This window comes from Arthrobacter pasteuri (assembly GCF_054510955.1).
On record NZ_JBTNDO010000006.1, the window covers coordinates 1 to 56,218 of the forward strand.

General features: G+C 70.5%; 54 protein-coding genes (1 of these 54 cut by a window edge). 10 read left to right on the top strand and 44 right to left on the bottom strand.

Translation table 11 applies throughout. The annotated features are described in order from the left end of the window. Nucleotides 1-458: 458 nt before the first annotated feature. Genes tyrS through ACX80H_RS16110 form a run of 4 tightly spaced genes read right to left on the bottom strand, consistent with a single transcriptional unit; the run spans nt 459 to nt 5,325 of the window. Nucleotides 459-1,781 carry a tyrosine--tRNA ligase gene (tyrS, locus tag ACX80H_RS16095; protein ID WP_459314418.1) on the bottom strand — a complete coding sequence of 441 codons (1,323 nt, stop codon included), beginning with the start codon at nt 1,779-1,781 and terminating at the stop codon, nt 459-461. 12 nt (nt 1,782-1,793) lie between these two features. Continuing rightward, nucleotides 1,794-4,046, bottom strand: coding sequence for a HelD family protein (locus tag ACX80H_RS16100; protein ID WP_459314419.1), 2,253 nt, complete (start codon nt 4,044-4,046; stop codon nt 1,794-1,796). Nucleotides 4,047-4,096: 50 nt separating this feature from the next. After that, nucleotides 4,097-4,678, bottom strand: a complete 582-nt coding sequence (locus ACX80H_RS16105; protein ID WP_459314473.1) for an adenine phosphoribosyltransferase — start codon at nt 4,676-4,678, stop codon at nt 4,097-4,099. Between the two features lie 2 nt (nt 4,679-4,680). Continuing rightward, nucleotides 4,681-5,325 (bottom strand): DNA-3-methyladenine glycosylase, encoded by a 645-nt coding sequence (locus tag ACX80H_RS16110; protein WP_459314420.1) that lies wholly within the window; start codon nt 5,323-5,325, stop codon nt 4,681-4,683. Between the two features lie 92 nt (nt 5,326-5,417). Between ACX80H_RS16110 and ACX80H_RS16115 the strand changes: the two genes are divergently transcribed. Then, on the top strand, nt 5,418-7,046 hold the full coding sequence (locus tag ACX80H_RS16115; protein ID WP_459314421.1) for an Ada metal-binding domain-containing protein: 1,629 nt from the start codon (nt 5,418-5,420) through the stop codon (nt 7,044-7,046). A 69-nt stretch (nt 7,047-7,115) separates the two neighbouring features. Further along, nucleotides 7,116-7,661 carry a methylated-DNA--[protein]-cysteine S-methyltransferase gene (locus ACX80H_RS16120; protein WP_459314422.1) on the top strand — a complete coding sequence of 182 codons (546 nt, stop codon included), beginning with the start codon at nt 7,116-7,118 and terminating at the stop codon, nt 7,659-7,661. A gap of 111 nt (nt 7,662-7,772) precedes the next feature. Here ACX80H_RS16120 and ACX80H_RS16125 read toward each other — a convergent pair whose 3' ends face one another. From ACX80H_RS16125 to argC, 9 genes are all read right to left on the bottom strand, one after another. Further along, a complete protein-coding gene (locus ACX80H_RS16125) occupies nt 7,773-9,728 on the bottom strand; it encodes an ABC transporter ATP-binding protein (RefSeq protein WP_459314474.1) in 1,956 nt (651 codons plus the stop codon). Nucleotides 9,729-9,855: 127 nt separating this feature from the next. Continuing rightward, a complete protein-coding gene (argH, locus tag ACX80H_RS16130; RefSeq protein ID WP_459314423.1) occupies nt 9,856-11,280 on the bottom strand; it encodes an argininosuccinate lyase in 1,425 nt (474 codons plus the stop codon). After that, nucleotides 11,280-12,482 (bottom strand): argininosuccinate synthase, encoded by a 1,203-nt coding sequence (locus ACX80H_RS16135; protein WP_459314424.1) that lies wholly within the window; start codon nt 12,480-12,482, stop codon nt 11,280-11,282. Before ACX80H_RS16135 ends, argH begins: the two co-directional genes overlap by 1 nt. Before the next feature lie 109 nt (nt 12,483-12,591). After that, nucleotides 12,592-13,131, bottom strand: coding sequence for an arginine repressor (locus ACX80H_RS16140; RefSeq protein WP_459314425.1), 540 nt, complete (start codon nt 13,129-13,131; stop codon nt 12,592-12,594). Beyond that, on the bottom strand, nt 13,128-14,102 hold the full coding sequence (gene argF, locus ACX80H_RS16145) for an ornithine carbamoyltransferase (RefSeq protein ID WP_459314426.1): 975 nt from the start codon (nt 14,100-14,102) through the stop codon (nt 13,128-13,130). The genes ACX80H_RS16140 and argF overlap by 4 nt, the downstream gene beginning before the upstream one ends. Beyond that, nucleotides 14,099-15,421: an acetylornithine transaminase gene (locus tag ACX80H_RS16150; RefSeq protein ID WP_459314427.1), complete on the bottom strand. Its 1,323-nt coding sequence runs from the start codon at nt 15,419-15,421 to the stop codon at nt 14,099-14,101. Before ACX80H_RS16150 ends, argF begins: the two co-directional genes overlap by 4 nt. Next, nucleotides 15,418-16,416 carry an acetylglutamate kinase gene (gene argB, locus ACX80H_RS16155; RefSeq protein ID WP_459314428.1) on the bottom strand — a complete coding sequence of 333 codons (999 nt, stop codon included), beginning with the start codon at nt 16,414-16,416 and terminating at the stop codon, nt 15,418-15,420. The genes ACX80H_RS16150 and argB overlap by 4 nt, the downstream gene beginning before the upstream one ends. Before the next feature lie 11 nt (nt 16,417-16,427). Next, nucleotides 16,428-17,597, bottom strand: a complete 1,170-nt coding sequence (argJ, locus tag ACX80H_RS16160) for a bifunctional glutamate N-acetyltransferase/amino-acid acetyltransferase ArgJ (protein ID WP_459314429.1) — start codon at nt 17,595-17,597, stop codon at nt 16,428-16,430. Next, nucleotides 17,594-18,625, bottom strand: a complete 1,032-nt coding sequence (argC, locus tag ACX80H_RS16165; protein WP_459314430.1) for an N-acetyl-gamma-glutamyl-phosphate reductase — start codon at nt 18,623-18,625, stop codon at nt 17,594-17,596. Before argC ends, argJ begins: the two co-directional genes overlap by 4 nt. A 106-nt stretch (nt 18,626-18,731) precedes the next feature. Between argC and ACX80H_RS16170 the strand changes: the two genes are divergently transcribed. Continuing rightward, a complete protein-coding gene (locus tag ACX80H_RS16170) occupies nt 18,732-19,697 on the top strand; it encodes a quinone oxidoreductase family protein (RefSeq protein WP_459314431.1) in 966 nt (321 codons plus the stop codon). Between the two features lie 122 nt (nt 19,698-19,819). Here the strand turns inward: ACX80H_RS16170 and pheT are convergent, their stop codons facing one another. Then, nucleotides 19,820-22,363 (bottom strand): phenylalanine--tRNA ligase subunit beta, encoded by a 2,544-nt coding sequence (gene pheT, locus ACX80H_RS16175; RefSeq protein WP_459314432.1) that lies wholly within the window; start codon nt 22,361-22,363, stop codon nt 19,820-19,822. Then, complete coding sequence (pheS, locus tag ACX80H_RS16180; protein ID WP_459314433.1) at nt 22,364-23,446, bottom strand: phenylalanine--tRNA ligase subunit alpha; 1,083 nt, start codon at nt 23,444-23,446, stop codon at nt 22,364-22,366. It abuts the gene before it with no gap. Nucleotides 23,447-23,638: 192 nt separating this feature from the next. Between pheS and ACX80H_RS16185 the strand changes: the two genes are divergently transcribed. Then, nucleotides 23,639-24,103, top strand: coding sequence for a hypothetical protein (locus ACX80H_RS16185; RefSeq protein ID WP_459314434.1), 465 nt, complete (start codon nt 23,639-23,641; stop codon nt 24,101-24,103). A 4-nt stretch (nt 24,104-24,107) separates the two neighbouring features. Here ACX80H_RS16185 and pcp read toward each other — a convergent pair whose 3' ends face one another. Further along, entirely contained in the window at nt 24,108-24,746 is a 639-nt protein-coding gene (pcp, locus tag ACX80H_RS16190) for a pyroglutamyl-peptidase I (RefSeq protein WP_459314435.1), read from the bottom strand. 67 nt (nt 24,747-24,813) lie between these two features. Between pcp and ACX80H_RS16195 the strand changes: the two genes are divergently transcribed. Next, a complete protein-coding gene (locus ACX80H_RS16195) occupies nt 24,814-25,866 on the top strand; it encodes an Rv2578c family radical SAM protein (RefSeq protein WP_459314436.1) in 1,053 nt (350 codons plus the stop codon). Here ACX80H_RS16195 and ACX80H_RS16200 read toward each other — a convergent pair. The 3 genes from ACX80H_RS16200 to ACX80H_RS16210 form a co-directional block, all read right to left on the bottom strand. After that, a complete protein-coding gene (locus ACX80H_RS16200; protein WP_459314437.1) occupies nt 25,863-26,336 on the bottom strand; it encodes a (deoxy)nucleoside triphosphate pyrophosphohydrolase in 474 nt (157 codons plus the stop codon). The two genes, ACX80H_RS16195 and ACX80H_RS16200, sit on opposite strands and share 4 nt — an antisense overlap. A 50-nt stretch (nt 26,337-26,386) precedes the next feature. Further along, complete coding sequence (locus ACX80H_RS16205) at nt 26,387-26,632, bottom strand: hypothetical protein (RefSeq protein WP_459314438.1); 246 nt, start codon at nt 26,630-26,632, stop codon at nt 26,387-26,389. Between the two features lie 114 nt (nt 26,633-26,746). Further along, on the bottom strand, nt 26,747-26,914 hold the full coding sequence (locus ACX80H_RS16210) for a hypothetical protein (RefSeq protein ID WP_459314439.1): 168 nt from the start codon (nt 26,912-26,914) through the stop codon (nt 26,747-26,749). Nucleotides 26,915-27,249: 335 nt separating this feature from the next. On the opposite strand from ACX80H_RS16210, the gene ACX80H_RS16215 reads away from it, so the two are divergent. Beyond that, entirely contained in the window at nt 27,250-28,497 is a 1,248-nt protein-coding gene (locus tag ACX80H_RS16215; RefSeq protein WP_459314440.1) for an MFS transporter, read from the top strand. Here ACX80H_RS16215 and ACX80H_RS16220 read toward each other — a convergent pair. From ACX80H_RS16220 to infC, 4 genes are all read right to left on the bottom strand, one after another. After that, nucleotides 28,477-29,430, bottom strand: a complete 954-nt coding sequence (locus ACX80H_RS16220; protein ID WP_459314475.1) for a TrmH family RNA methyltransferase — start codon at nt 29,428-29,430, stop codon at nt 28,477-28,479. The genes ACX80H_RS16215 and ACX80H_RS16220 overlap by 21 nt on opposite strands. A gap of 45 nt (nt 29,431-29,475) precedes the next feature. Further along, nucleotides 29,476-29,865 carry a 50S ribosomal protein L20 gene (rplT, locus tag ACX80H_RS16225; RefSeq protein WP_301230091.1) on the bottom strand — a complete coding sequence of 130 codons (390 nt, stop codon included), beginning with the start codon at nt 29,863-29,865 and terminating at the stop codon, nt 29,476-29,478. Between the two features lie 93 nt (nt 29,866-29,958). Next, nucleotides 29,959-30,153 (bottom strand): 50S ribosomal protein L35, encoded by a 195-nt coding sequence (rpmI, locus tag ACX80H_RS16230; protein ID WP_133082241.1) that lies wholly within the window; start codon nt 30,151-30,153, stop codon nt 29,959-29,961. 104 nt (nt 30,154-30,257) lie between these two features. Continuing rightward, nucleotides 30,258-31,358: a translation initiation factor IF-3 gene (infC, locus tag ACX80H_RS16235; RefSeq protein WP_459314441.1), complete on the bottom strand. Its 1,101-nt coding sequence runs from the start codon at nt 31,356-31,358 to the stop codon at nt 30,258-30,260. A 341-nt stretch (nt 31,359-31,699) separates the two neighbouring features. Between infC and ACX80H_RS16240 the strand changes: the two genes are divergently transcribed. Further along, on the top strand, nt 31,700-32,149 hold the full coding sequence (locus ACX80H_RS16240) for a DUF1844 domain-containing protein (RefSeq protein ID WP_459314442.1): 450 nt from the start codon (nt 31,700-31,702) through the stop codon (nt 32,147-32,149). 78 nt (nt 32,150-32,227) lie between these two features. Here ACX80H_RS16240 and ACX80H_RS16245 read toward each other — a convergent pair whose 3' ends face one another. From ACX80H_RS16245 to ACX80H_RS16280, 8 genes are all read right to left on the bottom strand, one after another. Next, nucleotides 32,228-33,547: an MFS transporter gene (locus ACX80H_RS16245; RefSeq protein WP_459314443.1), complete on the bottom strand. Its 1,320-nt coding sequence runs from the start codon at nt 33,545-33,547 to the stop codon at nt 32,228-32,230. 28 nt (nt 33,548-33,575) lie between these two features. Then, on the bottom strand, nt 33,576-34,430 hold the full coding sequence (locus ACX80H_RS16250; protein ID WP_459314444.1) for an SseB family protein: 855 nt from the start codon (nt 34,428-34,430) through the stop codon (nt 33,576-33,578). Then, nucleotides 34,427-35,185 (bottom strand): bifunctional 1-(5-phosphoribosyl)-5-((5-phosphoribosylamino)methylideneamino)imidazole-4-carboxamide isomerase/phosphoribosylanthranilate isomerase PriA, encoded by a 759-nt coding sequence (gene priA, locus ACX80H_RS16255; RefSeq protein WP_459314445.1) that lies wholly within the window; start codon nt 35,183-35,185, stop codon nt 34,427-34,429. The genes ACX80H_RS16250 and priA overlap by 4 nt, the downstream gene beginning before the upstream one ends. Before the next feature lie 61 nt (nt 35,186-35,246). Next, nucleotides 35,247-35,405 (bottom strand): CG2302 family histidine operon protein, encoded by a 159-nt coding sequence (locus ACX80H_RS16260; protein ID WP_459314446.1) that lies wholly within the window; start codon nt 35,403-35,405, stop codon nt 35,247-35,249. A gap of 4 nt (nt 35,406-35,409) precedes the next feature. Beyond that, nucleotides 35,410-36,048 carry an imidazole glycerol phosphate synthase subunit HisH gene (gene hisH / locus ACX80H_RS16265; protein ID WP_301230079.1) on the bottom strand — a complete coding sequence of 213 codons (639 nt, stop codon included), beginning with the start codon at nt 36,046-36,048 and terminating at the stop codon, nt 35,410-35,412. Further along, nucleotides 36,045-36,662: an imidazoleglycerol-phosphate dehydratase HisB gene (gene hisB / locus ACX80H_RS16270; protein WP_459314447.1), complete on the bottom strand. Its 618-nt coding sequence runs from the start codon at nt 36,660-36,662 to the stop codon at nt 36,045-36,047. Before hisB ends, hisH begins: the two co-directional genes overlap by 4 nt. 144 nt (nt 36,663-36,806) lie before the next feature. After that, a complete protein-coding gene (locus tag ACX80H_RS16275) occupies nt 36,807-37,901 on the bottom strand; it encodes a histidinol-phosphate transaminase (protein WP_459314448.1) in 1,095 nt (364 codons plus the stop codon). Between the two features lie 97 nt (nt 37,902-37,998). Continuing rightward, the gene (locus tag ACX80H_RS16280; RefSeq protein WP_459314449.1) at nt 37,999-38,496 is read right to left on the bottom strand and encodes a LysM peptidoglycan-binding domain-containing protein; all 498 of its coding nucleotides are present in this window, start codon (nt 38,494-38,496) and stop codon (nt 37,999-38,001) included. Nucleotides 38,497-38,878: 382 nt separating this feature from the next. Here ACX80H_RS16280 and lexA point away from each other — a divergent pair, with 382 nt between their 5' ends. After that, a complete protein-coding gene (gene lexA / locus ACX80H_RS16285) occupies nt 38,879-39,586 on the top strand; it encodes a transcriptional repressor LexA (RefSeq protein ID WP_459314476.1) in 708 nt (235 codons plus the stop codon). Between the two features lie 64 nt (nt 39,587-39,650). Here lexA and ACX80H_RS16290 read toward each other — a convergent pair whose 3' ends face one another. Both ACX80H_RS16290 and hflX read right to left on the bottom strand, forming a co-directional pair. Beyond that, a complete protein-coding gene (locus tag ACX80H_RS16290; protein WP_459314450.1) occupies nt 39,651-41,732 on the bottom strand; it encodes an ATP-dependent DNA helicase in 2,082 nt (693 codons plus the stop codon). Beyond that, complete coding sequence (hflX, locus tag ACX80H_RS16295) at nt 41,725-43,314, bottom strand: GTPase HflX (protein WP_459314451.1); 1,590 nt, start codon at nt 43,312-43,314, stop codon at nt 41,725-41,727. The genes ACX80H_RS16290 and hflX overlap by 8 nt, the downstream gene beginning before the upstream one ends. 121 nt (nt 43,315-43,435) lie before the next feature. Here hflX and ACX80H_RS16300 point away from each other — a divergent pair, with 121 nt between their 5' ends. Beyond that, nucleotides 43,436-44,044 (top strand): class I SAM-dependent methyltransferase, encoded by a 609-nt coding sequence (locus tag ACX80H_RS16300; RefSeq protein ID WP_459314452.1) that lies wholly within the window; start codon nt 43,436-43,438, stop codon nt 44,042-44,044. 11 nt (nt 44,045-44,055) lie between these two features. On the opposite strand, the gene dapF is transcribed toward ACX80H_RS16300, so the two are convergent. The 6 genes from dapF to ACX80H_RS16330 all read right to left on the bottom strand — a co-directional run bounded on the left by dapF (nt 44,056) and on the right by ACX80H_RS16330 (nt 49,993). Further along, a complete protein-coding gene (dapF, locus tag ACX80H_RS16305; RefSeq protein WP_459314453.1) occupies nt 44,056-45,021 on the bottom strand; it encodes a diaminopimelate epimerase in 966 nt (321 codons plus the stop codon). 4 nt (nt 45,022-45,025) lie between these two features. Further along, the gene (gene miaA / locus ACX80H_RS16310) at nt 45,026-45,937 is read right to left on the bottom strand and encodes a tRNA (adenosine(37)-N6)-dimethylallyltransferase MiaA (RefSeq protein WP_459314454.1); all 912 of its coding nucleotides are present in this window, start codon (nt 45,935-45,937) and stop codon (nt 45,026-45,028) included. Beyond that, nucleotides 45,934-47,490 (bottom strand): tRNA (N6-isopentenyl adenosine(37)-C2)-methylthiotransferase MiaB, encoded by a 1,557-nt coding sequence (gene miaB / locus ACX80H_RS16315; RefSeq protein WP_459314455.1) that lies wholly within the window; start codon nt 47,488-47,490, stop codon nt 45,934-45,936. The genes miaA and miaB overlap by 4 nt, the downstream gene beginning before the upstream one ends. A 58-nt stretch (nt 47,491-47,548) precedes the next feature. Further along, nucleotides 47,549-48,523, bottom strand: a complete 975-nt coding sequence (locus tag ACX80H_RS16320; RefSeq protein WP_459314456.1) for a regulatory protein RecX — start codon at nt 48,521-48,523, stop codon at nt 47,549-47,551. A gap of 5 nt (nt 48,524-48,528) precedes the next feature. Next, nucleotides 48,529-49,575: a recombinase RecA gene (gene recA, locus ACX80H_RS16325; RefSeq protein ID WP_301230059.1), complete on the bottom strand. Its 1,047-nt coding sequence runs from the start codon at nt 49,573-49,575 to the stop codon at nt 48,529-48,531. Between the two features lie 199 nt (nt 49,576-49,774). Further along, nucleotides 49,775-49,993, bottom strand: coding sequence for a DUF3046 domain-containing protein (locus ACX80H_RS16330; RefSeq protein ID WP_087072153.1), 219 nt, complete (start codon nt 49,991-49,993; stop codon nt 49,775-49,777). 201 nt (nt 49,994-50,194) lie between these two features. On the opposite strand from ACX80H_RS16330, the gene ACX80H_RS16335 reads away from it, so the two are divergent. Further along, nucleotides 50,195-50,704, top strand: a complete 510-nt coding sequence (locus ACX80H_RS16335) for a MarR family winged helix-turn-helix transcriptional regulator (protein WP_225437249.1) — start codon at nt 50,195-50,197, stop codon at nt 50,702-50,704. 54 nt (nt 50,705-50,758) lie between these two features. Here the strand turns inward: ACX80H_RS16335 and ACX80H_RS16340 are convergent, their stop codons facing one another. From ACX80H_RS16340 to ACX80H_RS16360, 5 genes are all read right to left on the bottom strand, one after another. Then, a complete protein-coding gene (locus tag ACX80H_RS16340; RefSeq protein WP_087072152.1) occupies nt 50,759-51,199 on the bottom strand; it encodes a helix-turn-helix domain-containing protein in 441 nt (146 codons plus the stop codon). A gap of 125 nt (nt 51,200-51,324) precedes the next feature. Further along, nucleotides 51,325-51,816 (bottom strand): CinA family protein, encoded by a 492-nt coding sequence (locus ACX80H_RS16345; protein ID WP_459314457.1) that lies wholly within the window; start codon nt 51,814-51,816, stop codon nt 51,325-51,327. Further along, nucleotides 51,813-52,403: a CDP-diacylglycerol--glycerol-3-phosphate 3-phosphatidyltransferase gene (gene pgsA, locus ACX80H_RS16350; protein ID WP_459314477.1), complete on the bottom strand. Its 591-nt coding sequence runs from the start codon at nt 52,401-52,403 to the stop codon at nt 51,813-51,815. The genes ACX80H_RS16345 and pgsA overlap by 4 nt, the downstream gene beginning before the upstream one ends. Nucleotides 52,404-52,409: 6 nt before the next feature. Continuing rightward, nucleotides 52,410-55,289, bottom strand: coding sequence for an FtsK/SpoIIIE family DNA translocase (locus tag ACX80H_RS16355; protein ID WP_459314458.1), 2,880 nt, complete (start codon nt 55,287-55,289; stop codon nt 52,410-52,412). A 108-nt stretch (nt 55,290-55,397) separates the two neighbouring features. Beyond that, nucleotides 55,398-56,218, bottom strand: partial view of a ribonuclease J gene (locus ACX80H_RS16360; protein WP_459314459.1) — the final stretch only. 880 nt of this gene lie beyond the right edge of the window; the window shows 821 of its 1,701 coding nt (coding positions 881-1,701); its start codon lies off the right edge, out of view; the stop codon is at nt 55,398-55,400.

The window sequence follows — 56,218 nt, forward strand, 5'->3', positions numbered from 1 at the left end:
GTATCAACAAACTTGGCACACTATTGAGTTCTCAAACAACAGGAGCTACCGGCACCAAACACAACCAAACCGCTGTGTCCTCGCTCCGAAGCAACTTTTCAAGCCTACCCCCACCAGGCCGATCCCGCAAATCCGCTCCCAGCCGCACCACCCGCCGAAACCGGCACCACGACCAACCAGCAAACCCACACAACCGACAACAAACCAGAAGCCCATCCCAGCACCATGCACAGCACACGCCGGAACAACTTCAACTCTGTCAAAGGGGGTCCGTCACCCTCACCGGGGCAACCACATAACTATACGACCACCCCACCCCCCACCACAAATCCACCCCCACCCACCCCCACAACGCAGGTCGAAAACGCCCCCCGACAGCCCGCAGAACAAGCGAAGCCGGCACCCTCCCGGAGGAGGATGCCGGCAACGGCCGTGACGTCGAACGGAGCCGGGGTGTGTCAGGCGACGTCGACCATCGCGAGGTTCCGCTTGCCGCGGCGGACCAGGAGGTAGCGGCCGTGCAGGAGTTCCGCTTCGGCGACGGCGTGGTCCGCGTCGGAGATCTTCGCGTTGTTGACGTACGCTCCCCCCTCGGCGACGGTCCGCCGGGCAGCCGAGTTGCTCGGCGACAGTCCCGACGCGACCAGCAGATCCACGATGCCCAGCCCGTCCCGGGCAACGGAGACCGACTGGAGTTCCGCCGTCGCCGCCTGCAGGGTCGCGAGGTCGAGGGCGTGGAGGTCGCCCTGCCCGAACAGGGCCGCCGACGCGGCGATCACCTTCTCCGTCGCGTCCACCCCGTGCACCAGCGACGTGACATCGAAGGCGAGGGCGCGCTGCGCCGCCCGCTCGTGCGGGCGCTCCGAGGTCGCCCGGTCGAGCTCCTCGATCTCGGCGCGGGTCCGGAAGGTGAAGATGCGCAGCCGCCGGGCGACATCGGCGTCGGAGGTGTTCAGCCAGAACTGGAACATCGCGTAGGGGCTCGTCATCGCGGCGTCGAGCCAGATCGCGTTGCCCTCGCTCTTGCCGAACTTCGTGCCGTCCGAGTTGGTGATCAGCGGCGTGCCGATCGCATGGACCCCGGCACCCTCGACCTTGCGGACGAGATCGGTGCCGCTGGTCAGGTTGCCCCACTGGTCGGAGCCACCGGTCTGCAGGACGCAGCCGTAGTCACGGAACAGCTGCAGGTAGTCCATGCCCTGCAGGATCTGGTAGCTGAACTCCGTGTAGCTGATGCCCTCGTCCGAGTTCAGGCGCTTGGCGACCGTTTCCTTCTTGATCATCGTGCCCACGCGGAAGTACTTGCCGACGTCGCGCAGGAAGTCGATGACGCTCATCGGACCGGTCCAGTCGAGGTTGTTGACCATCCGGGCTGCACTGTCGCCCTCGAAGTCGAGGAACTTCTGCACCTGGCCCTGGAGGTAGCCGACCCACTCGGCGACGGTCTCCTTCGTGTTCATGGTCCGCTCCGCCGTCGGCCGCGGGTCGCCCACGAGCCCGGTGGAACCGCCCACGAGTCCCAGGGGCCGGTGCCCGGCGAGCTGCAGCCGGCGCATCGTCAGGAGCTGGACGAGGTTCCCGAGGTGCAGGCTCGGGGCCGTGGGGTCGAACCCGCAGTAGAACGTGATGGACGGGCCGGCGAGCAGCTCCCTGAGCTCACCCTCGTCCGTGGAGACATAGACCAGCCCACGCCAGACGAGCTCATCGTAGATGGTCCCGAAGGACGGATCGTTGCGCTGGCCGGCAAGGCCACTGACGGGGGTTTCTGTTTGCTGTGCCACCCCACCAAATTATCAGCCGGCAATACCCGCAGGAATTCGGCCGGTCGAGATGACGCGGAGGCGCTGGGTGGGACGCGTCATCGCGACGTACAGGTCGCCGACCCGCGCCGTCGCGGAATCGAGCATCTCCTGCGGTTCGAGGATCACGACGCCGTCGAACTCGAGGCCCTTCGACTCGCGCGGCGCGATCACCACGATGTCCCGCCCGGGCCCGCCTGCGCCGGAACCGACGCGGGCGCCGTACTCCGGGGACAGCGAAGCGCGGACCTCGGGCAGCAGGTGGTCGGGTGCGATGACGGCGAGCAGTCCGCCGTCGATCGCCGCCAGTTCCTCGGGCATCACGCGTACGAGGGACGGGACGAGCTCGCGCACGGTGTCGAGCACGGGAGCGTATCTCCCCTCCCGGACGGCCTTCGGAGCCGACACGACGAGCCCTGCCGCATTGGCCATCCGCACGGCGGCTTCCGCGATCTGCGAGGGTGTGCGGTAGTTGACCGTCAGTTCCTCGAGCTGCCACCGGTCCCCCACGAAGGGTTCGAGCGCCTGCTGCCAGGACCGGGAACCGGCCGCCGAGCTCGTCTGCGCGATGTCGCCGACGATGGTGAAGGACTTGAGCGGACAGCGCCGCATGAGCAGGCGCCACTGCATCGGGGAGAGCTCCTGCGCCTCGTCGACCACGATGTGCCCGTAGGCCCAGGTGCGGTCGCCGGAGGCCCGGTCCGCGGCGGACAGCCGCGCCGAGGACACGGCGTTGTGCTGCGCGAGGTCCTCGGCCGTGAGCACGCCGTTCACCCCGGAGTCCTCGAGCGACGCATTGACGTTCTCGAGGGCCCGCTCGGCGTTCGCTAGGTCGCGTTTCTGCTCCTGCTCGCGGGCCGCGCTGTCGCGGCCCGCCGACACGTCGAGGTCGCCGAGGAGTTCGGCCGCCTCGTCGAGCAGTGGCACGTCGGCCTCGGTCCACGGGGCGTCCGCCGGCCTGGTCAGGGCGGCGACTTCCCTGTCGCTCAGGTCGGGGGCTGCGGCGCGCAGCAGTTCAGGGCGCGCGAACAGCTCCGACACGAGCTTCTGCGGGGTCAGCGGCATCCACGCGAGGTTCAGGGCGATCCGCACATCGCGCGCGCTGCGGACGTCCTCCGCCAGGTAGGAACGATCCGCGTTGTTCCCGCCACCCGATGATTCCTCGAGCTTGTCGAGCAGCTGCTCGGTGAGTTCGCGCAGGAGGATCTTGACGAACGTGACGCGTGCCTCGTTGTGGGGCTTCCCGGTAGCCCGGGCACGTTCCCGCGCCCGCGAGACCTGCCGGGGCGTGAGCGTCAGCATCGTGCCCTCGACGTTCAGGCGCTTGTTCTCCGCCGGCACACGCTCGCGGTTGGCGACGGCATTCCTGATGACCTGCGCCATCTCGAGCCGGCCCTTGATGGCGGCGGCCTCCTCGCTCGCCTCCTGCACCGTGGGCACACCGGGCATGAGCGTGCCGATGCCGGCCATGACCACGCCGGTCTCGCCCAGGGACGGCAGTACGCGCTCGATGTACTTCATGAAGGCGTCGGTAGGCCCGACCAGCAGCACGCCGGCGGACTTCAGCCGTTCTCGGTGCGTGTAGAGGAGGTATGCGGCACGGTGCAGTGCCACGGCCGTCTTGCCGGTACCGGGTCCACCCTGGACGACGGTGATGCCGGGGAGCGGTGCCCGGATGATCCGGTCCTGCTCCGCCTGGATGGTGCCCACGATGTCGGACATCTGCCCCGTGCGCCGCGAGTTGAGGGCTGCGAGCAGGGCGCCTTCGCCTCGGAGCGAGTCGTCGTCGCCCAGGAGGTCCGCATCCAGGACGTCGTCCTCGATCGCGACGACGTCACGCCGCGAGAGGATGAGGTGGCGACGGCGGCGGACGCCCATGCGGTCGAAGGCCGTGGCCTGGTAGAAGGTACCCGCCTCCGGAGCGCGCCAGTCCACCATCAGCTGGCGTAACTCGTCGTCGGACAGGCCGATCCGGCCGATGTACCGCTTGTCGCCGCTGTCGAGGTCCAGCCGCCCGAACACCAGCCGGTCGTCGACGGCGTTCAGCTGGGCGAGACGGTCCTCGTACATCGTCGCGAAAGCATCCCGCTCCGAGCGGTTTTGGTGGGATCCGGCCGCCTGCGTGCGCCGGACGTCGGCGAGCTGCTGGACCTTCTCGGCGCGGAGTTCATCGAGCCGGCGGTACAAACCGTCGACGTAGTCGCGCTCGTAGTCCAGCTCGGCTTTGGCCTGGGCCGTCTCGTGCATCGGACACTTCCTTCCAGAAAGGCGGACCGTCAATTCTAGCGCGGCGGACGCTACACGGTTTCCAGCGCGGCAACGTGGCGTCCGGCCAGGCTCGCCCGTCCGCCCAGGTCGCCGAGCTCGAGGACCACGCCGCACCCTGCGACGACGGCCCCTGCCCTTTCGAGCAACGCACATGCCGCGACGAGTGTTCCGCCCGTCGCGAGGACGTCGTCGAGCACCAGGACACGGGCACCGGCGGGCAGATCGGACTGGTGGATCTCCAGTGCTGCCTGCCCGTATTCGAGGTCGTAGGACTCCCGGAAGACCGCGCGCGGCAGCTTCCCCGCCTTCCGGACCGTGACCACGCCGGTACCGGTCGCGTAGGCGACGGCGGCGGCCAGGAGGAATCCACGGGCCTCGACCCCGGCCACGGCATCGAAGGAGCCTGCGAAGGGCGCCGCCAGCGCATCGACGACGGTCCGGAAAGCGGAGGCGTCGGAGAACACGGGGGTGAGATCACGGAACATGATGCCGGGAGAGGGGAAGTCGGGAACGACGGTGCACAGGCGGTCGATCGCCTCTCTCGCATCGCTCGCGAGTCCGGGTGCACCTGCTCCTGCGGCCGGGGTCCTCCCGGCGTCCGCTCCGCTCATTGTCACGGATCCACCTTACGGGCTGCGGGCTGCTTGCCGGGACGGTAGCGCGACACCGACGGGTCGCCCGGCAGCCAGAAGCGCCACGGATACTCCGCCGTCCCGGCGAGGCCACTCACACCGACCCGGGGCCCCTGTCCGACCTGGGTCGCAGGCTCATCCGGAAGCGTCAGCCGGAAGGGCGGGGCGAGGACGTCCGCGCCGTCGAACCGGCGGTCGAGCCCGAGGGCCTGCGCGAGGCGCGCCGGCCCGCGGGCGAGGTCCAGGTCCGACGCCGGATACGACCGGCGAGCCCGGGCCCGGTCGACGCCCGCCACGATCTCGCCCGCGCGCAGCAGCACACCCGTGGCCCACCCTTCCGTCCCGCAGACCACGTTGGCGCAGTAGTGCATGCCGTACGTGAAGTAGACGTAGAGGTGGCCGGCCGGCCCGAACATGGTCGCGTTCCGAGCCGTCTTCCCACGGAACGCGTGCGAGCCGGGATCGTCGGGACCGAGGTAGGCCTCCACCTCGGAGATGCGCACGGTGACCTCGCCGTCGTCGTCCCGGTGGGTCAGGTGTGCGCCGAGGAGCAAGGGGGCGACGTCGAGTGCGCTGCCGCCCAGTATCTGGCGCAGGTCCCCGCCAGCCCCGCTCTGCTCGCTCACCCGTCGACCGTAGCAAAAGCGGCGTGGTCCCTCCCCGCAGCCGTGTCCGAATCCCGCTAGTTGCTTCCGGTGGCGGGTGACAGGATGGCGGCATGGACTTCTGGCAGCAGTACCGGGCGATCGACGCCCGCGACGTGCGCTTCGACGGACAGTTCGTGACAGCCGTCTCCAGCACGGGCATCTACTGCCGCCCCTCGTGCCCCGCGCGGACGCCGAAACCGGCGAATGTCACGTTCTACCGCACCTCGGCTGCTGCGCATGAGGCGGGTTATCGCGCCTGCAAGCGGTGCCTGCCCGAAGCGGTTCCCGGGGACCCGGAATGGAACCTCCGCAGTGATGCAGCGGCACGGGCGATGCGCCTCATCACCGACGGCGAGGTGGACCGGACGGGCGTGCCGGGCCTCGCAGCCCGGCTCGGGTACTCCCCCAGGCACCTGAACCGCATCCTGCGGGACGAGCTCGGCGCCGGTGCGCTGGCGCTGGCCCGCGCCCACCGAGCCCAGACGGCCCGCGCCCTGCTCACGGGATCACCGCTGCGATTCGCCGACGTCGCTTTCGCCGCGGGGTTCGGCAGCATCCGGCAGTTCAACGAGACCGTCCAGCAGGTCTTCGACCTCACGCCGCGGCAGCTGCGGGAAGCATCGCGGCAGCAGCAGCTGCACGCGGCCGCCGGCAACCCTGCACAGTCCGGCGCGCTCCGGATCTCACTGGAGCTGCCCACGCGGCTGCCGTACGACAACGGCATCTTCGGTTTCCTCGCCGCCCGCGCCGTCGACGGCGTCGAACACGCCACCGGTTCCAGCTACGAGCGGCTCCTCCGCCTGCCGGGCGGCCCTGCCTGGTTCCGGGCGGGCGCCGTCGAGGCGCGCGGCAACGGTCGTGCGGCGCTGCCGGTGACCGTGTCGGTCGCTGGGCTGGGCGATGTGCCGGCGCTCCTGAGCCGCATCCGGCGGCTGTTCGACCTCGACGCCGATCCGGTCGCGATCGATGCCGCCCTGTCGAGGAACGGGTACTTCTCGGACCTGGCGGCCGCAGCGCCGGGCCTGCGCCTTCCCGGGGTGCTCGATCCCCACGAGGCGCTGATCCGCGCGATCGTCGGCCAGCAGGTGACTGTCACGGCGGCCACGGGCGCCCTCTCCCGCCTCGCCGCTGCGGGTCCGCCGGTCGATGCCGGAGGCGTAGGAGCCACGGGGCTCGACAGGGTGTTCCCTGCGGCAGCCGACCTCGCGGAAGCACCCGAGCCGCTCCTCCGGGGGCCCCGCCGACGCAACGAGGCCCTGCGCTCGGCAGCACGCCGGCTCGCCACCGGCGCCTTCGAGTTCGGCGTCGGTTCCGATCCCGCTGCCCTGCGCGCCGACCTGCTCCAGCTCGACGGTGTGGGACCGTGGACAGCGGACTACGTGGTCATGCGCGTCCTCGGACATCCGGACATCCACCTGCCGGCCGACGCCGCCGTCCGCACCGGCTGGTCCCGCCTCACGTCCCGGGACTCCGACGGGCAGGCCGCGCACGCCGAGCCCGGCCCGCACCCCGCTGCGGACGGGGCCAGGGGCGCCCCGTCCGGTCCTCTCCTCGACGACGCCATGGCCGAGGTCCGGCCCTGGCGGTCCTACGGGACGCTGCATCTCTGGGCGGCGGCGACAGCGCTCCCCGCACGGCGGGCGGCCCCCGACGTCGCCGCGGGACCAGAAATCCACCGCGCCCGACCGCAGCCGACCTGACCCCATCCGAACCCCTCCCGACCTGAAGTCACGTAGCCTGTTCCCACCCATCGAACGGATATCCCAGCCATGACCACGACGCTCGCCGCACCGGCACTCCTGCGCGGCGCGACCACCACCACCGTCGACACGCCCGATGGCCCCTTCACCATCATCGAGGCGGAGGGCGCGGTCCTGTCCTCGGGGTGGACGGACCTCGCGTCGGAGCTGACGGGGCAGATCCACCCGACCATCAAGGGGGCGAGCTTCGATCCCGCGGCGTCCGCAGTGCAGCCCATCCTCGAGGCGGTGGCGCGCTACTACGACGGCGACTTCGAGGCGATCGCCTCGGTGCGGGTCCGGCAGGCATCCGGGCCGTTCCGCACCCACGCCTGGAACGTGCTGCGCACCGTGCAGCCGGGGGCGCCCGTCACCTACCTCGAGTACGCCGAGCGCGCGGGCAGCCCCAGCGCCGTGCGCGCCGCCGCAGGAGCGTGCGCCAAGAACGCGGCAGCCCTCTTCGTGCCCTGCCACCGGGTCATTCGGACGGGCGGGACCCTAGGCGGCTTCCGGTGGGGACTCCCGGTCAAGCAGCGCCTGCTCGACCGGGAGGCGGGGCGCCCGACTGCCTTCTGAGCAGACAAGCCCAGCAGGCATCGGGTCGGTGCGACACGACGCCTGCGCGCATGGCGCCGGCCCCGGCTCCCTCTGCGCCCGGTCAGCCGATCGGCGCCGGGGCGACGGGGATCACGCCGCCACCAATCGCTGGCGGGAGGCCATGTCGCGGTAGAGATCGCTCTCCTCCAGCAGCTGTTCGTGCGTCCCGACGGCGGTGACCCTGCCCTGGTCGAGCACGACGATCTGGTCGAAGTCCGCCACGGTCGACAGGCGGTGCGCGACGACGACGACGGTGCGGTCGCGCGAGGCCTCCCCCAGTGTCTGCTGCAGCAGCTGCTCGGTCCGAGAGTCGACGGCGGACGTCGGCTCGTCCATCAGCAGCACGGGGCGGTCGGCGAGGATCACGCGCGCCCAGGCGAGGCGCTGGCGCTGCCCGCCGGAGAGCCGGATGCCGTCCTCCCCCAGGTTGAGGTCCAGTCCGTCGTCCGAGCGGTCACCGAGTGCATCGAGCCCCACAGCCGCAAGGACGCGGCGGAGCTGGTCGTCCGTCGCCGCCGGGGCGGCGAGGCGCAGGTTGTCCGCAAGCGTCCCGCTGAGGACCGGCGCCTCCTGTTCCACGAGGCCGATGCGTGAGCGGAGCTCCGTGCGGGGAATCTGCGGCAGCGCCGTCCCGTCATAGGTGATGCTGCCGTCCGTCGGCTCGTAGAACCGTTCGAGCAGGGCCAGCACCGTCGACTTCCCGGCGCCGGACGGCCCGACGAGCGCCGTCCTGCTGCCTGCGGGGACGCTGAAGCTGACACGGTCGAGGACGAGCCGGCCGGGCTCGACGGACGAAGGCTCCGTCTCCGGGGAGACCCGGTCGTGCAGTACCGCCGGGGACCCCAGCGGGTCTTGCCGGTCCCGCCCTGCCTCCGGTGCCCCGGAGCCGGAGGCAGGAGCCGCCTGGTTCCCGTCGGGGCTTCCGTCGTCGTACCGGAAGCTGACGTCGCGGAGCTCGATGGCGCCGGCGGACCTGCCGACGGACCCGCCGACGGACCCGCCGACGCCGCTCGCGGAGCCGGCCGCGGCATCGGATTGTGCCGATACCGGCTCGATCCGTGCGGGCCGGTCCTCGTCGGCCCGTTCCGGCTCGAGCCGGGCGATCTCCTGGATGCGGTCGAGCGCCGCGAGTCCCGACTGGATCTGCACGAAGGCGCTCATGGCCGACCCGATGGGCATCACGAGGAGGAACAGGTAGAGGATGAAGGCGATGAGGTCGCCGAGCAGCAACTCGCCGGCGGCGACGCGGATCCCCCCGACCGCCAGGACCACGATGAAGGCGCCCTGGATGCAGATGGACATGATGGGCTGGACCGCCGCCTGGAGGCGGGCCATCGCGATGCCTGCGCGGAAGGCCCGGGTCGCTTCGCCATCGATGACGGCGGCCTCGCGCTCTTCCGCGACGGAGGCCTTGATGGTGCGGATGCCCGAGAGCCCGCGCTCCACGGCCGCGGTCATGGACCCGACCGCGTCCTGGACGTCGCGGCTGCGCCTGCGGATGAGGCGGCCGAGGAACAGGACGCCGGTCGCTCCGAGGAGGACGGCGCACAGCGTGATGCCGAACAGCAGCGGGTCGATGAGCACCATGAGGACGACGGCCGCGCAGAACATCAGGATGGAGGACACGATCTCGAAGAGGCCCGAGGTGATGACGCTGCGCATGAGCGTGGTGTCGGAGCCCACCCGCGACATGAGGTCGCCCACGCGCCTCCGGTCGAACTCCCTGACGGGCAGCGCCAGCAGTTGCCCGACGAGCGAGCGGCGCACGCCGAGGACCACCGACTCCGCCGTCCGCTGGAGGAGGTAGGACTGTGCCGCCCCGAAGACGGCCCCGCCGAGCGTGATCGCGATGAGGAACCAGACGAACACCGTGGCCGGCCGGCTCGCCGAGACGGCGTTGACGAGCTGCTGGACCATCAGCGGCTGGGCGATCGACAGGCCGGTCGAGATCAGCGAGACGACGGCGACCAGGACGAGCACACGGACGTGTCCCCTCAGGTAGGGGAAGAACTCCCGCAGGGTGGCACGCTGGAGGGCAGGCTGCATGCTCACACAGTGCGCCGGGCATCACCGGGTGTCAAAGCACTTCGCGGCGGGCGTAGCGGGAACGGCCGGACGGCATGTGCCGGGATGCGGCGCGGCTCCCCGGGGAACCGCGCCGCACCCACCCGCGTCAGGCGGTCGCGTAGCCTTCGACGGCGTCGAGCTCCGTCCGCAGTGCGGCGAGCTGGCGGCGGACGGCGGCCGGAGCGGTACCACCCTGCGCGTCCCGGCTGGCCAGCGATCCTTCGACCGTGAGGACCTCGCGCACCGCGGGGGTCAGGTGCGCGGAGATGCCGGCGAACTCGTCGTCCGTCAGGTCCCACAGTTCCACGTTGCGCTGCTCGGCGACGCGGACGGCCGCACCCGAGAGCTCGTGGGCCTCCCGGAACGGGACGCCCTGGCGCACGAGCCACTCGGCGATGTCGGTCGCCAGGGCGAACCCCTGGGGAGCGAGCGTGGCCATGCGCCCGGTGTTGAAGACGAGTGTCGAGATCATGCCCGACACCGCGGGCAGCAGGACCTCGAGCGTGTCGACGGCGTCGAACACAGGCTCCTTGTCCTCCTGCAGGTCGCGGTTGTACGCCAGCGGCAGGCCCTTGAGCGTCGCCAGCAGGCCCGTCAGGTCGCCGATCAGCCGGCCGGCCTTGCCGCGCGCGAGTTCGGCGACGTCGGGGTTCTTCTTCTGCGGCATGATCGAGGACCCGGTGGAGAAGGCGTCGTCGAGCGTGACGAAGGAGAACTCCTTGGTGGCCCAGAGGATGATCTCCTCGCTGATCCGCGAGAGGTCGACGCCGATCATCGCCGTCACCCACGCGAACTCGGCGTAGACGTCCCGCGAGGCGGTGCCGTCGATCGAATTGTGCGTCGCCGAGAAGAAGCCGAGGTCGGAGGCCACCGCTTCCGGGTCGAGGCCCAGGGAGGACCCCGCCAGGGCGCCGGACCCGTAGGGCGACACGCCTGCGCGACGGTCCCAGTCGGAGAGCCGCTGCACGTCGCGCAGGAGCGCCCACGCGTGCGCCAGCAGGTGATGGCTCAACAGGACCGGCTGGGCGTGCTGGAGGTGCGTGCGGCCGGGCATCGGCGCCTCGAGGTGCGCCTCCGCCTGGTCGACGAGGGCGGTGATCGTGGCGAGGACGCCGCGGGCGATGATGCGGGCGTGGTCCCGCAGGTACATACGTCCCAGCGTCGCCACCTGGTCGTTGCGCGAACGGCCTGCGCGGAGCTTGCCGCCGAGGGCCGGCCCCGCACGCTCGATGAGGCCGCGTTCGAGGGACCCGTGCACGTCCTCGTCGCTCTCGGCCGGCAGGTAGGCCCCCGAGCGGACGTCGGCGTCGAGACGGTCGAGCGCATCGATCATCCCGGCGAGTTCGGCATCGTCCAGCAGACCGGCCCGGTGGAGCACCCGCGCGTGGGCGCGGGAGCCCTCGATGTCGTAGGTCGCCAGCCGCCAGTCGAAGTGGGTCGACTTGCTCAGCGCGGCGAGGGCATCGGCGGGGCCGCCGGCGAACCGGCCGCCCCACAGCGATCCCTCGTTCGTCCCGTGCGTTGGGGCCATCAGGCGCCCGCCCGCTGGTCCCGGCTCGACGCCACCTTGGAGGACAGGCCGAAGATCTCGATGAAGCCGCGGGCCATCGACTGGTCGAAGGTGTCGCCGGAGTCGTAGGTCGCGAGGTTGAAGTCGTACAGCGCGACGTCGGAGCGGCGACCGGTGACGGTCGCACGCCCGCCGTGGAGGTCCATGCGGATGTCGCCGGTGACGTACTTCTGCGTGTCGTCGACGAAGGTGTCGAGCGAGCGCTTCAGCGGGGAGAACCACTGGCCGTCGTACACCAGCTCGGTCCAGCGCTGGTCGACGGTCTTCTTGAAGCGGGACTGCTCACGCTCGATGGTGACGTTCTCGAGTTCGCGGTGCGCGGCGATCAGGGCCATGGCGCCGGGAGCCTCGTAGATCTCGCGGCTCTTGATGCCGACCAGGCGGTCCTCGACTATGTCGATGCGGCCGATGCCCTGGGCGCCTGCGCGGCGGTTGAGTTCCTCGATGGCCTGCAGCGGCGTGACGGCGTTGCCGTCGATCGCGACGGGGATGCCCTCCCGGAAGGAGATCGTGACCTCGTCGGCGGCCGGAGGGAACTCGGGCGACGCGGTGTAGTCGTACACGTCCTTGGTGGGCCCGTTCCAGATGTCCTCGAGGAAGCCGGTCTCGACGGCGCGTCCCCAGACGTTCTGGTCGATGGAGAACGGGTTCTTCTTGGTGGTCTCGATCGGCAGGCCCTTCTCCTCCGCGAAGGCGATGGCCTTGTCACGCGTGAGCGCGAGGTCGCGGACCGGCGCGATGCACTTCAGGTCCGGGCCGAGGGTCTGGATGCCGACCTCGAAGCGCACCTGGTCGTTGCCCTTGCCGGTGCAGCCGTGGGACACGGTCGTGGCGCCGAACTGCCGTGCGGCGGCGACGAGGTGCTTGACGATGACGGGACGCGACAGCGCCGAGACGAGCGGGTAGGCGTCCATGTACAGCGCGTTCGCCTTCAGGGCGGGCATGCAGTACTCGGTGGCGAACTCGTCGCGCGCGTCGGCGACGTAGGCCTCCACGGCGCCGCAGCCGAGGGCGCGCTGGCGGATGGTTTCGAGCGATTCGCCGCCCTGTCCGACGTCGACGGCCACGGCGATCACCTCGGCCCCTGTGGCTTCGGCGATCCAGCCGATGGCGACGGAGGTGTCGAGTCCGCCTGAGTAGGCGAGGACGATGCGTTCGGTCACGGAATATGCTCCTTCGATTGTCCGGGCGTGTGCCCGTATGTCGTCTGTGGGTGGTGCTCGATGGTTGGTCGTCGGCCGGCCCTGCTGCCAGCGTAGCGGCGTGGCGGCCTCAGCCGGGGTCGGCGGGTCCCTGCGGTTCCTGCGCCAGCCCGAGGAACCGTTCGGCGACGGCGGCGCCGCCGTCGACCTCCCGACTCACGAGCATCACGGTGTCGTCGCCCGCGATGGTACCGAGGATGGACGGCATCACCGAGTGGTCGATGGCCAGGGCGAGGAAGTTCGCGGCTCCCGGCGGTGTGCGCAGGATGACGATGTTCCCGGAGGACTCGGCGGTCACCAGCAGCTCGTTGCACAGCTTGGCGAGCCGTGCGTCGAGGATCTCCTGGGACACCCCGCTCTGGGCGTGGCGGCCGCCGCCCTCCACGGGAACGGCGTACACGAGCGCACCGTCGGCCCCCCGGACGCGCACGACGCCGAGCTCCACCAGGTCCCTGGACAGCGTCCCCTGATTCACCTGCACCCCGTCCGCCGCGAGGAGCGCGGCGAGCTCCACCTGGGAGCGCACGGACTGTGCCGTCAGGAGGTCCATGATGCGGGCGTGCCGGGCGGTCTTCGTGGTGGGGCGGACGGAATCGCGCTGGACCGTCATGAGTCGCGCTCCTGCCCGGGCGGACCGTCCTGCTGCGCCGACCGCTCGACGAGCCACGCCATGAGCGCCTTCTGCGCGTGCAGCCGGTTCTCCGCCTCGTCCCAGACCAGGGACTGCGGCCCGTCGATGACCTCGGCGGCGATCTCGTAGCCGCGGTAGGCAGGCAGGCAGTGGAGCACGACGGCGTCGGGAGCCGCCTGCGCCATGGCGGCGGCGTCGACGGCGTACGCGCGGAACAGCTCCTGCCGGGCGGCCTTCTCGTCCTCCTGGCCCATCGACACCCAGGTGTCGGTGGCGACGACGTCGGCACCTGCGAGCGCGGCGGCGGGATCCGTGGTGACGAGGACGGATCCGCCGGTCTCCGCGGCTCGATCCTCGGCGGCGGCGACGACCGCCGGGTCGGGCAGGTAGCCCTCGGGCCCGGCGATCCGCACGTGCATGCCGGCGGTCACGCCGGCCAGGAGATAGGAGTTGGCCATGTTGTTGGCGCTGTCGCCCAGGTAGGTCAGGGTGAGCCCGGCGAGCGTGCCCTTGTGCTCGCGGATCGTGAGCAGGTCCGCCAGCAGCTGGCAGGGGTGGTAGTCGTCGGAGAGGGCATTGATGACCGGGACGCTCGACGCCGCGGCCATCTCCTCGAGCCCTGCCTGGGCGTAGGTGCGCCAGACGATGGTCGCGACCATCCGGTCGAGGACCTTCGCGGTGTCGGTGATCGACTCCTTGTGGCCGAGCTGGGAGTCCCCCGCGCCGATGATGAGCGGCACCCCGCCGAGGTCCGCGATTCCAGCGGCGAAGGACACGCGGGTGCGGGTGGAGGTCTTGTCGAAGATCACGGCGACCGTCCTGCGCCCGGCGCCCTCGCCGGCGAAGGGGGCACGGGCGTAGGGCTTCGCCTTGAGCTCCGCGGCGAGGTCGAGGACCTCCGCCTGCTCGGCCGGCGAGAGGTCCGTGTCGACGAGGAAGTGGCGCGTCATGAGATTGCCTCCCGGGCTGGGGTCTTGGCGGTGGTGAGGATCCCGGGCAGGGCGTCGAGGAAGGTCGCCGCCTGCTCCGTGGTGAGGATGAGTGGGGGTGCGAGGCGGAGGGTCAGCGGGCCTGTCGCGTTGATGATGAACCCCGCGGCGAGTGCGGCCTGGACCGCCGCCGGTGCGTACTCGCCGTCGAGGTCGAACCCGATCAGCAGCCCCTCCCCACGGACGGCGACGACGCCCTCGACGGCGGCGAGGCGCGACCGCAGGAAGGCGCCGACCTCGGACACGTGCCGGAGGGCGTCGGACGCTTCGAGGGCATGCAGCGTGGCGAGGCCGGCCGCCGTGGCCACCGGGTTGCCGCCGAAGGTGGTGCCGTGCTGTCCGGCACCGATCAGCGATGACGCGTCCTCGCCGAAGGTGATGAGGGCACCGATCGGGAAGCCGCCGCCGAGTCCCTTGGCGAGCGTCATGGCGTCGGGCACGACGCCGTCGACCGCCTGGTGCGCGAACCAGCGGCCGGTCCTGGCGATGCCCGTCTGGACCTCGTCGAGGATGAGGAGTGCGCCGTGGCGGCGCGTCAGCTCACGTGCGGCCCGCAGGTACTCCGGCGAGAGCGGCCGCACGCCGGCCTCGCCCTGGATCGGCTCGATCACCAGGGCCGCCACGGTATCGTCCACGGCGCTTCGGAGCGCCTCGATGTCGTCGAACGGTATGTGCTCGACGCCGCCCGGGAGCGGTTCGAACGGTTCCCGGTAGGCCTTCTTCGACGTGAGGGCGAGCGCCCCCATGGTCCTCCCGTGGAAGGCGCCGTCGAGCGCGAGGATCCGGGAGCGGCCGGCCGTGCTGTTGCGCCGGGCCAGCTTGACGGCGGCCTCGAGGGCTTCGGTGCCGGAATTGGTGAAGAAGACGCGCGATCCCGCGGGTGCCTGGGACAGTGCGAGCAGTCTCTCGGCGAGCGCCACCTGGGTGGGGCTCGTGAAGAAGTTGGAGATGTGCCCGAGGGTCGCCAGCTGGCTCGAGATGACGGACGTGACGAAGGGGTGCGCGTGGCCCAGCGCGTTGACGGCGATGCCGCCGAGGAGGTCGAGGTACTGCTTGCCGTCGGCGTCCCACACGTGGCAGCCCGAACCGCGGACCAGCACACGCTGCGGGGTCCCGAAGACGCCCATGAGTGCCCCGCTGTAGCGCGAGAGCCAGGCGGCACCCGAGTCGCCGCCCGTGAGGACGTCCACCGTCCCGTCGCTGCCGGCGGCGGGTTCGGCAGCGTGCCGGCCCGTCACTGTGCCGGTTGCAGTGCCGGTCGGGGTGCCGGTCTCGTTCATGGCTGCACTCCTGCGGTGTCGTCCACGGTGTCGCCTGCGGTGTCGTCCGCGGTGTCATCGGGCACCACCTGGGTGCCGATGCCTGCGGTGGTGAAGGTCTCGAGCAGCATGGAATGGGCCAGGCGGCCGTCCACGATGTGCGCACGCTCGACGCCCGACTCGACGGCCTGCAGGCAGGCCGTCATCTTGGGGATCATGCCGGACTCGAGGCTCGGCAGGAGCTCACGGAGCTGCGATGCCGAGAGGGAGGAGATGAGCGACCCGCGGTCCGGCCATGCGGCATACAGGCCCTCGACGTCGGTGAGGATGACGAGCTTCGACGCCCCGAGCGCGGCGGCCAGCGAAGCCGCTGCCGAGTCGGCGTTGACGTTGAGGACCTGCTGTGTCGCCTCGCCGTCGGCGTCGTACTCCGGGGCGACCGTGGAGATCACCGGGATGCGCCCGGCCTGCAGGATGTCGAGGATGGCCCCGGGATGGACCGCCGTCACCTCGCCGACGAGGCCGAGGTCCACCTGCTCGCCGCCGACGACCGTACCGGTGCGGATGGCGCGCAGCAGGCCGCCGTCCTCTCCGGACAGTCCGACGGCGTAGGGCCCGTGGGAGTTGATGAGGCCGACGAGCTCGCGGCCCACCTGCCCGGTGAGGACCATTCGGACGACGTCCATGGCCTCGGGGGTCGTCACGCGCAGCCCGCCCTTGAACTCGGACTCGATGCCCAGGCGCTCGAGCATCGCGTTGATCTGCGGTCCGCCGCCGTGCACCACGACGGGACGGATGCCCACGTGGTGGAGGAACACGATGTCCTCCGCGAACGCGCGGCGCATCTCGTCGTTCACCATGGCGTTGCCGCCGTACTTGATGACCATCGTCGTGCCCGCGAACCGCTGGATCCAGGGCAGGGCCTCCATCAGGGTGGCTGCCTTGTCCTGCGCCTTCAGTGTCGACGCCGACGGCGACGACGGGGCCGGCGCCTTGCCGGTCGATACCTCACTCATGGTGTGTCCCGTCAGCTCGAGTAGGCGGAGTTCTCGTGCACGTACTCGTGCGTGAGGTCGTTGGTCCAGATGGTCGCGCTCGCGGGTCCGGCCGCGAGGTCGATCTCGACCGTGACGTCGCGCCCGGTGAGGTCCACGAGGTCGCGCGGCTCGCCGATGCCGCCGTTGCGGCAGATCTGCACGCCGTTCATCGACACGTTCAGGCGGTCCGGCTCGAACGCGGCGTCCGTCGTCCCGACGGCGGCGAGCACGCGTCCCCAGTTGGGGTCGTTGCCGAAGATCGCGGTCTTGAACAGGTTGGACCGTGCGACGGCGCGGCTGACCGTCTCGGCGTCGCGCTCGGACGCAGCATTGACGGTCCGGACGGCGATCGTGTGGCTGGCGCCCTCCGCGTCGTGAATGAGCTGCGCGGCGAGGTCGAGGCAGACGTCCGTCAGGGCTGCGGTGAACTGCGCCTGGTCGGGGGTCACGCCCGCAGCGCCGGAGGCGAGGAGGACGACGGTGTCGTTGGTCGACATGCAGCCGTCCGCGTCGGTGCGGTCGAAGCTGACGCGCGTGGCCTCCCGGAGCGCGGCGTCGAGGGCCGCCGGATCGAGGACGGCGTCCGTGGTCAGGACCACGAGCATCGTGGCGAGGCCGGGCGCCAGCATACCGGCTCCCTTGGCCATGCCGCCGATCGCATAGCCCTCGCTCGCGGCATCGGCGCTCGCGGGATAGCGGGCCTCCTTGGCCACGGTGTCCGTGGTCATGATGGCCTCGGCGGCGGTGGGACCGCCTCCCCTGCCCAGGGAGCCCGCAGCGTCCGTGACCCCGGCGAGGAGCCGGTCCATGGGGAGCTGTTCGCCGATGAGGCCCGTGGAGCACACGAAGACGTCGGTGGCCGAGACGCCGAGGAGCTCCGCCGTGACCTCGGCCGTCCGATGGGTGTTCTGGAAGCCTTCCGGGCCGGTGCAGGCGTTGGCGCCGCCGGAGTTGAGGATGACGGCGTCGACCCGCCCGTCCGAGACGACCTGGCGGGACCAGAGCACGGGAGCGGCGGCCACGCGGTTGGAGGTGAAGACGGCAGCCGCGGAGTGCAGCGGTCCGTCGTTGGCGACGAGCGCGACGTCGGGCTTTCCGGTGCTCTTGAGGCCGGCGGCGACGCCCGCGGCGCGGAACCCGCCCGGGTAGGTGATACTCACGGTGCGATCCCCTGGATGGTCAGGCCCGCGGTCTCGTCGAGGCCGAGGGCGATGTTCATGGACTGCACGGCTCCGCCGGCGGTCCCCTTGGTGAGGTTGTCGATGACGCTGCTGACGATCACGCGGCCCGCGTGCTCGTCGAAGGCGAGCTGGAGGTTCACGTAGTTCGAGCCCAGCACGGACTTCGTCGAGGGCCACTGGCCCTCGGGGAGGACGCGCACGAAGGGCTCCTGCGCGTACGCGGATTCCCAGGCTTCCCGCAGCCGGGCGTAGCCGACGCCGGGCCGCACCTTCGCGGTGGCGGTGGTGAGGATGCCGCGCGCCATGGGGGCGAGGGTCGGCGTGAAGGACAGCGAGACGCGCTCGCCGGCCGCGAGGCTGAGGCCCTGCTCCATCTCGGGCGTGTGGCGGTGTCCGCCGCCGACGCCGTAGGGGCTCATGCCTCCCATGACCTCGGACCCGATGAGGTTGGGCTTGGCCGCCTTGCCCGCACCGGAGGTGCCGGACGCGGACACGATGACGACGTCGTCGGGCTCGAGGAGTCCTGCGGCGAAACCGGGGGTGAGCGCGAGGAGCGCGCTGGTGGGGTAGCAGCCGGGGACCGCGATGCGCCGCGCCCCCACGAGGTCCGCGCGGTGACCCGGGAGCTCCGGAAGCCCGTAGGGCCAGGTCCCGGCGTGCGCCGAGCCGTAGAACTTCTCCCAGGCCGCGGGGTCCTGCAGGCGGTGGTCGGCCCCCGCGTCGATCACGAGGGTGTCCGGCGACAGCTGCGCGGCGATCTCCGCGCTCGCGCCGTGCGGAAGGGCAAGGAAGACGACGTCGTGTCCCGCAAGCGCTTCTGCCGTGGTCTCCTGCAGCACGCGGTCGGCCAGGGAGTGGAGGTGGGGCTGCAGGTCCCCCAGCAGCGCGCCGGCGTTGCTGTGGGCCGTGATCGCGCCGACCTCGACGTCGGGATGGTTCGCCAGGAGGCGCAGGAGCTCGCCTCCGGCGTAGCCGCTGGCCCCGGATACTGCTGCGGTGAACGTCATTTCTCCAGCGTACAACAAAGATATGCGGAGCTGCACATAGTTATGCATACCCGCGGCCGGAGCTCCGGGAATAGCATGAGGGAACACCATCGAAAGGACCAGCACCATGCCCTCAGCCATCGTCGTCTCCGAACCGGGCGGTCCGGATGTCCTCGCTGTCGCGACCGTCGACCGTCCCGAGCCGGGGCCGGGCCAGCTCCTGGTGAGGGTGGCGGCGGCCGGCGTCAATTTCATCGAGACCTACCAGCGCAGCGGCGCCTACGCCATGGAGCACCCGTTCACGCCGGGAGCCGAGGCGGCAGGGACGGTGGAGGCGGTGGGCGAGGGTGCCCGGGGATTCGCGCCCGGCGACCGGGTCGCGTTCGCCGAAGGCCGGGGCACCTACGCCGAGTTCGCCGTCGTCGACGCGGACAAGGCACTCCCGGTCCCGGAGGGCGTCGACCTCGAGACCGCGGCCGCCCTCCCCCTCCAGGGCATGACCGCCCACTACCTCATCAATTCCACCTTCCCCGTGCAGCCCGACTCCACCGTGCTCGTCCATGCGGGGGCGGGCGGGGTCGGCCTGCTGCTCATCCAGCTGCTCAAGGCCAGGGGTGCCCGCGTGTTCACCACGGTGTCCACGCCGGAGAAGGAGGAGCTGGCCCGCGGCGCGGGCGCGGACGAGGTGCTGCCGTACGAGGGATTCGCCGACGCGGTCAGGACCGCAACGGACGGGACCGGCGTCGACGTCGTGTACGACGGCGTCGGCAAGGCGACGTTCGACGAGTCGCTGCGCTCCCTCCGGATCCGCGGCACCCTCGTGCTCTACGGGGCCGCCTCGGGGCCCGTGCCGCCCGTCGACCCGCAGCGGCTCAACAGCGGGGGCTCGCTGTTCCTCACGCGGCCCACGCTCGCGCACTACCTGCTCTCACCCGAGGAGCGGCGCTGGCGGTCCGAGGAGCTCTTCGGGGCGGTCGTCGCCGGCCAGCTCGACGTCCGGATCGGCGCCCGCTACGCCCTCGCCGATGCCGCGCAGGCCCATGAGGACCTCCAGGCACGGCGGACCACCGGCAAGGTACTGCTGATCCCCTGACCTGCCCCCTGGGTGAGCTGCCCAACGACCGAAGGCCCGTCCATCTGGACGGGCCTTCGGTCTGTACCTGCTGCAGTCTTTGCCTGCTGCGTCTTTTCCGGCTGGGTCTTCACCCGCTGCGGTCAGCGCTGGACCGCGCCGAACCGTTCGGCGGCCAGCGCGACCGCGGCATCGCGTGCCGCGCTCGCCTCGTCCGCAGTCAGCGTGCGGTCCGCGGCGCGGAAACGCAGGGCGAAGGCCAGCGACTTCCGCCCCTCGCCGATGCCCTGTCCCGTGTACACGTCGAACAGGCTGACGTCCTCGAGGAGCTCCCCTGCGCCTTCGCGGAGCGTCTCGAGCACGTCCCCCGCCACCACGCCGGACTCCACGACCAGCGCCACGTCCTGGGTGGCCGGCGGATACGTGGACAGCGGCCGGGCGACGATCACGTCGGCAGCGGCGTCGAACAGGAGGTCCGCGTTGATCTCGAGGGCCACTGTGCGCGCCGGCAGGTCCTGCGCGGCGATCAGCTGCGGGTGGAGCTCACCCGCGTAGCCCAGTACCTCTCCGCTGCGCAGCGAGAACTCCGCGGTGCGTCCCGGGTGGAACGCCTGGTGGCTCCCTTGCCGCACGACGACGTCGACGCCGGTGACCCGTCCCATGAGCTGGACGACGTCGATGGCGTCGGCCCAGTCCCAGGAGCGGGGAACGACGCCGGCCGACGGCGTCGTCTCGTGGCCGGTGAACAGCGCCGCGATGGTCAGCGGCTGGTCGGGGATGCCCGCGTACAGCGCGTCGAGGACCTCGTCGTCGGGCCGGATGCCCAGCGGCGGGATGGACTCCGTCCCCAGGGCTGCGCCCGGCAGGAACACCGCACCCGCCTCGAACAGGGCCAGGTCGCGGAAGCCGCGCGAGGAGTTACGCTTCGCGAGCTCTACGAGGCCGGGGAGGATCGACCGGCGCAGGTAGCCGAGCTCCGCGCTGAGCGGATTCGCGAGCTTGACCGACGCCACGGGGGCTCCCTCGTCCGGCGTGCCGAAGACGGCGTTCGCGTGTGCGCCGACGAACGGGTAGGAGAGGACCTCCGTCAGTCCTGCCCCGGCGAGCGCGTTCAGGAGGCGCCGCCGCTGCTGCTGGAGGCGCGTCAGACCACGCCCGGGAGGGGCGACGGGCAGGGTCGAGGGGATCGTGTCGTACCCGACGAGCCGGATGATCTCCTCGGTGAGGTCCTCGCGCGTCTCGAGGTCCGTGCGCCAGCTCGGAGCCGTGACGCGGTAGCCGCCGTCGGCGGTATCCACGGTCGCGCCGAGGTCGGTGAGGGTTCCGCGGATCTGCTCGTCCGTGAAATCGCGGCCGATCAGGCGGGCCGGGAAACCGGCCGCCAGGTCGATGACGCGCGGTGCCGGTGCCTGTCCGACGTCGGTGACGGCGTCGTCGGCAGTGCCGCCGGCGAGGTCGAGGAGGAGTTCGACGGCGCGCTGGGCCGCGACGTCGGCGACGTTCCAGTCCACGCCGCGCTCGAAGCGCTTGGAGGCCTCCGAGGGCAGCCGGTGGCGTCGGCGGGAGCGGCCGATGCCGACCTCCTCGAAGTGGGCGGACTCGATCAGGACGTTCCGTGTCCCGTCCGAGACCTCGGTGGCGGCCCCACCCATCACGCCGGCGATGCCGATGGGCCCCGAGGCGTCCGTGATGAGCAGGTCCTCGGCGTCGAGTGTGCGCTCGCGGTCGTCGAGTGTCCGCAGCGTCTCCCCGGCGGCGGCGCGGCGCACCACGATGTCGCCCGACAGCCGGTCGAGGTCGTAAAAGTGCAGCGGCTGGCCGAGTTCGAGCATCACGTAGTTCGAGATGTCCACCACGAGGGAGATGGAGCGGATCCCGGCGAGGCGGAGGCGTGCCGACATCCACGGCGGGGTGGGGCGCGACGGGTCGACGCCGCGGACCGTCCGGGCGACGAACCTGTCACAGCCGGGCCTGCCGTAGATCGGCGCGGAGTCCTCGAGGCGCACCGGGTAGCCGGCGTCCTGCGCCTGCGGCACGACGACGGCGCCGGCGGGGTCCGTGAAGGCCGTTCCGGTGGCGTGCGCGTATTCACGTGCCACGCCGCGGATGGAGAAGCAGTACCCGCGGTCGGGCGTCACGTTGATCTCCGCGGCCTCGTCGTACAGGCCGAGGAGCTCCATGGCGTCGGTGCCGACCTCGGGGTCCAGCCCGAGCGTCGAGAGCACGAGGATGCCGTCGTGGTCGTCGCCGATGCCGAGTTCGCGCACCGACGCGATCATGCCGGCGGAGACGTGGCCGTAGGTCTTGCGCGGGCTGATCCGGAAGTTCCCGGGCAGCACGGCGCCGGGCAGGGTCACGACGACCTTGTCGCCCTCGACGAAGTTGTGGGCGCCGCACACGATGCCCTGCACGCCCGAGGGGTCGATGCCGTCGCCGGTGAGGGTCTGCTCGGCACCCTCGGGCACCACGCGGACCTCGCACCAGTTGATGGTCTTGCCGTTGGACTGCGGCTCCTTGACGAGGCTGAGGACCTGGCCGACGACGACCGGGCCCTTCAGCTCATCGGTGGGACGATGGACGTCCTCCTCCTCCAGGCCCACTTTCACGAGCTCGGCCATCACGTCTTCCGCGGTCGCATCCGCGGGCACGGCTGCGTACTCGCGCAGCCAGGACAGTGGGATTCTCACCTAGATCTCCATCCCGAAGTGTTCGCTGAAACGTACATCGCCCTCGATCATGTCCCGCATGTCGCTGACCTCGTTGCGGAACATGAGTGCCCGCTCGATCCCCATGCCGAAGGCGAACCCGGAGTAGACGTCCGGGTCGATGCCCGTGGCGCGCAGGACGTTCGGGTTGACCATGCCGCAGCCACCCCACTCGATCCAGCGGGGGCCGCCCTTGGCGCCCGGGTGCCAGATGTCGAGCTCCGCGCTCGGCTCCGTGAAGGGGAAGTAGTTGGGGCGCAGGCGGACCTTCGCCTCGTCGCCGAAGAGCTGCCGCGTGAAGTGCTCGAGGGTACCCACGAGGTCGGCCATGGTGAGTCCCTTGTCGATGGCGAGGCCCTCGAACTGGTGGAACACCGGGGTGTGGGTCGCGTCGAGCTCGTCGGTACGGAACACCTTCCCCGGGCACAGCACGTAGATCGGCAGGTCGCGCTCGAGCATGGAGCGGACCTGCACGGGCGACGTGTGGGTCCGGAGTACGAGGTGGGCTTCGGGAGGCTCCACGAAGAAGGTGTCCTGCATCTCGCGGGCGGGGTGGTCCGGCTTGAAGTTGAGCGCGTCGAAGTTGAACCATTCCGACTCGAGTTCGGGGCCTTCGGCGATCTCCCAGCCCATGCCGACGAAGACGTCGCTGACGCGCTCCTGCAGCGTGGACAGCGGGTGCCGTGCTCCGGCCCGGCGACGGCGGGGAGCCGCCGTGACGTCGACGGCTTCCTCGACGAGGATCCGGGCGTCACGCTCGGCTTCGAGTTCGGTGGTCCGGGCGGCGAGGGCCTGGTTGATGCGGCCGCGGGCCGGGCCGATGTTCTTGCCGGCGGCGGACTTCTGCTCCTTCGGAAGCGCACCGATCCCCCGGTTCGCGAGGCTCAACGGCGACTTCTCGCCGGAGTGCGCGATCCGGACCGCCTTGAGCGCGTCGAGGTCGGCTGCGGCTGCGATGTCCGCGAGCGCGGCGTCGACGGCAGCGGCGACCGACGAGGCGTCCAGCGGATCGGGGACCTGGGCATCGGGGCTGCCGGGCCCGGCGTGCTCTGGGGTTTCGGACATGGGGATTGCTTACCTTGCACTCTCGGATGTGCGGCGGGCGGCGTGCACGCCGCGCCGTGGACAGGAAAACGCCGGGTCGCAGCGTGGCGCACCGGCGGATCAAGTCTAGGCGACCGGTTCGGCGGCGCTCCACCACGACAGGGTAGGCCCGTCCGCGGGACGGGGTGAGCGGGGTCCCCATACGATGACGGCATGAACCGCAGGCTCGTGCCGTTCCTCAACTGGATCAACCTGTCGACGCCGTGCGGCCTCGCCCTCGCCGCCCTGACCGGCTGCCGCGTCTCGGCCGGCCCCTCCGGGGTCCTGCTCGCCGAGGGGTACAGGGGCCGGCTGCCGAAGGCCCGCGCCTTCACGGTGGGCAGCGTGGTGCTGCTGCGGGGACACGTGCCCCAGGGCTTCCCCGCGGGGTTCACCCGCCTGCTGGAGCACGAGGCGCGCCATGCACGCCAGTACGCGGTGTTCCTCGGGCTGCCGTTCCTTCCCGCGTACCTGCTGGCGGCGGCGTACTCCCTCCTGCGGACCGGGGACCCGGCGTCGCGCAACCCCTTCGAGCGGAGGGCGGGACTGTCCGACGGCGGGTACCGGGAGCAGCCGCTCCGGCCGATCGGAGCAGCAGTCGGCGCCGTCCTCTCCACCCGGAAGGGGCGGCGCTCCTAGACGCTCAGTGCTCCGCGCCGGCAGGAACCCGCACGTCGGACGTCCTGCCCGCGGTGGTGGTCGCGATGGCCGCGAGGGCGCTCGCCATGTCCTCGACGGCGAGGCCCGGCTGCCGGTTGGCCTCGCCCTGCTCCGTCGAGTACGGCACGTGGATGAAGCCGCCACGGGTTCCCGGACGGGCCGCGAGGAGGTCCATGAGCCCGTAGAAGACGTGGTTGCAGACATAGGTGCCCGCCGTCTGCGACACCTCGACGGGCACGCCGAGGCGCAGAACGGTCTCACGGCACGCCTTGAGAGGAAGGGTTGAGAAGTAGGCGGCCGGCCCGCCTGGGACGACGGGCTCGTCGATGGGCTGCCGGCCGGCGTTGTCGGGGATCCGTGCGTCGTCCACATTGATGGCGACGCGTTCGAGGGAGATCCGTTCGCGCCCGCCGGCCTGTCCCACGCACAGGACGATCCCTGGCCGGACCCGCTCCAGGGCACCTTCGAGCACGTCGATACTCGAGCCGAAGACACAGGGCAACTCGACGGCCACGGCCTCGTGCCCCTGCTCGGTCAGGAGCCCGGCGGCCCGCCGGACTGCGGACCAGGACGGATTGGTGGACTGTCCCCCGAAGGGTTCGAAGCCTGTCAGCAGGATCATGCTCCCAGCCTAGGCGTGCCGTCGAGGCACCGTGACACCGTATTAGTACGCGTGTTCTAATGGCGGTATGCGGTGGGAAGGCCAGAAGATCAGGGACGACGGCGGAGCTGAATCCGCCCTGCTGCCCCTCGCGGGGCTGGTGCGGACCGTCCGGACCCCGGAGTTCGCCGGGATCACCTTCCACGAGGTGACCGCCAAGTCAGTCCTCAACAGGGTGCCCCCCACGTCGTCGATGCCGTTCTCCTGGACGATCAACCCCTTCCGGGGCTGCTCCCATGCCTGTGTGTACTGTTTCGCCCGGAAGACGCACAGCTACCTCAACCTCGACACCGGGCTGGATTTCGATGCGCAGCTCGTCGTGAAGACCAACGCGGCGGAGGTGCTCCGCCGCGAACTGGGCCGCCCGTCCTGGTCGCGCGAGCATGTGGCCCTAGGGACAAATACCGATCCCTACCAGCGGGCGGAGGGCCGGTACACGCTGATGCCGGGCATCATCTCGGCCCTGGCCGATTCCGGCACGCCCTTCTCCATCCTGACGAAGGGCACCCTCCTCGCCCGCGACATCCCGTTGCTGAAGGCCGCTGCGAAATCGGTGGGCGTCGGGATGGGCATCTCGCTCGCACTCGTGGATCCGGTCCTCGCCGAGGCGATCGAGCCGGGCACCCCTGCCCCGCGGGCCCGGCTCGCCCTCATCTCGCGGCTGCGCGAGGCAGGACTGCCGTGCGGGGTGATGGCCATGCCGATTCTGCCCTGGCTCACGGACGGCGACGAATCGCTCGACCGGCTGTTCGGCGAGCTGGCGGCGGCAGGAGCCACCGGTGTGACAGCCGGCCCCCTGCACCTGAGGCCGGGCTCGCGCGAGTGGTTCCTGCAGTGGCTCGCCGCCCACCATCCCCACCTCGTCCCGAAGTACGAGGCGCTCTACCGCGGCGGGAGCTACGCGTCCAAGGAGTACCGGGACTGGCTCTCGGGCAGGATCCGGATCTTCCGCCGCAAGCACGGACTCGCGGCGGGCGCGGGCTTCTTCCGCAACCTGTCCGCGGGCAGCGGGCAGGAGCCGGTTCCGCCGGCCGGCGCGCCGGCCCCTGCGTCCCGCGCCGTCCAGGCATCGCTGTTCTAGCGCAGGCTTCCTCCGCCGGCCCGGACCTGCAGTCCTGACCTGGCTCTCAGCGCGACGAGGATGGGGCGGTCGGCGGGAATCCAGGGCAGGGCGTCCAGCTCCTGGGCGGGGTGCACCGGCACCCATCGCAGTTCGTCGTGGTCCTGCAGCGGCGCTGCGTCGCCGGCGGACGCCTCCACGAACCAGACACGCATCGCAGCCACTTCGTTGAGCGGCCAGCCCTGGGCGTGCGGACCGGGAATCTCCTCACCGAGGCGTGCCTGGATCCCGAGTTCCTCCTCGAGTTCACGCCGCAGCGCGGCCTCGCAGGTCTCCCCAGCCTCGACCTTCCCGCCGGGGAACTCCCACATCCCGGCGAATTGCGGCGGTGCCGTCCGCCGCGCCACGAGCAGGCGGGTCGGATGGTCGAGGGAGTCGACGACGGCTCCGCCGACGATCTGGCGGAGCTGGTCCGCTGCTGGTTTCGTCACCCGCCGAGTCTATCGACGCCGTCGTCCTGCCTCGGTCTCCCCCGGTGCTGTCAGCTCTCCTCGGGTGAGGCGAGCTTGCCGCCCGCGGCCGTCTGGTGTTCCGGGTTGTCCCCGCGCCGGTACTCGCCGTGGGGGCTCAGTCCGGGGACCTGCTGCCCTGCGTTGAGTTCCGTCGAGGTGTAGGTCTCCTCCGTGAATTCCGCGGCGCTCTCGGCCTCGGGCTCCTGCGGCAGGTTGATGTCCTCACGCAGGTGCTCGCTCTGCGGCAACTGAAATGAATGCAGTGTCCAGCCCATGGTTCGATCCAATCATCCGGTGGTGCGTTGTTCCAGCCTTCGGCCCGCGTGCGTGCGGCCTTGACGGTCGCACATCTCCTCAGGTGGTCGTCGCGCGGCCCCAGCCACCCGTCCTCACGAGGCTCCGGCGTGCGGGCCGGGGTGCCGCCTCGTGCCCGTCTTGATCTGCTCCTGCTCGATCTCGCAGGTGAGACGATCATCCGTGCACTGGCCGAAGGCCTCCTGGCCCAGCGGCACGGGATACCCGGTCCCGGCGTCCACGAGGAGGAACTCCTCCTCCACGCCGAACGTCCTATGACTCCACCGCGCGCGTCGACGGGTGTGCTGCCGCTGCGCGCGACGCTGCGGGCCGGACGGTTGATTCCATGGGGGAACTCCTAAGCAGAAGAATCGACTGGCCGCTGCTCAACCCACGTCGTCCGTCAACCGTAGGAGGGCTGATCATCATGCCGCAAACTCCGGGAGGCGTTGTTCGTGGTTGCATTTCGGGGAGCGATCGGGTCATCACCTAGGCTGGAAGGCGACGACGTCGTCCGCGTCGCCGTCCCCTTCCGCCCGCTGCAGGGCGCTCCGGCGACCGATCCCCGTCCCCGACCGATCCCGCCGCTAGGACACCCATGACTTCCTCCGCTCCCCCGTCCGTCCCGCTCCAGCGCCTTCCGGGCCGGCGGCTGGCCCTGGCCATCGGCGCCCTTGCCGTGGGCGGCTTCGCGATCGGGACCACGGAATTCACCATCATGGGCCTGCTCGAGGAGATGCGTGCGGACCTCGGCGTCGACTACGCACAGGGCGGCCACGTCATCTCCGCGTACGCGCTGGGCGTCGTCGTGGGAGCACCGGTCCTCGCGACGCTGGGTGCGAAGAAGCCCCAGCGCACGGTGGCGCTGGCCCTCATGCTGGTCATCACTCTCGCCAACCTGTCGTCCTTCTTCGCCTCGGGCTTCGGCTGGATGCTCGCATCGCGGTTCCTGTCCGGCCTGCCGCACGGCGCCTACTTCGGCGTCGCCGCAGTGATCGCGGCGTCTCTCGCCGACCCGGCGAAGCGCGGCCGGGCGATCTCGATGGTCATGCTCGGACTCAGCATCGCCAATGTGGTCGGAGTCCCGTTCGCCACCTGGCTGGGACAGCAGTTCGGCTGGCGTTCGATGTTCCTCCTCGTGGGGCTGATCGGGGCCGGCACCCTCGTCCTCATCAGGACCCTCGTGCCGGTCGTCCCCGTGCGGCCCGGGGCGAGCATCCGGGGGGAGCTCGGCGCCCTGCGGCGCCCGCAGCTCTGGATGACCCTGCTCATCGGCATCGTGGGCTTCGGAGGGTTCTTCGCCGTCTACTCGTACATCTCGCCCGTCATGACGGAGGTGGCTGGCGCGGACGCGGCGGTCCTGCCGCTCGTCGTCGCGCTGTGCGGGGTGGGCATGGTCGTCGGCAACGTCCTGGGGGGACGACTGGCGGACAAATCCATTCTGGGAAGCATCTACGCCGTGATGGCGACGATCGCGGCCGTGCTGCTGCTGTTCCCCCTCGCCGCCACCAGGCCGTGGAGCGCATGCCTCCTCGTGTTCCTCGTCGGGGCGACAGGATCGACGCTCATTCCGCCCCTGCAGGCGCGCCTGCTCGACGTGTCACCCGGTGCACCGTCGCTCGCGTCCTCGCTGAACCACTCCGCGCTGAACATCGCGAACGCCCTGGGAGCTGCCCTCGGCGGTGCCGTCATCGCCGCGGGCTGGGGCTTCACCGCCCCGGCGCTGGTAGGAGCGGCACTCGCCGTGCTCGGACTCGGCGTCGCCGTCCTCAGCGGGTGGCTGGACCGCCGCGGCCAGGGCCGGGCTGCCGCCGGCACCGTGGCCTCAGCGCTGCGCGCGGGCTGAGGCGTAGAGGCACACCGTGGCGGCCGTCCCGACGTTCAGGGATTCGGCGCTTCCGTAGATGGGGACCGCCACGCGCGCGTCGGCGCGGGCGGTCACCTCGCCGGGAAGCCCCTGCGCCTCGTTGCCGAAGAGCCAGGCGCCGGCGTGCTCGAGCCGTACCGTGCTCACCGACGGTCCGGCAGCACCCTCGTCCGACCCGGTTCCGGATCCCTCCCGGCCGTCGTCGTCGCCCGAACCGAACCTGCGCGCCGCGCTGGCGTCCTGCAGGTCGTCCAGGTTCGTCGCGCCGTAGCCGTCGGCCGCCAGGACCGTCAGCCCTGCCTCCCGCAGCCGGTCGATCAGCCCGTCCAGCTCGACCCCGATCACGAGGGGGAGGTGGAACAGTGAACCGACGGTGGACCGTACGGTCTTCGGGTTGTAGGGGTCGACGCTGGCACCCGTCAGGATGACCGCGCCCGCTCCCGCCGAATCGGCGGCGCGGATGATGGTGCCGGCATTGCCCGGGTCCCGGACCTCGACCAGCACGGCGACGAGGCGCGGACCCGCGGCGAGCATGTCCTCAAGCGGGACGTCGACGAACCTGCAGACCGCCACGAAGCCCTGGGGGGTGACCGTCGACGACATCGCCGCCAGCACCTCGGGGGTCACCCGCCGGAGGGAGGGGGCACCCTCGCGGTCGAGGAGAGCCCCGATATCGGTGTGCCGTTCGAGGGCCTCCGCCGTCGCGTACACGTCGACGACGACGCCGTCCCTGCCGGCGTCCTGCCGGTCGAGGTGCAGTCGCACGGCCTCCCGCACGGCCTGCGGCCCTTCGGCCAGGAACTCCCTGCGCCTTAAACGCGACGGACGCCCGGCCAGGCGTGCCACTTCCTTCACCCGGTCGGCCTGGGTGTTGGACATCAGTGGCGCCTGGGGGCGTCCGTGTGCGCTCATCATGTATCGGTGCGCGGGCCGGAAGGCCCGCAGCGTCCGATGGTCCTAGGCCGAGGCCTTGAGCGGAGCCGACGTGTCGGCCGGCAGGGAATCCTTGGCGATCTGGACGAGGGCCGCGAAAGCAGCGCCATCGGTGACGGCAAGGTCCGCGAGCATACGGCGGTCGACCTGGATCTCGGCGGCCTTGAGGCCCTGGATCAGGCGGTTGTAGGTCAGGCCGTTGGCGCGGGATGCAGCGTTGATGCGCTGGATCCAGAGGCGACGGAAGTCACCCTTGCGCTTGCGGCGGTCACCGTAGCTGTAGACGAACGAGTGGAGCAGCTGCTCCTTCGCCTTGCGGTACAGGCGCGAACGCTGACCGCGGTAACCCTTGGCGCGCTCGAGGATGACCCGGCGCTTCTTGTGGGCATTGACTGCCCGCTTCACACGTGCCACGTGCGTACTCCTTTTGTTCTTCTTCGGTCACGGCCGCAGCCGCAGCGCCGCACTGATCAGTGCGTGCGCTTTCCCGAGGGGGTGGATTGGTGGTTAGACGCCCAGCATCTTCTTGATGACCTTGGTGTCGGCCTTCGAGACGATCTGGTCGCTCGCGAGACGGCGCGTCACGGTCGAGGACTTGTGCTCGAGGTAGTGGCGGCGGTTGGCCTGCTGGCGCTTGAGCTTGCCGCTACCGGTCAGCTTGAAGCGCTTCTTGGCGCCACTGTGGGTCTTCATCTTCGGCATGGGGACCGATCTCCTTTTGATAGCCGGGGCGGGTGCACCCGGAGTTCGGCACCCGAAGGTGCCTGCTGGTGTTCGAACGTGCCCGGAAGGGCAGGGCCGGGGCCCTAGTCCTCGGTTCCGGGCTTCGTACGGCTGGTCGGGCTCTTGGGCGCCGTCCTGCCGGCAGGCTTGGGCGTCGCCGACGGTTTCGGCGCTCCAGGCTTGGGCATGGCCGAAGGCATGGGGGCTGCGGACGGCTTCGGTGCCGCTGCCGCCGGCCTCGGGACCGGCGCCGCCGCGGGACGTGGTGCCGGTGCAGCCGTCGCCGGCCGCGGCGCCTGCTGTGCCGGTCGCGACGCAGCGGGACGCTCGGCCGCGGGCCGTGGGGCCGTCGACCGCGGAGCGGAGGACGTCCGGGCCGGAGCCGACGAGGTCCGCGCCGGAGCAGCCTTCGGTGCCGGAGCGGCGGCCGGGGCTTCCGTCGCCTGCGGAACAGCCGTGGGCTCCGCGACGGCTGCCTCCGGGACCTCCACGGCGGCGGGTGCTTCCTGGACGGGAGCCTCCGGCGCGGCGGCCTCGGGCTCGCTCGTGATCGAGTAGCCCTCGGGCAGCAGGTCCGCGAGGGACTGGGTCAGCGGGGCAGTGCTCGCCCGGGAGGTGTCGATGCGCTTGACCTCTCCCCCGGCCTTCACTGCCTCGTTGGCAGCCTTCGCCTCGGCCCGCTGCGTTTCCCGGCGTGCCTCCGCCTTCGCTTCGGCCTTGTTCTTGGTCGGGCCGATGACCATGACCATGTTGCGGCCGTCGATACGCGGCGACGACTCGACCACACCGACCTCGGCGACATCCTCTGCGAACTTCTGGAGCAGGCGGATACCCATCTCCGGACGCTGCTGCTCACGACCGCGGAACTGGATCATGGCCTTGACCTTGTCACCGGCGCCGAGGAAGCGCATGGCGTGCCCGCGCTTGGTCTCGTAGTCATGGGTGTCGATCTTGAGGCGGAACCGGATTTCCTTCAGGACCGTGTTGGTCTGGTTCTTCCGCGCCTCGCGGGCCTTGACGGCCGCTTCGTACTTGTACTTACCAAAATCCATGAGCTTGGCCACCGGAGGCTTCGCCTGCGGTGCTACCTCGACAAGATCCAGGTCGGACTCGGCAGCAAGTCGGAGCGCGTCCTCGATACGGACGATTCCTACCTGTTCGCCGGCAGGTCCGACCAACCGCACCTCGGGAACGCGGATACGATCGTTGATTCTTGGCTCGCTAATGTGTGACTCCTGTGGATTCTCAAACCGGAACCGCCTGCAAACGAAAGAAGGCCTCCCATTGCATGCGCAATCGAAGGCCTCGGCAGCCGGTTCAGGGCGGTCGGCGGAAGCGTAGGCTTCCCGCGCGATCGTTCGCAGGACCGACCAGGTGACCCGGCTACCTGCAATGCGGCCAAGGGCTGCACCAGGCAAACGCGGGTGGGAGAGGACTCCGCTTGCATCCCGGTCCGTTGCCGCCGGCTCCTCGAAGGAGCACAGCAAGTAACAGCGACCGGTTGGTCTATGCCAAGCTTACCAGTATGAACACCCCACACGACAATCCGCAGCACGCCTCCGACGACGGGCCCGCCACGTCCTCCCGACGCAGCTTCGCGGAGGAGCAGGAACACGCCGCCGGCCCCTCGGCGGCCGAGCAGGACGTCCGCCGGCAGATGCGCGATATCTCCGAAGTGGCCGCCGTGGAGGTCATCGTAACCTCGGCGGTCCACCTGATGAGTGCTGCCGCCGTCAAGTGCGGGCTCGGGCACGAGGAGAACGCCGAGCAGCTCAAGGACCTCGACGAGGCGCGCAAGCTGATCACCGCCCTCGCCGGGTTCGTCACTGCGGCCGCGCCGGAGATCGGGTCCCAGCACGCCGGTCCCCTGCGCGACGGGCTCCGCTCGCTGCAGCTGGCCTTCCGGGAGGCCTCGATCATCCCCGATCCTCCCGGGCAGGGCCCCGGCGAGAAGTACACGGGCCCGGTCAACTGACCCGATAGTCCCGCCTCGCGCCCCGGGGCCGAATGCGCCGCACCGGATCCCGGTGCGGCGCATTCGTGTTCCCGGCACCTACACCCGGCGGGCCGCCCGCTCGGGATCGGCCGCCGGCTGCCGACCCAGGCCGCGCGCCGCGAACCCGGCCGCACCGATCAGCGCCGAGACGACCGCCACCGTGATGAAGCCGCCCCACGGGCCCGTGGTATCGATGAGGACGCCCGCCAGGGGAGCGCCGAGCGCGACACCCGAGGTCAGCGCCGAACCGTACCAGCCCATCGCCTCGCCCCTCCTGTCCTCTGCGACCAGGTCGGCGACCTTCTCCGAAGCGGCCGAGAGCACCGGCGCGCACAGCAGGCCCGCTGGGATCGACAGCAGGGCCAGCGACAGGGTGCTCTCCGCGAAGGCCATCGGCAGCGTCAGCAGCCCCATGCCGATCAGCAGGAGCGACGGCGGTACCGGTCGGTGCAGTGCGCCGTAGAGGAGCCCGCCCACCACGGATGCGGCGCACCACGCCACGAAGACGAGGCCGAGCTGGCCCTCGTTGCCGGAGAGCTCGAGCGTGGCGACGATCCCCACCTCGGAGCCCGACAGGACCAGTCCCGCCCCTGCGGCGATGACCATGACCACCACGAGCGGCACGGTCAGCCAGGGGAAGGCCCTGCTGATGCCGCGGCGGAGCAGCGAGGGGCCGCGGCGGCCCCCGGGTGCAGCATGGTGGGACCCGGTGGTGTGGGAACCGATGAGGTCCGCGGCGGTCTCGCCGATCCCCGCCGGCGCCACTGCAGGGACGGTCCCGTCGTCGGGCAGCTGCTCGGACCGCGTGGGTGGGTTGAACCACATGAGGAAGAGCCCGGCGCAGGCCGTGGCGAGTCCCACCAGTGTCAGGCCGAGCACGGTGGAGACCTGGGTGGCCAGGACGACGCCCACCGCCGGCCCTGCCATGAAGATCACCTCGGTGGCGATCGCATCGAGCGTGAACGCCGTCCGGCGCCGGTCGCCGTCGACCAGGACCCCGAGCGCCTGGCGGATGACGGAGAACGCGGGAAGGGTGAAGAGGCCGCCGACCAGCGCGGCGACGAGCAGCCAGTGGTAGGGCAGGTGCGGAGCGACGGACCAGATGACGGCTTCCGCGATGACGGAGGGAAGAAGTGCGCGGCGCAGGCCGGCGCTGTCGATGCGCCGGCCCCGCCAGGGTGCACCGGCGGCGATACCGATGGTGACGATGGCGGCGACGGCTCCCGCTTCGGCGTACCCCCGGTCCAGGGTCTGCACCACGTGCAGCGTCAGCAGGACGCCGGCCGCCGAGTGCGGGAAGCGGGCGATCATCCCGACGATCAGCAGCGTCCGCACGGAGCGGACGCGCAGCAGGTCCCGGTATACGGCGAAGTTCACGACCAGTCCTTCTTCGCCGACGGCTGCGTCAGCGGGTGAGTTTGATGTCGAGCGAGTCGACGCGTTCCACGAATTCGGTGAGGTCCAGGAGCCTCGCGCGGAAGGCGGACACGGCGTTCCGCACCTCTTGCGGAGAGAGCCCCGCGCGGAGCTGCAGGTCCATGCGCAGCTCGGGGCCCGGTCCCCCACCGGAGGCAATGCTACCGCCGGCCGACCGCGTGAGGACGCCGGCCCCTGGCCTCAGGGCCACGGAGAGGATGTCCTCCCCCTTCCCTGCCGCGACCTCGACGAGCGACGCCAGCACCGGGTCCTCGTAGGACGGAGTCCACTCGGCCTGCTGGGCCAGCGCCCACACGGCCGGACGACGGACGACAAACGTCACGTCACCGCCGGGGTCGAGCACCAGGAGCTCCGCCTGCTCGGCCGCGGCGGCGAGGGCCGCACGCGGGGCGTAGGCCGCCACGGGCCGCGCGTCGCGGTGCCAGCGCCCGAGCGCCTGCGTCGAGGAGAACACCGGCAGGGCCTTCCGGCCGTCGGGCGCCGTCAGCGTCACGAGGGCCATGTCCGCCTCCTTGTCGGCCTGCAGACCGGAGGGAGTGGCCCCGCCCTCCCCGAGCTGGGCCACGATGGGGATGAAGACCCGCGCGGTCCGGAGGGCGGCGAGGACGGCCCGTTCGTGCGGTCCCGGCTGGTCCGCCGGCCCCAGGAGTCCTGCCACCGCGGCGGCCAGCCGCGGGTCCGCGGCCCCGTCGTCGTCATCGAAGGAGTGCAGCGGGTTCTCCGGACCGGAGAGGTCCCGCCCGGCCCAGGGCCGGCCCGCGGAATCGGCGGTGTTGCCTGCCAGCGCCGCCGCGATGTGAGCGGGCAGCTGCCGGCCGGTCACGCGTCCGCGGCGGGCAGTCCTGCCACGTCCAGTGCCTGCGGCAGGGTGAAGGCACCGGCGTACAGGGCCTTTCCGACGATCGCTCCCTCGAGCCCGAGCGGCACCAGGTCGCGCAGTGCCGCGATGTCGTCGAGGCTCGAGATGCCGCCCGACGCGACCACGGGACGCATGGTCTTCGCCAGGACCTCCTTCAGGAGCTCGATGTTCGGGCCCCTCAGCGTGCCGTCCTTGGTCACGTCCGTCACGACGTAGCGTGCGCAGCCGGCATCCTCGAGGCGCTGCAGGACCTCCCAGAGGTCCCCGCCCTCCTCGGTCCAGCCGCGCGCCGCCAGCGTGGTGCCGCGGACGTCGAGTCCGACGGCGACGGCGTCGCTGTAGCGCGCGATGGCGAGTTCGGTCCACTCCGGGTTCTCGAGCGCGGCGGTCCCGAGGTTGACGCGGGTCGCACCGAGTTCCAGCGCGGCGTCCAGCGACGCGTCGTCACGGATACCGCCGGAGAGCTCGACCTTGATGTCCAGGTGCTTCACCACGCGCTCGAGCAGGTCCCGGTTCGAGCCCCGGCCGAAAGCGGCGTCCAGGTCCACGAGGTGCACCCACTCCGCGCCGGCCTCCTGCCAGGCGAGCGCGGCGTCGAGCGGGTCGCCGTAGCTGGTCTCGCTGCCCGCTTCGCCCTGCACCAGGCGGACGGCCTGGCCGTCGGCGACGTCGACGGCGGGAAGGAGTTCGAGCGTGGGTGTTTCGGAGAAGGGGCTCATCGTCTGCTGTGTCTGCTTTCGTAGGTGCGGCGCGGGCCGCTGGGTCGGGTGCGGGGTCCGGCTAGTCGCCGGGAAGGGTGAACAGGTAGGCGGCGAGCAGCGAGAGTGCGGCCAGCACCAGGAACGCGGTCCACACCCAGCGGGGGAATTCCTGGCTGCGCAGGGAGAACGCTCCGCCGATGAGGAGGCCTGCGGCTCCCATGAGCACGAGGCTCAGCATCCGCTCACCGGAGTCCTTCGATCCAGTTCCTCAGCAGCTGCGCTCCCGCATCCCCGGACTTCTCCGGGTGGAACTGGGTGGCGCTGAGCGGGCCGTTCTCGACGGCGGCGATGAAGGGGCCTCCGTGGTCGGACCAGGTGACCTGCGGCGGCTTCATGGCCGGCTGGGTCACGTCGAAGGACCAGTCCTGGACGCCATAGGAGTGCACGAAGTAGAAGCGCTGGTCCCCGATGCCGTCGAAGAGGACGGAGTCCTCCGGCGGCTCCACCGTGTTCCAGCCCATGTGCGGCACGACGTCCGCCTTCAGCCGCTCGACCGTCCCGGGCCACTCCCCCATGCCCGGAGTGCGCACACCGTGCTCCACGCCTTCGTCGAACAGCACCTGCAGCCCCACGCAGATCCCGAGGACAGGGCGGCCGCCCGCCACGCGCCGCCCGATCATGCGCAGCGCGTCGACGTCCTTCAGCCCCTTCATCACGGCGGCGAACGCACCGACGCCGGGCACGAGCAGTCCGTCCGCGGTGAGGACGTCGTCGGGCTTGGCGCTGAGCACGACCTCCGCGCCGACGTGCTCGAGCGCGCGCACGACGGAGCGGACGTTGCCCGATCCGTAGTCGAGCACGGTGACGGTACGCGCGGTCATAGCGCTCCCTTCGTGGACGGGATGCCCTCGACCCGGGGGTCGGGCTCCACGGCCGCGCGCAGCGCGCGGGCAAGGGCCTTGAACTGGGCTTCGACGATGTGGTGCGGGTCCCGCCCCGCGATCACGGTGACGTGGAGGCAGATCTGTGCGTGCAGGGCGATGGCCTCCAGCACGTGGCGGGTCAGGGACCCGGTGAAGTGCCCGCCGATGAGGTGGTACTCCTGCCCCGCGGGCTCGCCGCCGTGCACGAGGAACGGGCGGCCGGAGATGTCGACGACGGCGTTGGCCAGGGCCTCGTCCAGCGGGACGGTCGCCTCGCCGAAGCGGCGGATGCCGGCCTTGGTGCCCAGGGCGAGCCGGAGGGCCTCGCCGATCGCTATGGCCGTGTCCTCGACGGTGTGGTGGACGTCGATGTGCGTGTCACCGGAGGACCTGATCGTCAGGTCGATCAGCGAGTGCTTCGACAGCGCCGTGAGCATGTGGTCGTAGAAAGGCACCGTGGTGTCGATCGACGAGGTACCGGTACCGTCGAGGTCGAGTTCCACGAGGACGCTGGACTCGCTCGTGACGCGCTCGATGCGGGCCGTGCGGCCGCGGGCGGCATCAACTGTCATTGCATTCCTTCTGTGCGCGTCCGGGCTTGCCGGACGCTGATCGACGGGCGGGCGACGGGGGGTCGCGGGTGGTCCCTGCACTCCAAGTCTAGGAGAACAGCACCCGGCGCCGGTGCAGGGAGCCCTGCAGGGAAAGGGGACGTGCTACAGCAGTTTCCTCAACGCAGTGAGGAACACCGTGGTCTCCTCCTCTGTTCCCGCGGTGACCCGCAGGGACCCCGGGATGCCGACGTCGCGGATGAGCACGCCCGCCTCCAGCAGGCCCTTCCACACCCGGTGGGGATCATCGAGACCGGAGAAGAAGACGAAGTTGGCGTCCGACGGGGCCGGGGTGAGCCCGAGCTCGGAAAGCTCCCGCACGATGCGGTCCCGCTGCACCTTGATCGCCTCGACGTTGGACAGCAGCGTGTCCGCGTGGGTGAGGGCCGCATTGGCCGCAGCCTGCGTGATGGCGGAGAGGTGGTACGGAAGACGGACCAGCCGCAGGGCGTCGGTGACCTCCGGCGCGGCGGCGAGATAGCCGATCCTCGCCCCCGCCAGGGCGAATGCCTTGCTCATCGTGCGCGAGACGAGGAGCCGCGGGCGCCCGGGGAGCAGCGTGAGGGCGCTGGGCGTCCCCTGCTGCGCGAACTCGCCGTAGGCCTCGTCCACGATGATGATGGCCCGCGCTTCCTCGCCGGCCTCGTAGGCGGCCTCGATCACGTCGAGGCCGAGGGCGGTGCCGGTCGGGTTGTTGGGCGAACACAGGAAGACGATGTTGGCGGCCGACTCCCGCACGGCGCGGGCGGTCGCCTCGGGCGTCAGGGAGTACGCGGAGCCGCGCTCGGCCGTCACGTACCGCGTGCCCGTGCCGCTGGCCAGCAGCGGGTACATGGAGTAGGTGGGAGGGAACCCGAGCGCCGTGCGCCCGGGTCCACCGAAGGCCTGGAGGACCTGCTGGAGCACTTCGTTGGAGCCGTTCGCAGCCCACAGCTGGTCGGGCGTCAGTCCATGGCCCAGGTAGTCGGCGAGGTTCTTCCGAAGCTCGCTGAACTCGCGGTCCGGGTAGCGGTTGAGGCCCTGCGTCGCCTCCGCCACCGCAGCGACGATGGCGGCGTGGACATCGGCGGGGACGCCGTGGGTGTTCTCGTTGACGTTCAGCAGGATGGGTACGTCCAGCTGCGGGGCGCCGTACGGGTGCAACCCGACGAGGTCATCACGCAGGGGAAGGTTCGCTAGGGCGTCGACGGAGGATGGCACCCTTCGAGTTTAAGGGATGCCGACTGTCTCAGCTAACGACGCGTCGCGGGCGCCATGTCCACCACTCGGCTGTCCCTCGGCTGCCTGCCCCCCCCGACTATCCCCCGGCGGGGACCGCGATACTCTGCCCTGCCCGGACGAGGGAGGTGTGCAGGTCGTTGAGTTCCACCATCTCCGCCACGACGTCCCGCGGGTCGCGCTCCGGGGCGTACTGGACGGCGAGGTCCCACAGCGTCTCCCCCGCGGCGACACTCACCTCGACCGTCGACGAGGATGCGGGAGCCGACTCCCCGGCTCTGGCCTGCGACGTCAGGAAGGCGCCCAGGAGGATCAGGGCAGCGACGCCCAGCGCGATCGGCAGGCCGACCAGCAGCAGACGTCCGCGTCGCGTCAGGGTCAGGGCGTGCCCCGCACTCCGCTGCGTGGAGGTGCGGGACGCATCCGGCTGAACGGGTGCCGACTGCATCAAACCGGACGCCGATCGGAGGGACGTCACGGAGGTGGAGCGAGGGACGAGCCGGAGACGGGCCTCGGAACGAACGGGCGCCAGTGCCCACAGCGCGGTGCTGCCGTGCAGTGCCGGTGCTTCAGCCATTGCCTTACCTCTTTCCCTTCGAATGTTCTCCTCGGACGACCCGTTCGATTCGAACACGCGTTCTATTTCCACGATGCCTATTTCTAGCACTGACCGACGACCGTTGTCGAGACTCGCTCGAACATATGTTTGATAACTGCGCCCGTCTGTCCTAGCGTGAACAGGACAGGACATCACCGGCGGAAGCTGCCGCTCCAGGCAGGCGAGCCGGTGATGTATCTCAGACAACCACCCGCCTCTGACAAAAAGCCTCCGGGTGACCGGCGAAGCCGGGAGGCGGACAACATGGGATCTGCAGTCCCAGGCGAAAGGCGCAACAGTGGCGGAATCAACACCGGCAGCCCGGCAGGAATCGAACACCGCCGACGTTCCGGCCGACGCCGTGCCGATCTCGGCGGGCCGTGGACGCCCGCGTGGCCGCTCGGCGTCCAAGGGACTCACCGCGCGCCAGCTGACGATCCTCGAAACCATCCAGCGGTCGATCGCCGACAAGGGCTACCCGCCGTCGATGCGGGAGATCGGCGACACGGTCGGCCTGGCGAGCCTCTCGAGCGTGACCCATCAGCTGTCGCAGCTCGAGCGCCTCGGGTACCTGCGGCGCGACCCGAAGCGCCCGCGAGCCATGGAAGTACTGCTGCCGCTGACGCTCGCCTCCGAAGCGGCGAGCGAGGACGGCTCCTCCGCCGACCGTAAGGCCGGACACCAGATCGCCGTGGACACCGCCCTCGTGCCGCTGGTCGGGCGCATCGCCGCAGGCGGGCCGATCCTTGCAGACCAGGTCGTCGAGGACGTCATGCCCCTGCCGCGACAGCTCGTCGGGCACGGCGACCTCTTCATGCTCAGGGTCTCCGGGGACTCCATGGTGGATGCCGCCATCTGCGACGGCGACTGGGTGGTCGTACGGCGCCAGCAGAGCGCCCAGAACGGTGACATCGTCGCGGCACTGCTCGACGACGAGGCGACCGTGAAGACCTTCCGCCAGCGCGACGGGCACACCTGGCTCCTGCCGCAGAACACCCGCTACGAGCCGATCCTCGGCGACCACGCCAGCATCATGGGCAAGGTCGTCTCGGTGATGCGCGCACTCTAGCGCCCCCCGGCAGGGCCTGCCTGCGTACCCCTGACGGGCATACGCGTGCGGGCCCTGCCGGCTCTCAGCGGGCCGAGAGCCGCTCGAGGATGCCCGTGACCGTCGTCCGGTCCGTCGTAGCCCAGAAGGGCGGCAGTGCCGCCCTGAGGAAGCCGCCGTAGCGGGCGGTGGCGAGGCGACTGTCGAGGACGGCGACGACGCCGCGGTCGCCCGTCGCGCGGATCAGGCGTCCTGCGCCCTGTGCCAGCCGTACCGCCGCATGCGTGGCGGACACGCTCATGAAGCCGTTGCCTCCACTGCGCGCCACGGCCCTCGTCCGGGCCGTCATGAGCGGATCGTCCGGGCGCGGGAACGGGATGCGGTCGATGACGACCAGACGGCACGACGAGCCCGGCACGTCGACGCCCTGCCACAGGGACATCGTCCCGAACAGGCAGGTGTCCGGTTCGTCGGCGAACTGCGTCACGAGGGCGTTGAGCGAGGACTCGCCCTGGCACAGGATCTCGAAGTCGACCTTGGGCCGCAGGGCCTCCGCCGCTTCCTCGGCAGCCCGTTTGGAGGAGAAGAGACCGAGCGCTCCCCCGCGCGACGCCGTGAGGAGCGTCAGGAGTTCCTCCAGTTGCGCGTCCGAGGTGCCTCGTTCTGGCTTGGGGAGATCCTTCGCCACGTAGAGGACACCCTGGCGCGGATAGTCGAACGGACTGCCGACGTCGACCCCGGTCCAGGCGGGGGCGCCGGGTCCGCTCAACCCCAGGGATCCCGCGACGGGCCCGAACTCGGAGCCGATCGCGAGGGTCGCCGACGTGAGGATCACGGTGTGGTCCTCGAACAGTCCCTCGCGCAACCTGCCCGCGACGGACAGCGGGGCCACGTTCAGTGTCGCGGGCGCGCTCTCGTCCGGCTGGGCGTACCCGGAGCCCGGTGTGAACGTGCTCGGGCGCGAGGCCCACACGACCTCGTTGAGATCGGCGGCGGCGAGGATCCGCTCCGCGAGCTCGAAGACCAGCGTCGTCCGGGAGCGGGCGACCTGCCGGCCGCCGTCGGCGTCGGCCTCGGATTTGCCGTCCGTCTTCGTGTCGGAGAGTGCGGCGCGTGCCGCGTCCCGCACCTGTGCCAGGGCCTGCTCGAGGTCCTCCGGCAGGCCGCCGGGCAGCAGCCCGGAGGGGAGGAGCTCGGACGCGGCCTCGAAGGCGTCGGCAGCGGTATCGAGCGATGCGGTGCCGATGGATGCGTGGCGGCGGAGCGCGGTCGCGGCCGCCGTGACCATGGAGGCCGAGAGCTGTCCGGAGACGGCCCCGGTCACCCGGTCGTGCAGCTCGTGCGCCTCGTCGATGACCACGACGTCGTATTCGGGCAGGACGGCGAGCCCCTCGAAGGCGCTGATCGCGAGCATCGCATGGTTCGTGATGATGATGTCGGCGTCGGCTGCGGCCGCGCGTGCCTTCTCGCTGAAGCACTCCTGCGCCACCGGGCAGCGCGCGGCACCGAGGCACTCCATGCTGGAGACGGAGACCTGCCGCCACGCGCGGTCGCTGACGCCGGGCACCAGGTCGTCGCGGTCCCCCGTCGTCGTCTCCTCAGCCCATTCGCGGAGCCGGACGACCTCCTTGCCGAGCGCCGATGCCGGGGCGCCGCCTCCGCCCGCGGGCGAGGGATGCGGTGCCGCGTCCTCGCCGAGGCTGAAGAGCGTACCGGGGGCGTCCTCCTCGGGGAAGCCTCCGCCCGTCTTGTGCAGGCACACGTAGTTGGAGCGGCCCTTGAGCAGCGCGACGTCGACCGGACGTTCGAGGGCAGGCCGCACGGCGTCCAGGAGCCTCGGGAGGTCCCGGCCGACGATCTGCGCCTGCAGGGCGAGCGTTGCGGTCGAGACGACCGACGGGCGCTCGCTGTCCATCGCATGGGCGATCAGCGGCACCAGGTACGCCAGTGACTTGCCGGTACCGGTGCCGGCCTGGACGAGCAGATGGTCTCCCGTCCGGATGGCCTCGCTCACCTGCCGCACCATTTCGTGCTGGCCGGCACGCATCTCTCCGCCCATGGACCCGACGGCGGCATCGAGCAGGTCGAGGGCCTGCCGTGCTTCGGCGGAGGGTCGCGGCGCATCCGGCGCTGCGACGGCAGCACCGGACGGCGCGTTGTCACTCATGCCGGACGAACTGCTCCAGCTCGGCGGCCAGGCCTTCCCGGACCATCACTTCGAGGCGGGTGCCCTCGTCGACGTGTTCGGTACTGAGGATCTCGACGTCCTCCTCGTGGAGGCGGCTTACGACCTCGCCCCGCTCGTAGGGCACCAGCAGCTCCAGCTTCACGGCCGGACGCGGGATGCTGGTACTGATGAGCTGCTGGAGCTCCGTCAGTCCAGCTCCCGTACGGGCGGACACGACCACGGACCGGGGCTCACGCTGCCGGAGCCGCTCGATGACGAACGGATCGGCCGCATCGGCCTTGTTCAGCACGATGATCTCGGGCACCTTGCGCGCATCCACCTCGGTCAGGACGGCACGCACCGCGGCGATCTGCCCCTCCGGGTCCGGGTGCGAGGCGTCGACGACGTGAAGGATCAGGTCGGCATCCGCCACTTCCTCGAGGGTCGAGCGGAAGGCCTCGACCAGCTGTGTCGGCAGCGACCGGACGAACCCGACGGTGTCGGCCAGCGTGTAGCCGATCCCGTCCGGGGTCTCGGCCCTGCGGATGGTCGGATCCAGTGTCGCGAAGAGCGCATTCTCGACCAGGACGCCGGCGTCGGTCAGCCGGTTCAGCAGTGACGACTTGCCGGCGTTCGTGTAGCCCGCGATCGCCACCGAGGGCACCTGGTTCCGACGGCGGTTGGAGCGCTTCGTCTCGCGTGCGGGCTTCATCCCGGCGATCTCCCGGCGCAGCTTCGCCATACGGGTCCGGATCTTCCGTCGATCGAGTTCGATCTTCGTCTCACCGGGGCCACGGGAGCCCATGCCGGCGCTTGCGCTACCGACCTGGCCACCCGCCTGGCGGGACATCGACTCGCCCCAGCCACGAAGACGCGGCAGAAGGTACTCGAGCTGCGCGAGCTCCACCTGTGCCTTGCCTTCCCGGCTCTTGGCGTGCTGGGCGAAGATGTCCAGGATCAGTGCCGTGCGGTCGATGACCTTGACCTTGACGATGTCCTCCAGGCCGCGGCGCTGCGAGGGCGAGAGCTCGCTGTCCACGATCACCGTGTCCGCTCCGGTCGCGTGCACGATCTCCTTCAGCTCCTGGGCCTTGCCCGAGCCGAGGAACGTGGCGGGGTCCGGCTTCAGGCGTCGCTGGACGATGCCGTCGAGCACCTCGGAACCTGCGGTCTCGGCGAGTGCGGCAAGTTCCTGCAACGAGTTCTCCGCGTCCTGCGCGGTGCCTTCGCTCCACAGTCCGGCGAGGACGACCCGCTCCAGCCGCAGCTGCCGGTACTCGACCTCCGTGACGTCCTCGAGCTCGGTGGACAGTCCCGCCACCCGCCGACGCGCGTTCCGCTCGGCCAGGTCCTGCTGGTCACCGTCGGCGTCGGAACCGGCCTCGTCGCCCGACAGTGCGAGGGCGTGCGGTCGCCACGCCTTCCCGCCCGGCGCCGGCGTCTCCTCCGATTTCGCTGTTCCGTCCTTCGCTTTGGTCTTCGCCGCTGCAGCTTCGTCGCTGGCGAGAATCCGGTCGATGACGGCTTGGATCTCCTCCCGGCCCATGTCGGACCCGGTGGAGTGTCCGTGATTCGTGGTCATAGTCTCCCTCAATGGATGTAGTCCGATTCTACGGCCGCCCGCCTGACGCGTTCCAGCCACTTCTCCCAGCGCGAAACCTACCCTCCGCGACTGGTTCCGGCGTGGCACTAGGCTTTCCACCATGGAGTCACAGCACTATTTCAGCGCCCAGCCGGCAGGACCGGGCACCCGCAGGCCCCTGTCCGTGGTCCTGGCCGGCACGCGACGGGACCTCGTGACGTCGTCGGGGCTCTTCAGTCCCGACGGCGTCGACAAGGGGACTGCTATTCTCCTCGGCTCCGTCCCCGACCCCGAGGGACACCGGATGCTTGACATCGGCTGCGGCTGGGGACCGATCGCCCTCACGATGGCGCTGAAGGCCCCGGAGGCGGAGGTCCATGCGGTCGACGTGAACGAGCGGTGCATCGCACTCACGGCCGAGAATGCCGAACGGCTCGGGCTCCGCAATGTCATCGCCTGCACGCCTGACGACGTCGACGCCGCACTCGAGTTCGACACGATCTGGTCCAACCCGCCCATCCGGATCGGCAAGCAGGAACTGCACGGCCTGCTGCTCCGCTGGCTGCCGCGCCTCGCTCCCGGCGGACGGGCGTGGCTCGTGGTGCAGAAGAACCTCGGCGCGGACTCCCTGCAGCGGTGGCTCGGGGAGGAACTACCTGCGGGGTTCAGCGTGCGTCGCGCGGAGACCTCCAAGTCGTTCCGCATCCTCGAGGTGCACCGCCCCGCCTGAGGCGCGGATGGTCAGCCGGTCGGCAGCAGCACGCCGTCGGCCACGAGGACGGCCGGCCCGCTGAGCTGGACGTGCTCGCGGCCCTCGGGTCCGTCGAAGAACGTCACACCCACGACTCCTCCGGGTACGCTCACCAGCCATTGCGTGGGGGCGCCCTCTCCTGCCCAGTACCTCGTCGCGGCGGCAGCGGCACATGCTCCGGTTCCGCAGGACTGGGTCTCGCCGACGCCACGTTCGTGCACGCGCATCCGGAGGCGCCCGACGCCGTCGTCCCCCACCAGCGGATCGGACGGAACCACCAGTTCGACGTTCGTGCCGGCCGGCGGAACCGGCCGGACCTCGGGTGCCCTGTACAGCTCGGTCCGTTCCAGTTCGGCGTGCTCGGCCAGCGCCACGACGGTGTGCGGGTTGCCCATGCTGATGGACAGCGCGGGCCGGTCGACGTCGAGCCCTCCGATACCCACGAGGGAGTCCATGCCGCGTGCCACGGCGGCATCCGGGAAGATGAATTCCCAGGGACCCATGTCCACGGCGTACCCGTTCCCGGAACGGGTGACGCGCTTGACCCCTGCGCGGGTCCCGATCGCGAGTGCGCCGCCGTCGGGCAGTGCGGCGACGCCCTTGGCGAGGAGGAAGTGGGCGAAGACCCTCACGCCGTTGCCGCACATCTCCGAGACGGAGCCGTCCCCGTTGCGGTAGTCCATGAACCATTCCGCCTCGGGTTCGGTCTGCAGCAGGGCACGGCCTTCGGGAAGCGCAGCGGACCGGACGGCGCGGATGTACCCGTCGGCACCGAGGCCCCGGTTCCGGTCGCACAGGGCTGCGACGAACGAGGCGTCGGTGGGAGCGGCGCCCTCGGGGTCCAGGGTCAGGAGGAAGTCGTTGCCGGTGCCGTGGCCCTTGGTGAAGGTCAGGCCCGCGGAGTCGGAAGGGCGCGGAGCTGCGGAGGAAGGTGCTTCGGCGAGGTGATCGGTCACCGTCCTAGGATAGGTCCCTCCGCCGTTCGACGATCCCCACCGCCCGCTCGACGAGGCCGGGTTCCTGCCAGTCGGTCCAAGCGACACGGGGGTCGCCGCGGAACCAGGTCAGCTGGCGTCGTGCGAAACGGCGGGTGGCGGCGATCGTGTCGTCGATGGCCTCCGCTTCCGTGAGGGAGCCGTCCAGCACCCGGAGGAACTGGCCGTAACCGAGGGCGCGCGACGCCGTGCGTCCGTCCCGGAGCCCGGCTGCGGCGAGGCGCTCCACCTCCTGCCCGAGGCCGGCACGGACCATGGCGTGCACGCGGTCGGCGAGTCTCTCCCGCAGGACGTCCCGGTCGACGCCGAGACCGACCTGCACCGTCGGCTGGTGGTACTCGCGCTTCGGCATGAAGGCGCTGAAGGGCCGTCCGCTGACCTCGAACACCTCGAGGGCCCGGATCAGCCGGCGGTCGTCGTCGATCCGTTCCGCGGACACGCTGTCCACGGCGCGCAGCCGCTCGCGGAAGGCAGCACTTCCCTCCCGGGCGATGTCGGCTTCGAGCCGCGCCCGCACCGCCGGGTCGGTAGGCGGGAACTCCAGCCGGTCCAGGGCTGCCCTGACGTACAGCCCGGAGCCACCGACGAGCACGGGAACGCGTCCGCGGCTGCGGATGTCGTCGATGATCCTGCGGGCGTCCTCCTGGTAGGCGGCGACGCTGGCCTCCTCGGTGACGTCGAGCACGTCCAGGAGGTGGTGCTCGATGCCCCCGCGTTCATGCTCGGGAAGCTTCGCCGTGCCGATGTCCATGCCGCGGTAGAACTGCAGTGCATCGGCGTTGATCACCTCGCCCCCGAGCCGCTGCGCCAGGGCGACGCCGAGGTCGGACTTGCCCGATCCGGTGGGACCGACGACCGCGACGACCGGAAGGGTCAACGGGCGCTCCCCCGCACCGGCAGGGACGGCATGCCCAGGGAGACGGCGCGGGGGGATCCGCCGGCCGGCGCCGGGGCGGCGCAGGAGTCGGCCTGGCTCCTGTCCCATGCGTCGCCGGCCCGTGAGCGGCGCAGGGAGTACTGCTCGGTCGTCGGGTCGGACAGCAGGTGGAACGACGCCGCCTCGGTGATCGGCAGCGTGACGAAGTCGCCCGGGCGTGGGACGTCGGCGCCCGCCGGGACCGAGAAGTGCACCAGGCGCTGGTCGCGGGCACGGCCTGTCAGGCGGTGCGTCTCGCCTCCCTTGCGGCCCTGCTGGTCGGTGACGAGCACCTCGACGAGCGTGCCGACCTGGCGCGCGTTCTCCTCCCGGGCGATCCGGTCCTGGAGGGCGGTGAGGCGCTCGAAGCGTTCCTGCACCACGGCCTTGGGCAACTGGTCGGGCAGCTCGGCTGCGGGCGTGCCGGGCCGCTTCGAGTACTGGAAGGTGAAGGCGGTGGCGAAGCGGGATTGCTCGACGACGTCGAGGGTGGCCTGGAAGTCCTCCTCCGTCTCCCCGGGGAAGCCGACGATGATGTCGGTGGAGATGGCGGCGTGGGGCATCCGCTCCCGGACGCGGTCCAGGATGCCGAGGAAGCGGCTCGACCGGTAGGACCGGCGCATGGCCTTGAGGATGCGGTCGGAGCCCGACTGCAGGGGCATGTGCAGCTGCGGCATGACATTGGGCGTCTCGGCCATGGCGTCGATGACGTCGTCCGTGAAGGCGGCAGGGTGCGGGCTCGTGAAGCGGACGCGCTCGAGCCCCTCGATCGAACCGCACGCGCGCAGCAGCTTCGCGAACGCGCCGCGGTCGCCGAACTCGACGCCGTAGGAATTGACGTTCTGTCCCAGCAGCGTGACCTCGACGGCGCCGTCGGCCACGAGCGCCTCGATCTCGGCGAGGATCTCCCCGGGCCTGCGGTCGCGCTCCTTGCCCCGCAGCGACGGCACGATGCAGAAGGTGCAGGTGTTGTTGCACCCGACCGAGATGGACACCCAGCCCGCGTAGACGGATTCCCGCTTGGTGGGCAGCGTCGACGGGAAGACGTCGAGCGACTCGAGGATCTCGAGCTGCGCGTCCTGGTTGTGCCGGGCGCGCTGCAGCAGGGCGGGAAGGGCGCCGATGTTGTGCGTGCCGAAGACGGCATCGACCCAGGGGGCCTTCTGCAGGATGGTCTCCCGGTCCTTCTGCGCCAGGCAGCCACCGACGGCGATCTGCATGCCGGGCCGCGCTTCCTTCACGGCCTTCAGGATGCCGAGGTTGCCGTAGAGCTTGTTGTCGGCGTTCTCGCGCACCGCGCAGGTGTTGAAGACGACGACGTCCGCCTGTCCGTCCTCGACCCTGCTGAGCCCGGCGCCCTCGAGCAGCCCCGAGATGCGTTCGGAATCGTGCACGTTCATCTGGCAGCCGAAGGTCCGCACCTCGTAGGTGCGCCGGTCGACGGCGTCCTGCGCTTCGTCCTGCGCCTCCGGGGCGCTGCTGGGGGTCTCATCGAGGGGAACGGGAAGTGTCATGCTCACGCCCTCAAGCGTACGGCTGGCACGGTGGGGGCCCACAATCGCCGGAGGCCGCTCAGTCCTGCGCCTCGGCCTCCGCAAGAACGCCCTTCACGATGGAGAAGGCGGTTCCCGGACTGTACCCCTTGCGTGCGAGGACACCGACGAGCCGCCGCACCTCCTTGTCCCGCACGGCACGATCCGAGAGGTCGGCGCTTCCGCGCAGCTTGCGGCGGACGACGTCGCGCGCCTGGGCATGCTCGTCCTCGTCGGAGATCTGGAGCAGCGCGTCTTCCGCCAGGTCGGGATCGATGCCCTTGTCCGCGAGCTCACGCCGGAGCGAGGACCGGGAGAGCGCTTTGGCACCGGTACGGGTCCGCACCCACATCCGGGCGAACTCGGCGTCGTCGATCAACTGGACTTCCTCGAACCGGTCCAGGAGGGCTGCAGCCACGGCTGCCGGGATCTCCCGGTCGGCAAGCTTCCGGGCGAGCTGGTGCCGGCTCCGTGCGCCGAGAGCCAACTGGCGGAGCAGGATGGAGCGCGCCTCGGACGCCCAGTCCTCCTCGCTCCTGCTCGGCTCGGTTCCGCCCGCCGGGCCCTCCCCCAAACTGTCGGCTGTCCCGCCACCCGCAGATCCGCGCGCCGGCCGACCACCCGCCGATCCTCCGCGTGCCGACCTGCTGCGCGAGGCACCGCGGGCGCGGCGGGCGCCGCGCAGCGCCTCCTCGTCGGCAGAACCGCCGCCGGCAGAGTCATGGGCAGAGTTGTCCCCAGAGCTGTCGGCGGACGAGCCGACGACGGGACCGAACGGATCATCGGCAGGGGGACGCCCCGACGATCGCCGGCGATGGCCCGGAGCGCCCCATCCTGCTCCGCCCGCGCTGCGCGCACCGGAACTCGGGGCACCGAGCGAGGCAGACCGCGTCAGCCCTTGTCGCTTGGCCGCAGGCCGGCGGGCAGCCCCTTCGGCGTCAGCCGAGCTGCCAGAGTCGAACCGGCCGAACGAGGTCCCCCAGTCGACCGGCTCGGACCCGGCGTCCGTTGGCATGCGACCTACTCGCCGCTGACGGCCTTGAGCTTGGGAGCGTCAGGCTCTTCTTCGACCTGCACTCCGATGCCCAGCTTGACCCGGATCTTCTGCTCGAGCTCATCGGCCAGATCGGGATTGTCGATGAGGAACTTCCGGGCGTTCTCCTTGCCCTGCCCGAGCTGGTCGCCGTCGTACGTGAACCAGGCACCGGACTTCTTCACCAGTCCGTTCTCCACCCCGACGTCGATCAGGCCGCCCTCGCGGGAGATGCCATGGCCGTACAGGATGTCGAACTCGGCCTGCTTGAAGGGCGGAGCCATCTTGTTCTTGACGATCTTGGCGCGGGTCCGGTTACCCACCGGGTTCACGCCTTCCTTCAGGGTCTCGATGCGGCGCACATCGATACGGACCGATGCGTAGAACTTCAGCGCCTTTCCACCCGTGGTGGTCTCGGGGCTTCCGAAGAAGACACCGATCTTCTCGCGCAGCTGGTTGATGAAGATCGCGGTGGTCTTGGTCTGGCTCAGGCGGCCGGTGATCTTCCGGAGGGCCTGGCTCATCAGGCGGGCCTGGAGGCCGACGTGGCTGTCGCCCATCTCGCCCTCGATCTCGGCACGGGGCACGAGCGCGGCCACGGAGTCGATGACGACGATGTCGATCGAGCCGGAGCCGATCAGCATGTCCATGATCTCGAGCGCCTGCTCACCCGTATCCGGCTGCGACACGAGGAGCGCGTCGGTGTCCACGCCGAGCTTCTTCGCGTACTCGGGATCCAGGGCGTGCTCGGCGTCGATGAAGGCTGCAATGCCTCCGTTGCGCTGTGCGCTCGCGACGGCGTGCAGGGCCACGGTGGTCTTACCGGAGGATTCCGGCCCGTAGATCTCGACGATCCTGCCGCGCGGAAGACCGCCGATGCCGAGTGCGGCATCCAGGGCGATGGAACTCGTGGAGATGGTTTCGATGGGCGCCCTGGTCTGATCACCGAGACGCATGACGGAACCCTTGCCGTACTGCTTGTCGATCTGGGCGAGAGCAGCTTCTAGGGCTTTCTCGCGGTCTGGAGCGGCCATTCTTCACCTCGGTTATTCATGGCCAACCGGCCTGTTTAAGTGTTCGATTCGACTGTAGTAGCCTGCGCCGACAGTTTGAGGTGGGGCCGCCGCTGTGTGCACAAGAGGGCGCCGCCTCCACCTCCATCATATCGCGGTCCGAACAGGTATTCGATTATTCGACGGGATCAGCGTGTCCGCCCGGAGGCTGCCACCCGCCTCAGCGGGGCTTCACGTCGCGTCCCAGCCACCGCTCGCGCGGCACGTCCTGCGCCCGGCACACAGCCTCCCAGACCGCCTTCGGATCGACCCCGGCGCCCAGCGCCTCGGAGGCCGTCCTGTCGCCCAGTCGATCCACCACCAGGTCCCGGGCGAGGGTCCGCGAGTACCGCTCGCCGAACTCGTCGTCCATCAATCGCCAGAAATCGCTCAGCCGCATCTACCGTTCCCTGCTCTCGTGTATGGGGCCGTACGGCCGCAGTCCGCACGACCACCGGTCGACTCTCCACCATGCGTGCTGGCCCGGCGGCACGCACGGCAGACCGGGTCCGGCACGCTCCGGGAAGCACCGCGGGTCCTTCCTCCGGATCGGACCGCCTCACATGGTGCCACTCCCACCCCGGAACCCTACAATTGGCCCATGAACGCGAAGCCGAGCACCACCCACCCCGGCCCGGGCCTAGCAGCCTACCCCGGGGAAGATGCCGACACCGACGCGGCCATCGAGGCCCTCGAACAGCAACTGAGCATGCTGTGGCGTCGCGCCAGGTCGAACTCCTACAAGGTGGCCCGCCGCGTGCACCCGGACATGGAGCCCGCCGCCTACGGGCTCCTCGTGATCCTTCAGCGCGAGGGCTCCATGCGCCTCACGGACATCGCGGCGAGCGTGGGCGTCGGCAAGCCCTCGGTCAGCCGCCAGATCGCGATGCTGGAACAGCTCGGGCTCGTGCAGAAGGAGGCCGATCCGCTGGACGGCCGCGCCCAGTCCATATCCCTCACCGACGCCGGCACGCGTCAGCTCGTGGCCGCCCAGACTGCCCGCAAGCAGGCGTTCCACCAGCTCATGGAGGACTGGGACGTGGAGGACCTGACCCGTCTCGGCACGCTGATCGCCCAGCTGAACAACACCTACACCAAGGACAACTGGTAGGAGACGGCAGGAAGGCCCGTCCCTGAGGGGACGGGCCTTCCTTGTCACAGGCGACTAGCGGTTCGTTGCCGCGAGTCCCCGACGGAAATCGTCGTTCAGATCGTCGGTGAGATCCTCCCCGAACTCACGGGAGAACTCCTGGGGGATGGTGTCCGGGATCGACACGCCTTCTGCTTCTGCCAGGCGGTCGCTGACTTCCCGCAGCATCGAGGAGAGCGGCACCTCGAGTGCACTGCAGATTGATGAGAGGAGTTCAGACGATGCTTCCTTCTGTCCACGCTCGACCTCGCTGAGGTATCCGAGGGAGACCCTCGCACTGTGCGATACCTCGCGCAGGGTGCGGCCCTGGCGCTGGCGGACGTCACGGAGGACGTCGCCGATCTCATGGCGAAGAACTACCATCTTGCGCTCCTTAGGCTTGCGTTGTGCATCATCCGCCAACCCCACATCACGCCAACGGACAACGCCGTTTACGGATACGGGTTGCTTTACCATCTGTATCGCCTTGCTCCCTCATGAATGCGGCACCGCCAGGATCGACGAGTGCCCCGTGATGATGACCTGCCCGATCTGCTTGAGCCTAAGTCGCCAACCCTATCAACGGCTGACAGTGTTTATAACTACCCCCGGCCACTGTTTGTTCCCTTGGACAAAGTCCCCAGAAGCTCGGTAAGCACCGCGTCGCAGGAGGCTGCCCGGATGCTTTCGCGGTCGCCGGGGAAGTGGTGTTCGAAGGTCTGCGTGCCCGCGGAGGACGAAATCGCCGTGAAGACGGTGCCCACGGGCTTGCCCCCATGGGGTGCGGGACCCGCGACGCCGGTCGTCGCGAGGCCGATATCGGCGGAGAACGCGGCCCGCGCGCCGTCGGCCATCGCGGCAGCGACCCGCGGATCCACGGCGCCCGCCGCCGCGAGGAGGTCCGCGTCGACGCCCAGGAGTTTCTGCTTGACCTCCAGCTGATAGGCGACCAGACCTCCCTGCAGGACGGCCGAGGCGCCGGGCACCCCCGCGATCGAGGAGGCGACCAGGCCGGCCGTCAGGGACTCGGCGGTCGCCACGGTGACGCCCAGGTGCGCGGCCAGTGCGACCACCTCGGACGCGGCGCCGCTCACCGGCGGCCCGCCGCCCGGAGGCGGATCGCCTGGAGCACGTAGTCGACGCCCGTCACCACCGTGATGACGACCGCCAGCGCCATGACCGCTGCGGCGAGCCACCAGGCCCAGGCTCCTGCGATGGCCTGCAGCGGGATGAGGAACAGCAGGATGGCCGCAGTCTGGACGACGGTCTTGAGCTTGCCGCCGCGGGAGGCCGGCATGACGCCGTACCGGATGACCGCGAAGCGCAGCACCGTGATGCCGAGCTCCCGGACGAGGATCACGACGGTGACCCACCACCACAGCTCGCCCAGGATCGACAGGAGCACCAGGGCGGATCCGATGAGCAGCTTGTCGGCGATCGGATCGGCGATCTTGCCGAAGTCCGTGATGAGGCCCCTGCTGCGCGCCAGGTCGCCGTCCAGCTTGTCGGTGTAGATGGCCACGACGAAGGTGCCGACCGCGAGCCAGCGGAACAGCCCGGCCTGCCCGTCGTCGAGCAGGAGGAACCAGATGAAGAACGGGACCAGCAGGATGCGCACGACGGTGAGGACGTTCGCGATGTTCAGGACCGGCACCGCCGGGCTCGGGGAGGTACTCACGATGTCAGGCTACCTGCCGGTGAGGTTCCACGCGTCGTTGTCACCGTCATCGCCGCCGTCCGAGCCGTCTGCGCCGTCGTAGTAGTCCACGGCCTGCGCCCGGGAGGCGAGGTCGTCGGCGACGAGGTCGATCGGCTCGGAGGCTGCACGGGGCGCGGGCGCAGGCTCGTCGCCGCGCATGGCCGCCAGGACCGGTGCGAGGTCGTCGGGCTTGACGAGCACGTCGCGGGCCTTCGATCCCTCCGAGGGGCCGACGACGCCGCGTGACTCGAGGAGGTCCATGAGCCGTCCGGCCTTGGCGAAGCCGACCCTGAGCTTGCGCTGGAGCATCGAGGTGGACCCGAACTGGGTGGTGACCACGAGTTCCGTCGCCTGCAGCAGCACGTCGAGGTCGTCCCCGATGTCGTCGTCGATCTGCTTCTTCGGCGCATCGACCGCGACGTCCTCGCGGTACACGGCCTGCAGCTGGCCCTTCACGTGTTCGACGACGCGGTGGATCTCGGATTCCGTGACCCAGGCACCCTGGACGCGTATGGGCTTCGAGGCACCCATCGGCAGGAAGAGGGCGTCTCCCTGGCCGATCAGCTTCTCCGCGCCCGGCTGGTCGAGGACCACACGGGAGTCCGTGACGGACGACGTCGCGAACGCCATGCGCGACGGGACGTTCGCCTTGATCAGACCGGTGACGACGTCGACCGACGGCCGCTGCGTCGCGAGCACCAGGTGGATGCCGGCGGCACGTGCCAGCTGCGTGATCCTCACGATCGAGTCCTCGACGTCGCGCGGCGCGACCATCATCAGGTCGGCGAGCTCGTCCACGATGACCAGCAGGTAGGGATAGGGCCGCACGACCCGCTTGGACCCCTCCGGTGGGACGACCTTGCCGTTACGGACCGCCTTGTTGAAGTCGTCGATGTGCTTGTAGCCGTAGTTCGCGAGGTCGTCGTAGCGCGTGTCCATCTCGCGGACGACCCACTGCAGCGCCTCCGCGGCCTTCTTGGGGTTCGTGATGATCGGCGTGATGAGGTGCGGGACGCCCTCGTACGCGGTGAGCTCCACGCGCTTGGGGTCCACCATGACCATGCGCACCTCGTCGGGCGTGGAGCGCATCAGGATGGACGTGATCATCGAGTTGACGAACGAGGACTTGCCGGCGCCCGTGGCACCCGCGACGAGCAGGTGCGGCATCTTGGCGAGGTTGGCGACGACGAACCCGCCCTCGACGTCCTTGCCCACGCCCATCACCATCGGGTGGTCGGTCTTGCGGGCATTGCCGGAGCGCAGCACGTCCCCGAGGGAGACGGTCTCGCGGTCCGTGTTGGGGATCTCGATGCCGATGGCCGACTTGCCCGGGATGGGTGACAGGATGCGCACGTCCGAGCTCGCCACGGCGTAGGAGATGTTCTTCGACAGGGCGGTGACCCGCTCCACCTTGGTGCCGGGGGCCAGCTCGATCTCGTAGCGCGTCACCGTGGGGCCGCGGGAGAACCCGGTGACCTTGGCGTCGACATTGAACTGGTCGAGCGTGTGCGTCAGAGCGGCGACGACGGCGTCGTTGGCCTCCGACCGCTCCTTCGGCGGAGTGCCGGCGGGCAGGTAGTCCGACGGCGGCAGCGTGTAGGCGACGTCGCCGGCGAGCTGCAGCTGCTCCGTGCGCTGCGGGATCGGCGTGGGCGGGACCTGCGGCTGCACGGGCGTGGAGGGGACGATCAGCGCCTTCGCCGCGGGGACGACGTCGATGGCCTCGGTGGCGCCCTCCGGAGCACGCTCCGGCGCCTCGGGCACGGGCGGGCGCGCGGCCTGCGACCGCTTGAGTTCCTCGGCGGCGAGCTCCTGCTTGGTGGGCCGACGGACGCCCGGCGGGACGGCCGCCTCCGCCTCGCGGGCGCGGCGTTCCTCGTCCTCGATGACCGCGCGCTCGAACGCCTCGTCGCCGACGTAGCCGTCCCAGTCGGCGTCGTGCCCGGCGTCCTGCTCGGCGTCGAAGGGGGCGTCCTGCTTGTCCTTGCCGAAGAGGCGCTTGCGCTTCTTCGGTGCGGGCTTGGCGGTGGCGCCGTGCGTCTCGTAGAGGTAGCTCTGGTCGTGGCCGTCGTCGCGGCGGTGCCCGGCGCCGTCCGGGTCCTGGCCCATGAGGTGCTCGTAGAGGGTGCGGAGGCGGCCCGGGATGTGGCGGAAGGGCGTGGCCGTGACGATCAGGAGCCCGAGGAAGATCGCCGTCGCCAGCAGGACCCCGACCGGCCAGGGCGTGAGGACGCTGCTGAGCGGACCTGCGACGAGGAAGCCCGCAACGCCGCCCGCACGCCACAGCGCGTCCAGCCCGTCCGCGAGGCCCGGCCGGCCGCCCACGAGGTGCGCGATGCCGGAACCGGCGAAGAGGATCACGAGCAGTCCGATGGCGACCCGGTTGTTGGCCCGGTGGCGCTCCGGGTACCGGAACAGCCGGACGGCGCCGATACCGAGCAGGAAGGGGACGAGCAGGGCCATCCAGCCGAAGGTCCCACCGGCGGCGGCGTGGACGATGTCGGCGGCGATGCCGGTCAGCGCCCACCACTCGACGGCCGCGACGGCCAGGGCGAGCAGGAGGAGGAAGAAACCGGAGCCGTCCCGGCGGAGCTCGCGCTCCGGGTTGACGTCGTGCCCGAAGGTGCGGACGCCGGAACCGACGACGTGCGCCATGCTCATCCAGACGGCCCGGACGGCCCTCAGCGGAAGGGCGAGGCGGTCTTCCTGCTCCGGTTCCGGCGGGGTGGGGGCCGGACGGGTCTTCGCCGCGGTCCGCGCGGTCCCCTTCGCCGGGGCCTTGCTCCGGGAGGGTCCTGCAGCGGCGGACGCTCCCTTGCTGCGGGTCTGGTGCTGGCCCCGCGGGGCAGGGGACGTTCGAGTGGCCATGGTCCTCACGGTACCCGACGAAGCCCCCGAAACCTCGAATTCCCGCGCGCTGCAGCACCCGTCAGGGGCAGGCACGGCCAGTGAGGCCCGGGGGCGTGGAAGCGCGGGTCAGGCCTCGAGGACGACGGGGATGATCATCGGCCGCCGGCGGTGGCGTCGGTTCACCCAGGTGCCGACGACGCGGCGTACTACCTGCTGCAGCTGGTAGGTGGTGTGGTCCTTGTTGTTCATGACGGCTTCTTCGAGGGCCTCGTTGATCTTCGGCTTGATCTCGTCGAACACGGAGTCGTCCTCCGCGAAACCGCGCGCGTGGATGTCCGGTCCGGACACGATCTTCCCGGTGGTGCGGTTGACGACGGTGATGATCGAGATGAAGCCCTCCTCGCCGAGGATCCGGCGGTCCTTGAGGTCGGCGTCCGTGATCTCGCCGACGCTCGATCCGTCCACGTACACGTACCCGCACTCGACGGCGCCCACAACGCGGGCTTCGCCGTCCACGAGGTCGATGACCGAGCCGTCGTCGGTGAGCAGCACGTTCGAGGCCGGGACGCCGGTCTGCTGCGCCAGCCTGCCGTTGGCGATGAGGTGCCGTGTCTCGCCGTGCACCGGCATGACGTTCTTCGGCTTCAGGATGTTGTAGCAGTAGAGGAGCTCGCCGGCTGCGGCGTGGCCGGATACGTGCACCTTCGCGTTGCCCTTGTGGATCACGTCGGCGCCGAGCTTCAGGAGCCCGTTGATGACACGGAAGACGGCGTTCTCGTTGCCGGGGATGAGCGACGACGCGAGGATCACGGTGTCGCCCTTGCCCACGGTGATGCGGTGGTCGCCGTTGGCCATGCGGGAGAGCGCCGCCATGGGCTCGCCCTGCGAGCCGGTCGACATGAGGACCACGCGCTCGTCGGGCAGGTCGTCCACGTTCTTGATGTCCA

Bases quoted from the DNA above. Each gene is read 5' to 3' on its own strand.
- ACX80H_RS16280 (WP_459314449.1), bottom strand. From the start codon at position 38,496: ATGGCTGAAGCACCGGCACTGCACGGCAGCACCGCGCTGTGGGCACTG.
- ACX80H_RS16340 (WP_087072152.1), bottom strand. From the start codon at position 51,199: ATGGTAAAGCAACCCGTATCCGTAAACGGCGTTGTCCGTTGGCGTGAT.
- recA (WP_301230059.1), bottom strand. From the start codon at position 49,575: ATGGCCGCTCCAGACCGCGAGAAAGCCCTAGAAGCTGCTCTCGCCCAG.
- ACX80H_RS16355 (WP_459314458.1), bottom strand. From the start codon at position 55,289: ATGGCCACTCGAACGTCCCCTGCCCCGCGGGGCCAGCACCAGACCCGC.
- ACX80H_RS16195 (WP_459314436.1), top strand. From the start codon at position 24,814: ATGCGGTGGGAAGGCCAGAAGATCAGGGACGACGGCGGAGCTGAATCC.
- ACX80H_RS16150 (WP_459314427.1), bottom strand. From the start codon at position 15,421: ATGAACGAGACCGGCACCCCGACCGGCACTGCAACCGGCACAGTGACG.
- pheS (WP_459314433.1), bottom strand. From the start codon at position 23,446: ATGTCCGAAACCCCAGAGCACGCCGGGCCCGGCAGCCCCGATGCCCAG.
- ACX80H_RS16140 (WP_459314425.1), bottom strand. From the start codon at position 13,131: ATGACGGTCCAGCGCGATTCCGTCCGCCCCACCACGAAGACCGCCCGG.
- ACX80H_RS16205 (WP_459314438.1), bottom strand. From the start codon at position 26,632: ATGGGCTGGACACTGCATTCATTTCAGTTGCCGCAGAGCGAGCACCTG.
- ACX80H_RS16215 (WP_459314440.1), top strand. From the start codon at position 27,250: ATGACTTCCTCCGCTCCCCCGTCCGTCCCGCTCCAGCGCCTTCCGGGC.
- ACX80H_RS16330 (WP_087072153.1), bottom strand. From the start codon at position 49,993: ATGCGGCTGAGCGATTTCTGGCGATTGATGGACGACGAGTTCGGCGAG.
- ACX80H_RS16185 (WP_459314434.1), top strand. From the start codon at position 23,639: ATGAACCGCAGGCTCGTGCCGTTCCTCAACTGGATCAACCTGTCGACG.
- ACX80H_RS16115 (WP_459314421.1), top strand. From the start codon at position 5,418: ATGGACTTCTGGCAGCAGTACCGGGCGATCGACGCCCGCGACGTGCGC.
- ACX80H_RS16240 (WP_459314442.1), top strand. From the start codon at position 31,700: ATGAACACCCCACACGACAATCCGCAGCACGCCTCCGACGACGGGCCC.
- hisB (WP_459314447.1), bottom strand. From the start codon at position 36,662: ATGACAGTTGATGCCGCCCGCGGCCGCACGGCCCGCATCGAGCGCGTC.
- rpmI (WP_133082241.1), bottom strand. From the start codon at position 30,153: ATGCCGAAGATGAAGACCCACAGTGGCGCCAAGAAGCGCTTCAAGCTG.
- argB (WP_459314428.1), bottom strand. From the start codon at position 16,416: ATGAGTGAGGTATCGACCGGCAAGGCGCCGGCCCCGTCGTCGCCGTCG.
- miaB (WP_459314455.1), bottom strand. From the start codon at position 47,490: ATGACACTTCCCGTTCCCCTCGATGAGACCCCCAGCAGCGCCCCGGAG.
- ACX80H_RS16100 (WP_459314419.1), bottom strand. From the start codon at position 4,046: ATGCACGAGACGGCCCAGGCCAAAGCCGAGCTGGACTACGAGCGCGAC.
- hflX (WP_459314451.1), bottom strand. From the start codon at position 43,314: ATGACCACGAATCACGGACACTCCACCGGGTCCGACATGGGCCGGGAG.
- priA (WP_459314445.1), bottom strand. From the start codon at position 35,185: ATGAGCCCCTTCTCCGAAACACCCACGCTCGAACTCCTTCCCGCCGTC.
- ACX80H_RS16220 (WP_459314475.1), bottom strand. From the start codon at position 29,430: ATGAGCGCACACGGACGCCCCCAGGCGCCACTGATGTCCAACACCCAG.
- ACX80H_RS16105 (WP_459314473.1), bottom strand. From the start codon at position 4,678: ATGAGCGGAGCGGACGCCGGGAGGACCCCGGCCGCAGGAGCAGGTGCA.
- ACX80H_RS16120 (WP_459314422.1), top strand. From the start codon at position 7,116: ATGACCACGACGCTCGCCGCACCGGCACTCCTGCGCGGCGCGACCACC.
- ACX80H_RS16125 (WP_459314474.1), bottom strand. From the start codon at position 9,728: ATGCAGCCTGCCCTCCAGCGTGCCACCCTGCGGGAGTTCTTCCCCTAC.
- ACX80H_RS16300 (WP_459314452.1), top strand. From the start codon at position 43,436: ATGGAGTCACAGCACTATTTCAGCGCCCAGCCGGCAGGACCGGGCACC.
- argC (WP_459314430.1), bottom strand. From the start codon at position 18,625: ATGACGTTCACCGCAGCAGTATCCGGGGCCAGCGGCTACGCCGGAGGC.
- pcp (WP_459314435.1), bottom strand. From the start codon at position 24,746: ATGATCCTGCTGACAGGCTTCGAACCCTTCGGGGGACAGTCCACCAAT.
- ACX80H_RS16335 (WP_225437249.1), top strand. From the start codon at position 50,195: ATGAACGCGAAGCCGAGCACCACCCACCCCGGCCCGGGCCTAGCAGCC.
- ACX80H_RS16170 (WP_459314431.1), top strand. From the start codon at position 18,732: ATGCCCTCAGCCATCGTCGTCTCCGAACCGGGCGGTCCGGATGTCCTC.
- argF (WP_459314426.1), bottom strand. From the start codon at position 14,102: ATGACGCGCCACTTCCTCGTCGACACGGACCTCTCGCCGGCCGAGCAG.
- hisH (WP_301230079.1), bottom strand. From the start codon at position 36,048: ATGACCGCGCGTACCGTCACCGTGCTCGACTACGGATCGGGCAACGTC.
- ACX80H_RS16290 (WP_459314450.1), bottom strand. From the start codon at position 41,732: ATGAGTGACAACGCGCCGTCCGGTGCTGCCGTCGCAGCGCCGGATGCG.
- ACX80H_RS16320 (WP_459314456.1), bottom strand. From the start codon at position 48,523: ATGCCAACGGACGCCGGGTCCGAGCCGGTCGACTGGGGGACCTCGTTC.
- argH (WP_459314423.1), bottom strand. From the start codon at position 11,280: ATGGCCCCAACGCACGGGACGAACGAGGGATCGCTGTGGGGCGGCCGG.
- ACX80H_RS16260 (WP_459314446.1), bottom strand. From the start codon at position 35,405: ATGCTGAGCCTCGTGCTCATGGGAGCCGCAGGCCTCCTCATCGGCGGA.